General features: G+C 65.5%; 43 protein-coding genes and 4 pseudogenes. 29 read left to right on the top strand and 18 right to left on the bottom strand.

The genetic code is table 11. The features are described from left to right. Positions 1 to 194 precede the first annotated feature (194 nt). The 5 genes from G3N62_RS14095 to G3N62_RS14075 all read left to right on the top strand — a co-directional run bounded on the left by G3N62_RS14095 (position 195) and on the right by G3N62_RS14075 (position 6,345). On the top strand, positions 195 to 953 hold the full coding sequence (locus G3N62_RS14095) for a lipase secretion chaperone (RefSeq protein ID WP_346778204.1): 759 nt from the start codon (positions 195 to 197) through the stop codon (positions 951 to 953). A gap of 431 nt (positions 954 to 1,384) precedes the next feature. Continuing rightward, on the top strand, positions 1,385 to 2,161 hold the full coding sequence (locus G3N62_RS14090) for a Crp/Fnr family transcriptional regulator (protein ID WP_049033390.1): 777 nt from the start codon (positions 1,385 to 1,387) through the stop codon (positions 2,159 to 2,161). Between the two features lie 162 nt (positions 2,162 to 2,323). Further along, the gene (locus G3N62_RS14085) at positions 2,324 to 4,723 is read left to right on the top strand and encodes an EAL domain-containing protein (protein ID WP_069706210.1); all 2,400 of its coding nucleotides are present in this window, start codon (positions 2,324 to 2,326) and stop codon (positions 4,721 to 4,723) included. Between the two features lie 20 nt (positions 4,724 to 4,743). Next, the gene (locus G3N62_RS14080) at positions 4,744 to 5,481 is read left to right on the top strand and encodes an iron-containing redox enzyme family protein (protein WP_034190071.1); all 738 of its coding nucleotides are present in this window, start codon (positions 4,744 to 4,746) and stop codon (positions 5,479 to 5,481) included. Positions 5,482 to 5,598: 117 nt separating this feature from the next. Then, entirely contained in the window at positions 5,599 to 6,345 is a 747-nt protein-coding gene (locus G3N62_RS14075) for a response regulator transcription factor (protein ID WP_034190072.1), read from the top strand. A gap of 233 nt (positions 6,346 to 6,578) precedes the next feature. Here the strand turns inward: G3N62_RS14075 and atpC are convergent, their stop codons facing one another. Further along, the gene (gene atpC, locus G3N62_RS14070) at positions 6,579 to 7,019 is read right to left on the bottom strand and encodes an ATP synthase F1 subunit epsilon (protein WP_034190073.1); all 441 of its coding nucleotides are present in this window, start codon (positions 7,017 to 7,019) and stop codon (positions 6,579 to 6,581) included. A gap of 9 nt (positions 7,020 to 7,028) precedes the next feature. After that, on the bottom strand, positions 7,029 to 7,898 hold the full coding sequence (gene atpG / locus G3N62_RS14065; RefSeq protein WP_124669571.1) for an ATP synthase F1 subunit gamma: 870 nt from the start codon (positions 7,896 to 7,898) through the stop codon (positions 7,029 to 7,031). Positions 7,899 to 8,045: 147 nt separating this feature from the next. On the opposite strand from atpG, the gene G3N62_RS14060 reads away from it, so the two are divergent. From G3N62_RS14060 to dapA, 9 genes are all read left to right on the top strand, one after another. Next, positions 8,046 to 9,005, top strand: a complete 960-nt coding sequence (locus G3N62_RS14060) for a phosphate acetyltransferase (protein ID WP_124669570.1) — start codon at positions 8,046 to 8,048, stop codon at positions 9,003 to 9,005. 10 nt (positions 9,006 to 9,015) lie between these two features. Continuing rightward, a complete protein-coding gene (locus tag G3N62_RS14055) occupies positions 9,016 to 10,224 on the top strand; it encodes an acetate/propionate family kinase (RefSeq protein WP_124669482.1) in 1,209 nt (402 codons plus the stop codon). Positions 10,225 to 10,232: 8 nt separating this feature from the next. Beyond that, entirely contained in the window at positions 10,233 to 11,354 is a 1,122-nt protein-coding gene (locus G3N62_RS14050) for an alpha/beta fold hydrolase (RefSeq protein WP_034190076.1), read from the top strand. A 16-nt stretch (positions 11,355 to 11,370) separates the two neighbouring features. Further along, positions 11,371 to 12,132 carry an enoyl-ACP reductase FabI gene (fabI, locus tag G3N62_RS14045; RefSeq protein ID WP_034190077.1) on the top strand — a complete coding sequence of 254 codons (762 nt, stop codon included), beginning with the start codon at positions 11,371 to 11,373 and terminating at the stop codon, positions 12,130 to 12,132. A 504-nt stretch (positions 12,133 to 12,636) separates the two neighbouring features. After that, positions 12,637 to 14,064, top strand: a complete 1,428-nt coding sequence (locus G3N62_RS14040) for an FAD-binding oxidoreductase (RefSeq protein WP_034190078.1) — start codon at positions 12,637 to 12,639, stop codon at positions 14,062 to 14,064. Between the two features lie 95 nt (positions 14,065 to 14,159). Further along, positions 14,160 to 15,260 carry an ABC transporter substrate-binding protein gene (locus G3N62_RS14035; protein ID WP_034190103.1) on the top strand — a complete coding sequence of 367 codons (1,101 nt, stop codon included), beginning with the start codon at positions 14,160 to 14,162 and terminating at the stop codon, positions 15,258 to 15,260. A gap of 30 nt (positions 15,261 to 15,290) precedes the next feature. Next, the gene (locus G3N62_RS14030) at positions 15,291 to 16,400 is read left to right on the top strand and encodes an ABC transporter ATP-binding protein (RefSeq protein WP_034190079.1); all 1,110 of its coding nucleotides are present in this window, start codon (positions 15,291 to 15,293) and stop codon (positions 16,398 to 16,400) included. A 93-nt stretch (positions 16,401 to 16,493) separates the two neighbouring features. Further along, positions 16,494 to 18,206: an ABC transporter permease subunit gene (locus tag G3N62_RS14025; protein WP_124608337.1), complete on the top strand. Its 1,713-nt coding sequence runs from the start codon at positions 16,494 to 16,496 to the stop codon at positions 18,204 to 18,206. 26 nt (positions 18,207 to 18,232) lie between these two features. Next, entirely contained in the window at positions 18,233 to 19,144 is a 912-nt protein-coding gene (dapA, locus tag G3N62_RS14020) for a 4-hydroxy-tetrahydrodipicolinate synthase (RefSeq protein ID WP_124669481.1), read from the top strand. A 14-nt stretch (positions 19,145 to 19,158) separates the two neighbouring features. Here dapA and G3N62_RS14015 read toward each other — a convergent pair whose 3' ends face one another. Beyond that, complete coding sequence (locus G3N62_RS14015; RefSeq protein ID WP_034190081.1) at positions 19,159 to 19,989, bottom strand: IclR family transcriptional regulator C-terminal domain-containing protein; 831 nt, start codon at positions 19,987 to 19,989, stop codon at positions 19,159 to 19,161. A 103-nt stretch (positions 19,990 to 20,092) separates the two neighbouring features. On the opposite strand from G3N62_RS14015, the gene G3N62_RS14010 reads away from it, so the two are divergent. The 5 genes and pseudogenes from G3N62_RS14010 (at position 20,093) to G3N62_RS13990 (ending at position 23,766) form a co-directional block, all read left to right on the top strand. After that, entirely contained in the window at positions 20,093 to 21,253 is a 1,161-nt protein-coding gene (locus G3N62_RS14010) for an alpha-hydroxy acid oxidase (RefSeq protein WP_034190082.1), read from the top strand. 56 nt (positions 21,254 to 21,309) lie between these two features. After that, positions 21,310 to 21,417, top strand: a pseudogene (locus G3N62_RS14005) (4Fe-4S dicluster domain-containing protein); the annotation flags it as partial. A gap of 66 nt (positions 21,418 to 21,483) precedes the next feature. Then, positions 21,484 to 22,296, top strand: coding sequence for a pyrroline-5-carboxylate reductase (gene proC, locus G3N62_RS14000; RefSeq protein ID WP_124669480.1), 813 nt, complete (start codon positions 21,484 to 21,486; stop codon positions 22,294 to 22,296). Between the two features lie 97 nt (positions 22,297 to 22,393). Next, a pseudogene (locus tag G3N62_RS13995) lies at positions 22,394 to 22,848 on the top strand (IS6 family transposase); the annotation flags it as partial. Positions 22,849 to 23,034: 186 nt separating this feature from the next. Continuing rightward, a complete protein-coding gene (locus G3N62_RS13990) occupies positions 23,035 to 23,766 on the top strand; it encodes an IS110 family transposase (protein ID WP_241013090.1) in 732 nt (243 codons plus the stop codon). A gap of 79 nt (positions 23,767 to 23,845) precedes the next feature. Here the strand turns inward: G3N62_RS13990 and G3N62_RS13985 are convergent, their stop codons facing one another. The 4 genes from G3N62_RS13985 to G3N62_RS13970 all read right to left on the bottom strand — a co-directional run bounded on the left by G3N62_RS13985 (position 23,846) and on the right by G3N62_RS13970 (position 29,209). After that, the gene (locus G3N62_RS13985; RefSeq protein ID WP_124669479.1) at positions 23,846 to 25,411 is read right to left on the bottom strand and encodes a methyl-accepting chemotaxis protein; all 1,566 of its coding nucleotides are present in this window, start codon (positions 25,409 to 25,411) and stop codon (positions 23,846 to 23,848) included. 492 nt (positions 25,412 to 25,903) lie between these two features. Beyond that, on the bottom strand, positions 25,904 to 26,377 hold the full coding sequence (locus tag G3N62_RS13980; RefSeq protein ID WP_124669478.1) for a hypothetical protein: 474 nt from the start codon (positions 26,375 to 26,377) through the stop codon (positions 25,904 to 25,906). Between the two features lie 72 nt (positions 26,378 to 26,449). Next, positions 26,450 to 27,736: an MFS transporter gene (locus G3N62_RS13975; protein WP_034192150.1), complete on the bottom strand. Its 1,287-nt coding sequence runs from the start codon at positions 27,734 to 27,736 to the stop codon at positions 26,450 to 26,452. Positions 27,737 to 27,784: 48 nt separating this feature from the next. Continuing rightward, the gene (locus G3N62_RS13970) at positions 27,785 to 29,209 is read right to left on the bottom strand and encodes a M20 family metallopeptidase (RefSeq protein ID WP_124669477.1); all 1,425 of its coding nucleotides are present in this window, start codon (positions 29,207 to 29,209) and stop codon (positions 27,785 to 27,787) included. Between the two features lie 134 nt (positions 29,210 to 29,343). Here G3N62_RS13970 and G3N62_RS13965 point away from each other — a divergent pair, with 134 nt between their 5' ends. After that, positions 29,344 to 30,240: a LysR family transcriptional regulator gene (locus tag G3N62_RS13965; protein WP_034192148.1), complete on the top strand. Its 897-nt coding sequence runs from the start codon at positions 29,344 to 29,346 to the stop codon at positions 30,238 to 30,240. Positions 30,241 to 30,507: 267 nt separating this feature from the next. Here the strand turns inward: G3N62_RS13965 and G3N62_RS13960 are convergent, their stop codons facing one another. Then, positions 30,508 to 31,524, bottom strand: coding sequence for a 1-aminocyclopropane-1-carboxylate deaminase (locus G3N62_RS13960; RefSeq protein ID WP_034192147.1), 1,017 nt, complete (start codon positions 31,522 to 31,524; stop codon positions 30,508 to 30,510). Positions 31,525 to 31,743: 219 nt separating this feature from the next. Here G3N62_RS13960 and G3N62_RS13955 point away from each other — a divergent pair. Both G3N62_RS13955 and G3N62_RS13950 read left to right on the top strand, forming a co-directional pair. Then, positions 31,744 to 32,211 (top strand): annotated as a pseudogene (locus G3N62_RS13955) (Lrp/AsnC family transcriptional regulator); the annotation flags it as partial. Between the two features lie 343 nt (positions 32,212 to 32,554). Next, complete coding sequence (locus G3N62_RS13950) at positions 32,555 to 33,508, top strand: universal stress protein (RefSeq protein WP_034192145.1); 954 nt, start codon at positions 32,555 to 32,557, stop codon at positions 33,506 to 33,508. Positions 33,509 to 33,520: 12 nt separating this feature from the next. On the opposite strand, the gene G3N62_RS13945 is transcribed toward G3N62_RS13950, so the two are convergent. Further along, positions 33,521 to 35,812: a heavy metal translocating P-type ATPase gene (locus tag G3N62_RS13945; protein ID WP_124669475.1), complete on the bottom strand. Its 2,292-nt coding sequence runs from the start codon at positions 35,810 to 35,812 to the stop codon at positions 33,521 to 33,523. Positions 35,813 to 36,040: 228 nt separating this feature from the next. Between G3N62_RS13945 and G3N62_RS13940 the strand changes: the two genes are divergently transcribed. After that, positions 36,041 to 36,658, top strand: coding sequence for a hypothetical protein (locus tag G3N62_RS13940; RefSeq protein WP_124669474.1), 618 nt, complete (start codon positions 36,041 to 36,043; stop codon positions 36,656 to 36,658). Positions 36,659 to 36,705: 47 nt separating this feature from the next. On the opposite strand, the pseudogene G3N62_RS13935 reads toward G3N62_RS13940, so the two are convergent. Both G3N62_RS13935 and G3N62_RS13930 read right to left on the bottom strand, forming a co-directional pair. After that, positions 36,706 to 37,506: pseudogene (locus G3N62_RS13935) on the bottom strand (DUF1343 domain-containing protein); the annotation flags it as partial. 223 nt (positions 37,507 to 37,729) lie between these two features. Then, positions 37,730 to 38,206, bottom strand: coding sequence for a hypothetical protein (locus G3N62_RS13930; protein ID WP_049032862.1), 477 nt, complete (start codon positions 38,204 to 38,206; stop codon positions 37,730 to 37,732). A gap of 464 nt (positions 38,207 to 38,670) precedes the next feature. Between G3N62_RS13930 and G3N62_RS13925 the strand changes: the two genes are divergently transcribed. After that, positions 38,671 to 39,174, top strand: a complete 504-nt coding sequence (locus G3N62_RS13925; RefSeq protein WP_124669473.1) for a lecithin retinol acyltransferase family protein — start codon at positions 38,671 to 38,673, stop codon at positions 39,172 to 39,174. 26 nt (positions 39,175 to 39,200) lie between these two features. Here G3N62_RS13925 and G3N62_RS13920 read toward each other — a convergent pair whose 3' ends face one another. The 4 genes from G3N62_RS13920 to G3N62_RS13905 all read right to left on the bottom strand — a co-directional run bounded on the left by G3N62_RS13920 (position 39,201) and on the right by G3N62_RS13905 (position 42,544). Continuing rightward, positions 39,201 to 39,401 (bottom strand): hypothetical protein, encoded by a 201-nt coding sequence (locus G3N62_RS13920; RefSeq protein ID WP_124669472.1) that lies wholly within the window; start codon positions 39,399 to 39,401, stop codon positions 39,201 to 39,203. Positions 39,402 to 39,446: 45 nt separating this feature from the next. Next, a complete protein-coding gene (locus G3N62_RS13915) occupies positions 39,447 to 40,703 on the bottom strand; it encodes a putative glycoside hydrolase (RefSeq protein WP_124669471.1) in 1,257 nt (418 codons plus the stop codon). Next, positions 40,696 to 41,490: a polysaccharide deacetylase family protein gene (locus G3N62_RS13910; protein WP_124669470.1), complete on the bottom strand. Its 795-nt coding sequence runs from the start codon at positions 41,488 to 41,490 to the stop codon at positions 40,696 to 40,698. Before G3N62_RS13910 ends, G3N62_RS13915 begins: the two co-directional genes overlap by 8 nt. 118 nt (positions 41,491 to 41,608) lie before the next feature. Further along, a complete protein-coding gene (locus G3N62_RS13905) occupies positions 41,609 to 42,544 on the bottom strand; it encodes a 1-phosphofructokinase family hexose kinase (protein ID WP_034192137.1) in 936 nt (311 codons plus the stop codon). 183 nt (positions 42,545 to 42,727) lie between these two features. Here G3N62_RS13905 and G3N62_RS13900 point away from each other — a divergent pair, with 183 nt between their 5' ends. Further along, positions 42,728 to 44,521 carry an adenosylcobalamin-dependent ribonucleoside-diphosphate reductase gene (locus tag G3N62_RS13900; RefSeq protein WP_124669469.1) on the top strand — a complete coding sequence of 598 codons (1,794 nt, stop codon included), beginning with the start codon at positions 42,728 to 42,730 and terminating at the stop codon, positions 44,519 to 44,521. Positions 44,522 to 44,573: 52 nt separating this feature from the next. Here the strand turns inward: G3N62_RS13900 and ftsH are convergent, their stop codons facing one another. Genes ftsH through G3N62_RS13885 form a run of 3 tightly spaced genes read right to left on the bottom strand, consistent with a single transcriptional unit; the run spans position 44,574 to position 47,712 of the window. Further along, entirely contained in the window at positions 44,574 to 46,481 is a 1,908-nt protein-coding gene (gene ftsH / locus G3N62_RS13895; protein WP_124669468.1) for an ATP-dependent zinc metalloprotease FtsH, read from the bottom strand. A 33-nt stretch (positions 46,482 to 46,514) separates the two neighbouring features. Continuing rightward, positions 46,515 to 47,024 carry a BCAM0308 family protein gene (locus G3N62_RS13890; RefSeq protein WP_034192134.1) on the bottom strand — a complete coding sequence of 170 codons (510 nt, stop codon included), beginning with the start codon at positions 47,022 to 47,024 and terminating at the stop codon, positions 46,515 to 46,517. 40 nt (positions 47,025 to 47,064) lie between these two features. Continuing rightward, positions 47,065 to 47,712 (bottom strand): BON domain-containing protein, encoded by a 648-nt coding sequence (locus G3N62_RS13885; RefSeq protein ID WP_034192133.1) that lies wholly within the window; start codon positions 47,710 to 47,712, stop codon positions 47,065 to 47,067. A 282-nt stretch (positions 47,713 to 47,994) separates the two neighbouring features. On the opposite strand from G3N62_RS13885, the gene G3N62_RS13880 reads away from it, so the two are divergent. The 4 genes from G3N62_RS13880 to G3N62_RS13865 form a co-directional block, all read left to right on the top strand. Next, a complete protein-coding gene (locus G3N62_RS13880; protein WP_034192132.1) occupies positions 47,995 to 48,183 on the top strand; it encodes a DUF2964 family protein in 189 nt (62 codons plus the stop codon). A 233-nt stretch (positions 48,184 to 48,416) separates the two neighbouring features. Continuing rightward, the gene (locus G3N62_RS13875) at positions 48,417 to 49,862 is read left to right on the top strand and encodes an efflux transporter outer membrane subunit (RefSeq protein ID WP_226229820.1); all 1,446 of its coding nucleotides are present in this window, start codon (positions 48,417 to 48,419) and stop codon (positions 49,860 to 49,862) included. Beyond that, the gene (locus G3N62_RS13870; RefSeq protein ID WP_034192130.1) at positions 49,859 to 50,932 is read left to right on the top strand and encodes an HlyD family efflux transporter periplasmic adaptor subunit; all 1,074 of its coding nucleotides are present in this window, start codon (positions 49,859 to 49,861) and stop codon (positions 50,930 to 50,932) included. Before G3N62_RS13875 ends, G3N62_RS13870 begins: the two co-directional genes overlap by 4 nt. Further along, on the top strand, positions 50,929 to 52,602 hold a 1,674-nt coding region (locus G3N62_RS13865), incomplete at its 3' end, for an ATP-binding cassette domain-containing protein (protein ID WP_277399641.1). The genes G3N62_RS13870 and G3N62_RS13865, both read left to right, overlap by 4 nt.

Here is a 52,602-nt window from a genome sequence, read left to right as displayed (position 1 = left end):
GTGGGGGGGGGGGGGGGGGGGGGGGGGGGGGGGGGGGGGGTGGGGGGGGGTTGTGTTTTGTGTGGGGATGCGGGGGCGGCGGGGTCGTCCACTGACCTTAACCCTCTTCCCCTCCACGACGCCCTTCCGATCTGGGTTCGCGCGCGCCGCGCCTGCCGCTCGGGCCGGACGGGCGTCTCGCGAAACGGCGTGCGGTGCGGGAATTCTTCGATTACTTCCTGCTCGCGCAGCACGACCTGACGCCGGACGCGCTCGACGCGCTGGTTGCGCGGGAGGTCGCCGCGCAGCCGATCGGCGGGCAGGCACAGCGCGAAGCGCTCGACCTGTGGCCGCGCTATCGCGCGTGTCTCGCCGCGCTCGATGCGCAGCCGGGCGCCGTGCAGCCCGGCATGCGTATCGATCCGGACGCGCTCGCGGGCCAGCTCGAGCGACGGGCGGCACTCGCGAGCCGCTGGCTCGGCGACTGGAGCGCGCCGTTCTTCGCCGACGAGTTCCGGCAGCAGCATGACGACCTCGACCGGATCCGGATTGCGCGCGACCCGGCATTGAGCGACGCGCAGAAGCGCGAACGCATTGCGGCGCTCGACCAGTCGTTGCCGGCGGACATGCGCGACGCGCACGAGCGGCTCGCGCGGCAGCGCGAGGCGGTCGCGACGGTTGCACGGCTCGACGCGCAGCGCGCGACGCCCGATGCGCTGCGTGCGCAGCTCGGCGCCGACGTCGCCGCACGCGTCGTACGGCTGCGGCAGGACGACGATGCGTGGCAGGCGCGCTATCGCGACCATGCGGCCGAACGTGAGCGGCTCGCCGCGCAGCAGCTTGGGCCCGATGCGCGCGATGCCCAGCTCGCGCAATTGCTGCAGCGCGATTTTCCGGATCCGGCGGACGCACTGCGCGCCGCGTCGCTGGACGCGGACAGCGCGGACATCACCGCTCGCCAGCGCGCGCGATAGCCGCCCGGCGACGGCATCCCGGGCAGGCGCCGTCATGGATCTTCCACGTTCTCCGTTGGAGAAGTGTGGGATATGTCACTCAGTCCGCATTATTTCGATGGAGGAATGATTTTTATTTTCAGAATTAACTGCATTTCGTTGCATTGGCCACTATTCGGAATTTTCAATGATTCTCCGGGAAAGTGTCTTTTCAAGGGCGGTATTTAAATCTCCGATAATTGATTGACCATGCAAATATCTTCTGGCAATGCCTGAAACTGTCAAATTACTTCATGTAACAAAGCCGGAGTGGCGCGAACGACAGGGCTGCGTGATACCTTTTTGTTTAATTAGACCGTAAGGAAAACGGCAAAACCGGAAAACCGGTTCGTTTTAACGCTGCATGAAGATTCGGTGGCCGAGGGGCAGCAATACAACGTACGAGGTGCACCGTGATACATCAGGCCGACAATGTCATCGAGTTGCCGCATGCGCTTGGTGCCAATCAATTCCTGTCTGCGCTCGACGGAATTAGCCGCGCGGAATTGGCGCCTCATTTGATGCTTTCGAATCTCAAGACCGGCCAGCTGCTGTGCGACGCCGGCGAGAATCTGGAGGCCGTCTATTTCCCGGTGACGGCGGGTATTTCGCTTCAATACACGACAGGCGGCAAGACGACGCTCGGCGTGACGGAGATCGGCCGCGAAGGCATCGTGTGCGACGACGTGATCGGCAGCACGATGCAGCGCCGCGTCGTCGTCTATCACGGCGGATTCGCGTATCGGCTGCATGCGCGCCGCTTCGTCGACGCGTGCGATGCATCGGCGGCGATCAGGCGGCAGGTCTTCGTGCGGATGCAGCTGGTGCTGGCGCAGGCGTCGCAGGTCATGTTCTGCAGCCGCCATCACGTGATGCGACATCAGGTGGGCCGCTGGCTGCTGATCGCCTACGAGCGCTCGCGGAGCATCGAAATCCCGGTCACGCACGGCACTTTGGGGCAGATGCTGGGCGTGCGCCGCGAGACCATCACGGATACCGTGCGACAGCTCCACGAGCTCGGCCTGATCCATCAGCATCGCGGCGCCATCGTGCTGACGGATCTCGCCCGTCTCGAAGGGCAGGGCTGCGACTGCCATCGGGTCATCCGCGACGAAACGCGCCGCATTCTCGCGATCGATGCCGGTACCGGGGCCGGTGTCGGGCTGTCGCGACGCGTCCGGACGACCTAGTGGCCGCAGCCTCCTGCCGCGCGGCCGGCACCGGCGTGCCGCCGCGACGGCGTGTGCGCCGGCGCGGCGCGCGCAGGGAAGGGGCGAGATCCGGGCGCAAGCCGCGTCGCGACGCGGCTGGCCGGCGGTATCGAGAAGAATCAGAAAAGCAGTCAATCAGGTATGGAAAACATTTCGAAGCTCCAGAGTCAGCGCAGCTCGTTTCACGTGTGGCCATGGAGTCCGGCGCTCGGCATCCTGCCGATCGTCGTCGTGATCGTCGCGCTGGCCGGGTTCGTCGCGGTCAGCCTGATCGTGATCATGTCGCTGCGCGTGTACGTCGGCGGCGAAAGCAGCTGGTCGAAGGCGCAGAAGGACGAGATCATCCTGCTGACCCGCTACGGACAGACCGGTGACGAAAAGCTGTTCGACGATTACCTGGCGGTTGACCGCACCCTCACGTTTCTCGGCGTCGCCCGCCGCGCGATGATCAGCGTGCCGCCGGACCACCGCGCGGCGCGCCAGGCGCTGATCGACGCGGGCATCAATCCCGTCGATGCGGTCGCGGTGGTGTGGTTCTATCCGATCCTGAGCAGCTTCGCGCGCCTGAACGCCGCGTTGCAATACTGGGAGGACGCGGACCGGCAACTGGTCAACCTGCGCGCGATCGCGAACGCGCTGCGCGCGTCCGTGCGGGCGGACGACGTTCGACGCACGAGCCGCCTGAACCGCGCGGTCTGGGACTTCAACTCGCACATCGAGCCGCTGCCGAAACGCTTTTCCGACGAACTGAGCGCCGAATTCCGTTCGGCCGTCATCCAGCTGTTCCTGTCGTACGTCGCGGCCTCGCTGCTGATCGTCCTGCTGTCGGTGCGATGGGCGAGCCGCGCGCAGCGCCAGCAGGCGTCGATGCAGACCGAGCTGGACCGTAGCCAGGCGTTCGCGGAAGCGGCGCTGCGCTCGGTGGCCGATGCGATCGTCACGATCGGCCTCACGCGCAGCATCGAGACCGTCAATCCGGCGGCCGAGCAGCTGCTCGGCGCGCCGTCGCGGCTGTGTGTCGGCAAGCCGATCAACGACGTGCTCGACTTGATCGATACGTCGACCGGCATGTCGATCAAGCTGCTCGCGTCGCTCAGCAACAGCGGCGATCACACGTTCACCCGCGATCTCGACCTGATCCGCGTGTGCGGCGCGGCGGTGTCGGTGCGCGCATCGCTGTCGAGAATGGACAACGCCGCGGGCCGCTGCGTCGGTTACGTGCTGATCCTGCGCGACATGACGCGTGAATACCAGTTGATCGAGAAACTGACCTGGCAGGCGTCGCACGATGCGCTGACCGGTCTGATCAATCGCACCGCGTTCGAACAGCGCCTGGGCGACGCGTTGACCCACCGCGGCGGCGGCATGTTGATGGTTCTCGACCTGGACGGATTCAAGGAAGTCAACGACGTGTGCGGGCACGCGGCCGGCGATGCGCTGCTGCGCGACGCGACCGCGGTGTTCGCGCGCTGTCTCGCGGACGACGACGTGTTCGGCCGGCTGGGCGGCGACGAATTCGGCATCCTGTTGCCGGCCGGCCGCAACGGCTCGCCGGACGACGGCAAGGCCGAGCGCATCCGCGCGTGTCTCGAGGATTTCACGTTCCTGTGGGAGGGCGAGCCGTTCAAGATCAGCGTGAGCATCGGCGTGCTGGATCTCGCCTGTCGGCCCGAGAGCGTCGAGAAGGCGATGCAGATGGCCGACATCGCGTGCTACATCGCGAAGGACCGCGGCCGCAACCGCGTGCACGTCGCGGATTCGCGCGACATGAACTCGGGACGTCAGGCGTATCACATGCAGTGGAGCCGTCGCGTGAAGACGGCGCTCGAAACGAATTCGTTCCAGTTGTATGCGCAACGCATCGTGCCGATCCAGCCGGCGCACGGCGCGCAGGAGCGCGCGGAGATCCTGCTGCGCATCCCGGACGCCGACGGCAAGCTGATCTCGCCGGTCTTCCTGCCGGCCGCCGAGCGCTACGGCCACATGACGATGATCGACCGCTGGGTCGTGCGTAACGTGATCCGGCGGCTCGCGCGGCTCGAACGGCGCCAGTACGTCGAATACAACGTGAACCTGTCGGCGATGTCGATCACCGACGAGCGCTTCGTGGAGTTCGCGATCGCCGAGCTGTCGGCGTCGGGGCTGGACCCGACGCTGCTGTGCTTCGAGATCACGGAGACGAGCGCGGTCCGCAACCTGGAGGTCGCGTCGCGTTTCATGCACGAGCTGCGCGACCTCGGCTGCCGCTTCGCGCTCGACGACTTCGGCGCCGGCATGTCGTCGTTCTCGTATCTGCGCCAGTTGCCGATCGACTACCTGAAGATCGACGGCGGCCTCGTGGCGACCATGACGTCCGACAGCGTCAAGCGCGGCATCGCGTCCGCCATCAACGACATCGCTCACGTGATGCAGTACCGCACCGTCGCCGAGCACGTCGAGGACGAGGCGACGGCCGAGATGCTTCGCGCGCTGGGCGTCGACTATTGCCAGGGCTACTACTTCAGCCGCCCCGCACCCTGGCAGGAAGGGGGATTCCATTGAACCAAGCGAGGAACGAACGCATGAGTGCTCCATTTGAACTGACCGGCGACCTGATGGACCTGACGAGCTATCCGGCCTGGCTGCGCGACGTGGTCGGCGCGACCGACGAGTTGAAGGCCCGTGTCCGAGCGCATCCGGTGTTCGCGGCGATGAGCGGCGGGACGCTGCGCGCGTCGCAACTGCGCGCGTTCTTCGTCACCGGCTGGGCGGTGGTCAGCCAGTTTCCGGAATACATGGCGATGAACCTGGTGAAGACCGCGGCCTATCGGTCGCGCGGCGACGAGAAGGCGCGACGCTATCTGATCCGCAATATCCGCGTCGAGCAGAACCACGTCGATCACTGGGCCAACTGGGCTGCGGAATCGGGCGTGACGATCGACATGCTGCTGCACGGCGATGCGCCGCTGGACGGATTCGCGCTGAGCCACTGGTGCTGGAAAAGCAGCAGCGCCGACGCGCTCGCGCCGAGCATCGCCGCGACCAACTACGCGATCGAAGGCGTGACCGGCGAGTGGAGCGCGCTGCTGTGCGCATCGCCGTATGAACGGCAGTTCGACCCGGCCGTGCGGCATCGCGCGATGCGCTGGCTCAAACTGCATGCCGACTACGACGACCGGCATCCGTGGGAAGCGCTCGACATCGTCGCGACGCTGCTCGGCCAGTCGCCCGCGGCCCGCGACGTGCGGGACGTCGAGGCGTCGATCCGCAAGAGCCTGAGCTATTTACTGACGAGTCTCGATTGCTGCATGCATGTGTAGTTGGCTGCGCCGCACGTTCGCGGGTTCGTGCAGGCCGCGCCCGGCCGCTCCGGCCGGAAGGCGGGCCGGCGTGACGTCGCGATACGCCGTGCGGGCCGTCGTGCTGGACGATTTTCCATGGCCACCCACGTTCTTGTCGTAGAGCCCGATCCGCGCATGGGCGACCGGATCCGCGCGCTCCTGCGCGGCTGCCAGATCGCCACGTCGGCGCTCGACGACGCGTCGCGGCTGCTGGCGCACGTGACGGCCACGCCGCCCACCCTGATCGTGATGCGGGTCGAACGGCCGGCCACGACGTTCTACATGGCGCTCGGTGCGCTGCGGCGCGCCGGTCACGACATGCCGGTGATCGTGATCAGCCGCGACGCGCAGGTGCTCGACAAGGTCGTTGCGCTCGAAATCGGCGCGGACGACTATCTGGTGGAGCCGTTCGACCCGATGGAACTGATCGCACGCGTGCGCAGCGCGATGCGCCGCTACGCGCCGAACCGTCCCGTGTCGGTGCGCGCGCCGGTGAATCCCGAATCGTACGCATTCGGCGACATCGAGGTGAATTTCGTCACGCGGCGCGCCACCCGCGCGGGACAGGACCTCGGGCTGCGTGCCAGCGAATTCGCGCTGCTCGCGCTGTTCATCTCGCAGCCGATGCGCGTCCTGTCGCGCGCGGAGATTCTCGCGCTGCTGGGGCTGAGCGTGGCCGGGCGCTCCGAGCGCGGGCTCGACGTGCTGATCTTCCGGCTGCGCAATCTGGTCGAGCAGGCGGTCGGCGATTATCGCTACATTCGCACCGTGCGCGGGAAGGGCTACATTTTCGTGCCGCTCGGCAGGCTGGCAGACGAAGCGGATGCGTTGCCGCACGCGTGAGCCGGGCGGCGGCCGTTCCGGGCCGGGATTCGGCGGAAATCGACACCCCTGCGAACGGCGTTTTCGCGCTGCGTCTTCATGCAGACCCGCTCGGGCTGTTCGGGCTGCTCCAACGTCGAGGAAGGGCGCGGAGACTTTCGCGGACCAAGGTCCAAAACAAAAATAATGGTGGGCGATGGAAAAATCCCATCCAATTGCGATGCCGTGCTTCTCACTACTGCCGTCAGGTCAACTCACTCCCGCGATGCGGGTTGCCGCAGTGCCAGCGCGAAGAAGCGCCGGATCTCATCCATCAATTCCGTGCGGGCCGACGCGAAATCGAACGCGCGCCGGTTTTCGTGCGCGTAGCGCTGGCGCCAGTCGTCGGCCGCATGCCGCGCTTCGCGTGCGCGCAGATCGTCGAGTTCGGGCGTGCGCAATGCGTGATCGGCGATCAGCGTCACGCCGTCGCGGCTGACCTCCAGCACACCGCCCGCGACGAGGAGACGGCGATGCTCGCCGGTCGGCGCATCGACGAGCATCACGACGCCCGGCCGGATCCGCGTGAGCAGCGGCGCGTGATGCGGATAGATCCCCAGTTCTCCGCTTTCCCCCGGAACGACGACGAAATGCGCGTCGCCGGCATACAGCACCGCTTCCACGCTCACGATGTCGAGCCTCATCGACGTCTTCATGCGACTCCTTCAGACGGCCGCCGCGCCGGCAACGATTTCGCACAGCTCGGTGGTGATCTGCGCCTGTCGCGTCTTCTGGTACAGGTGCCTCAGTTCGCGCAACACGCGATCGGCATTGTCAGTCGCGGTCTGCATGCTGAACATCCGCGCGCATTGCTCGCACGCGTAGTTCTCGACGACGGCCTGATAGAGCATCGCCTCGACGTAGCGCAGCAGCAACGTGTCGACGACGGGTTTGGGCGCGGGCTCGTACAGATAATCGGACGCGGCCGCGCCGTCGGTCGGCGCGCTGGTGTCGAGCCCCGCGATCGGCAGCATCGCATCGATGCGCGGTTCGTACGCGAGCGGGCTCGTCAGCCGGTTGTACGCGACGTGCACTTCGTCGAGCTCGCCGTTGACGAACGCGGTCAGCGGCACGAGCAGCGCTCCGAGCAACTGCTCGAAGTGCGGCTCGGCGGCCAGGCCGCTCGCGCGCGCCGTGATGGTTGCGCCGTGGCGCAGCAGCGGCGCGATGCCGCGCGCGCCGATCACGCTCAGTTCGCATGCGACGCCGGCCTGGTCCCAGCGTTCGAGCGCATCCACGCATTCGACCAGCAGCCGCGCATTGAGCGGGCCGCACAGCCCGCGATCGGTGCTGACGACGATCAGGCCGACGCGGCGCACGGTATCGCGTCGCGCCATCAGCGCCGATACGTAGTCGGGACGGTCGCGCAGCACGCGCTCCGCCATCGCGCCGATGCGCGCCGCGTACGGGCGGAACTCACGCGCGCGTCGCTGCGCGCTCGCCATCTTGGTGCGCGCCATCATTTCCATCGCCTTGGTGATCTTGCGCGTGGACGAGGTACTGGCGATCTTCGAGCGGATTTCGCGTATGTGCATGTCAGGGAGGGGCGTCGGGGCCATCCGGATGTCATCGTGCGGCTTCATGCTATCGGGACTTCACCTGAAACGATTGACTGAAATCAAACGACGTCGCCCGGTCCCGCACCAGAATCCGTTCACGTGATCCTGGCAAAGGGGCAGTCGATGACCGAGTTGCGCACGCATCAGAAATACGAAGCACTGATTGCGCGTTGCCGCGCGTTACGCCCGGTGACGGTCGCGGTCGCGCATCCTTGCGACGAGGTATCGCTGCATGCGGCGGCCGCGGCCGCTCGGGCCGGTATCGTCGTGCCGGTCCTGGTCGGCCCGGTGGCGCGCATCACGATGCTCGCCGCGACGCTCGGTGTCGACCTGTCCGGCTATCGGCTCGTGGATGCGCCGCACAGTCATGCGTCGGCGGCACGCGCCGTCGAACTGGTGCGCGAGGGCGACGCTCAGGCGCTGATGAAGGGCAGCCTGCACACCGACGAGTTGCTGGCGGAGGTGGTGCGCGCCGATACGGGGTTGCGCACCGGGCGGCGCCTGAGCCACGTGTTCATCATGGACGTGCCGACTTACCACAAGCCGCTGTTCATCACCGACGCGGCCGTCAATATCCGTCCGACGCTCGAACAGAAGGCCGACATCGCGCAGAACGCGATCGATCTCGCGCACGCGCTCGGCATCGCCCGGCCGAAGGTGGCGATCCTGTCGGCGGTCGAGACGGTCAGCTCGAAGCTGCCGTCGACGCTCGACGCGGCCGCGCTGTGCAAGATGGCCGAGCGCGGCCAGATCACCGGCGCGCTGCTCGACGGGCCCCTCGCGTTCGACAACGCGATCAGCCCGGAGGCCGCGCGCCTCAAGCATCTCGGTTCCGAGGTCGCGGGCGATGCGGACATCCTCGTCGCGCCCGACCTCGAGGCCGGCAACATGCTCGCGAAGGAGTTGACGTTCCTGGCGAATGCCGATGCGGCCGGCATCGTGCTCGGCGCGCGCGTGCCGGTGATCCTGACGAGTCGCGCCGACAGCGAACGCACGCACCTGGCGAGCTGCGCGGTCGCGGCGCTCGTCGCGGCAGCGGCGGCGCCCGTGGCCACGCCGGCGGTTGCGGCCGGCACGCACTGACGGCGCCGCGATGCGACATCCCGTCCTGGTGCTCAACGCCGGCTCGTCGAGCCTCAAGTTCTCGGTCTACGACACGCACGAGGATCGCTCGCTCGATGCGGGCCTGCACGGGCAGGTCGAGAACCTGCATGGCACACCGCATCTGTTCGTGGCCGATGCGCACGGCGAGGTGCTCGCCGACAGCGCCGTCGCGCGACCGGGGCATCAAGGCGCGATCGAGGCGCTGCACACGTGGTTCGCCGCTCACGTCGGGCGAGAGGCCGCGTTCGACGGCGTCGGGCACCGGGTCGTGCATGGCGGTCCGTATTTCACCGCGCCGGTGCGGATCGATGCGCGCGTGCTCGATGCGATCGCGTCGCTTTCGCCGCTCGCGCCGCTGCACCAGCCGCATCACGTCGACGCGATCCGCGCGGTTGCCGCCGTGGCGCCGAACCTGCCGCAGGTCGCGTGTTTCGACACCGCGTTCCATGCGACGGTACCGGCGCTTGAACGGGAGTTCGCGCTGCCGCGCGCGCTGACCGAGCAGGGCATCGTGCGCTACGGGTTTCACGGGCTGTCTTACGAGTACATCGCGACGGCGCTCGCGGCCCTCGATCCGTCGTGGGGGCGGCAACGGACGGTCGTCGCGCACCTCGGCAACGGCGCGAGCCTGTGTGCGCTCGCGAACGGCCGCAGCGTCGCGACGACGATGGGGTTCACGGCCGTCGACGGACTGCCGATGGGCACGCGCACGGGCGCGCTGGACCCGGGCGTGATCCTGTACCTGCAGCGTCACGCCGGCCTGTCGCTCGACGAGGTCGAGCATCTGATCTATGCCGAATCGGGCTTGCTCGGCGTGTCCGGCGTGTCGAGCGACATGCGCACGCTGCTCGCGAGCGACGCGCCGTCGGCCGCGCATGCGGTCGAGCTGTTCGCCTATCGCGCGGCCCGCGAACTCGCCGCGCTGGCCGGCGTGCTCGGCGGCCTCGACGCGCTCGTGTTCACGGCAGGCATCGGCGAGCGCGCGCCGCGCGTGCGTGAACGGATCTGCAGCCGCGCGGCGTGGCTCGGCATCGTGCTCGACGACGCGGCGAACGCCGCCGGCCTGCCGGTGATTTCGAGCGACGCGTCGCGCGTGACGGTGCACGTGATCCCGACCGACGAGAACCTGATGATCGCGCGGCACACGCGCCGCGTGCTGGACGACGCAATCCCTTCCACGCCGTATCCGACCTCCTGAGACCTCCGATGACAGCACGCGACACGTCTTCCCCTGCCGTCAGCGCCCCCGCGCTGCCGATTTTCTGGCCGATGGCCGCCGCCACGGCGATGTTTGCGGCCGGCTCCGAGATCACGGCGCGCAATCTCCGCTTCCTCTCGGAAGAGGAGAAGCTCCATTTCGAAGCGCATCCGGCGCTGGCATCGGCGAACCGGCCGTTGCTGGAGCTGCGGACGATGACGTTCCGCGATTATTCGTCCGCGCCGGCACATGGGCTGCCGACGATCGTCGATGCGCCGTACGCGGGGCACAGCGCGATGATCGCCGACTACCAGCCGGGGCAGAGCCTGATGCAGACGCTGCGCGAGCACGGCGTGACGCGTCTGTACCTGACCGACTGGCGCTCGGCCACCGAGGACATGAAGGACCTCGAGATCGACCAGTATCTGGCCGAGCTGAACGTGTGCGTCGACGAACTCGGCGGCCGCGTGAATCTCGTCGGCCTGTGTCAGGGCGGCTGGATGTCCGCGATGTACGCGGCGCGTTTCCCGCACAAGGTCGCGAGCCTCGTGCTGGCAGGCTCGCCGATCGACACCGACGCGGGCGACGGCCCGATCAAGCGGATGGCGCACACGTATCCGACGTCGTTCTACGAGGAACTCGTCGCGATGGGCGGCGGGCTGATGCGCGGACGCTTCATGCTGCGCGGCTGGAAGAACATGCATCCCGACCAGCACTATCTCGCCGAGCACGTCGACCTGTACGAGCATCTCGACGATCCCGAATACCTGCGCAAGCGCGAGGTGTTCGCGAACTGGTACGAAAGCCCGATCGACCTGCCGGGACGCTGGTACCTGCAGGCGATCGGGCAGATCTTCAAGGAGAACCGGCTCGCGAAGGGCTCGTTCGTCGCCCTAGGGCGCACGCTCGACCTGAAGGACATCGCATGCCCGGCCTATCTGCTCGCCGGCGAGGCCGACGACATCACGACGCCGGAGCAGGTGTTCGGCGCGCGCGATCTGCTCGGAACGCCTGCGTCGAGGATCGAGAGCCGGCTCGTGCCGGGCGGCCATATCGGCCTGTTCATGGGGACGCGCACGCTGAAGACGGTGTGGCCCGACATCGCGCGATGGATCGCGGCGCAACGCTAGGCCGGCGGGGGGCGACATGACATTGCGACACAAGCGGGGGCTCGTCGTCGGCATCGCGAACGAACGGAGCATCGCGTGGGGATGCGCGCGCGCGTTTTGCCGGGCGGGCGCCACGCTCGCGGTGACCTGGCAGTCGGACAAGACCTTGCCGCACGTCGAGCCGCTGTTCGCGCAACTCGACGCGCCGATCCGGATGCCGCTCGACGTCGGGCGGCCGGACCAGATGGCGGCGGTGTTCGACGCGCTCGCGGCGCAATGGGGCGCGATCGACTTCGTGCTGCATTCGGTCGCGTTTGCACCGAAGGCCGATCTGCAGGGCCGCGTGGTCGACAGTTCGCCGGAAGGGTTCGCGCTCGCGATGGATACCTCGTGCCACTCGTTCATCCGGATGGCGAGGCTGGCCGAGCCGTTGATGACGCGCGGCGGGAGCCTGATGGCGATGAGCTATCTCGGCGCGGAGCAGGTCGTCGCGAACTACGGGGTGATGGGGCCGGTCAAGGCCGCGCTCGAGGCGAGCGTGCGGTACCTGGCGGCCGAACTCGGCGGCGCGGGCATTCGCGTCAACGCGATTTCGCCGGGCGTGCTGCCGACGCGCGCGGCGTCGGGCCTGCCGGACTTCGGCCGGCTGCTTGACGACACCGCGCGCCGGGCACCGCTGCATCACGCGCTCGACATCGACGACGTCGGTGCGTTCTGCGCGTTTCTTGCCAGCGACGGCGCACGGGCGATCACGGGCGGCACGCACTATGTCGATTCCGGTATGCACATGCTCGGTTAGGCTTCCGCATGCATATGAGGCGATCGTCGATCGAGATCCTGCCTCGAAGAGCAGATCCGCTCCGCCGTGCTCACGATGCTGGCCGAGGCGGGCGACACCGCGCCGGCTAGCAGTACCGTAACCGACTGAATCGCCCAGAAAATGCCGGTTAGCGCGGAAGAAAGATAAAAGATCGAGGGCTCGCGAACAGGCCGATTGCGTGCACCCCCAATAGCGGCAAGGGCCGGCTGCAGGCAACTCGGCACCCGGAAGTCGCCACATTTCGCATGAAAAGGACGCATATCCCACCCGCGTCATCAAGGGCCAAACCAACGAACAAACGCTCGGGTTGCGACAAATTGCACCGGATACGCCCTTGATTCAAGGGGAAGCGCTACGGGTTTGCACTCGAATCAATTGCAATGCGATTATTTGTATTCCATTGCAATTTTGATGATCCTATCCTTCGCAACATGAATTGACCGGCGGCAACGGCAACCGGTGCAACCTGGCGAGGAATGGAACATGGAAGTCGAGGTCGGACTGATCGCAGCACTACAAGCGAAATTGGGCGCAGATGCGGTGCTGACCGCCGAAACTGACATGGCGGGCTTCGTCGAGGACTTTAGAGGGCGTTACAAGGGCCGCGCGCTGTGTGTCGCGCATCCGTCGTCGACGGAGCAGGTCGCTTTCATCGTCAGACAGTGCGCCGCGCACGGCGTGTCGGTCCTGCCGCAAGGCGGCAACACGAGTCTGTGCGGTGGCGCAGTGCCGCGCAGCGCGGGTCCGGCACCTGTGATCGTCAGCCTCGCGCGCATGCGGCGCATCCGTGCGCTTGATGCCGCCAATCGCTCGATGGAAGTCGAAGCCGGTTGCATTCTGAAGACCGTGCAGGACGAAGCGGCGGCGGTCAATTGCCTGTATCCCGTGAGCCTGGGCGCGGAAGGTTCCTGCCAGATAGGCGGCACGCTGTCGACGAATGCCGGCGGCACGAGCGTGCTGCGTTACGGCAATACGCGCGACAACGTGCTCGGCTTGGAAGTCGTGCTCGCCGACGGCAGCATCTGGAACGGGCTGCGTAGCCTGCGTAAGGACAATACCGGTATCGATCTCAAACAGGTGTTCATTGGTGCGGAAGGCACGCTCGGCATCGTCACCGCCGCGACGCTCAAGCTGCATCCGCTGCCCACTCACCACGCGCTCGCGTGGTTTGCGCCGGTCAGCCCCGAAGCGGCTCTGCGCGTATTCGGCATGTTCCAGACAAACTGCGGATCGCGTCTGTCTGCTTATGAATTGATGAACGCACGGCAATTGCAGCTCGTGGTCGAGCGCGTGTCGGACCGTCGCAACCCGCTGGCGGAAACGCATGCGTGGCACGTACTGGTCGAATTGTCGGATACGCGCGATGGCGCGGAGATGGAGGCCATCCTGCAGCGCACGCTCGAGGAAGCCGCAGAAGCGGATCTGATCGAGGACGCGATCATCGCCATGAGCGACGCGCAGCGCGCGAATCTCTGGGAAGTGCGCCACAGCGTGACCGAGGCAAACAAGGGCGCGGGCGTGGGCTTGACGACAGATTGTTCGGTGCCGATCTCCGCCGTGCCGACCTTCATCGACGATGCCACGCGCGCCGTGCATGAGATCGCGCCAGATCTGGACGTGGTGATCGTCGGGCACATGGGTGACGGCAATATTCACTTCATCCCGATGTTTTCCTTCTCGGCATGGCAAGCGCTGGCCGATGCGCCGTCGATGGGCAGTGCGCTGCGTCGCGCCGTCAACGACGTGGCGCATCGGCTCGGCGGTTCGTTCAGTGCGGAGCATGGCATCGGCGAAACCGGTCTCGTCGAAATGGCGCACTACAAGTCGTCGGTCGAACTGGCCGCGATGCGCGCCATCAAGCAGGCGCTGGACCCGAACAATCTCATGAATCCGGGGCGTCTCATTCCCTGAGCTTGGCGGATGTGATCGGAGCGCAGGCCAGCTCGTCAATCGGTCGATTACTGCGTTCAATGATTAATACGTAGTACAAATCTTTGGAGTTCACGATGAAGTCGAAGAAATCCGAGCACTGCACGATCGAAAATCCGGCACGCCGAAGCGTGATGAAACTGGCGGCCGCCGGTGCGGCGTCGGTGGCGTTTCCATTTGTCTGGACTCCGGCGCGTGCAGCGAACAAGCGCATCGTCGTTCGAGACGACGGCGGGATCTATACGAAGGCGTACCGGGCCGTCTACTACGAGCCGTTCGCCAAGGCGACCGGCATCGAGGTGGTCGGCGTGCAGGCGAACGCGGAACCGACCGCGCAGATCAAGAGCATGGTGGACGCTGGCAGCTACACCTGGGACATGGCGAAGATCAGCCAGCCGGCCGTGCTGATGCTCACGGCGGGCGGCAAGGAATATCTCGAGCGCCACGGACTCGAAGCCGATCCGGCCGTATCGAAAGTCCCCAGCCAATATATGTCGCCGTTCGCGGTGGGCACGAACGTGTATGCGACCGTACTGGCGTATCGCACCGATGCGTTCAAGGGCCGCAAGGCGCCGTCGTCGTGGGCCGATCTCTGGAACGTGAACGAGTTTCCGGGTCGCCGCGCCATGCGCAAATATCCGTTCGACACCATCGAGGAAGCACTGATGGCGTCGGGCGTTCAACCCGGCCAGGTGTATCCCTGCAATCTCGACCGCGCGTTCGCGAGCCTCGACAAGATCTCGAAGCACGTCGATGTCTGGTGGACGACGGGCGCACAGGTTGAGCAGATGCTCGGCTCCGGCGAAGTCGCGATGGTCGCGACCTGGGCGTCGCGCGCGCAATCGGCGATGGCCAACGGCGCACCGGTTTCCATCGTCTGGAACCAGAACATCTGGGGATGTGACAGCTGGGCGATCCTGAAAGGCACGCCGAACGCGAATGCCTGCCGCGAATTCATCAAGTTCGCGACCGATCCGAAGCGCCAGGCGCAACTTGTCGATTACTTCCCGGCGGGCCTCACACTGCCTGCGGCGTTCAATTATGTGAAGCCCGAAGTCGCGAAAAATTGTCCGACCTTTCCGGACAACATGAAGACTGGTGTCCATATCGATGCGAAGTACTGGCTGCAAAACCAGAGTACTGCGCTGGAACGATTCAACCGTTGGATTCTTTCCTGATCTTTCAGCACTTTCCGGATTTCGACGCCAATGTCAGCTACCAATCTCACTGTCAACGGACTCAGCAAGCGCTACGGCGATTTCGTCGCGCTTGCCCCGACGGATCTCGACGTCGCCCAGGGCGAATTCCTGACCCTGCTCGGGCCGAGCGGATCGGGCAAGACCACTTTGCTCAGCCTGATCGCGGGGCTGTCGCATCCCGATAGCGGCAGCATTCACATCAACGGGACCGACGTAACCTACGGCGCGCCGTACGAACGTGACATCGGCATGGTGTTTCAGAACTATGCGCTGTTCCCGCACATGACGGTGGGCGAAAACATCGCGTTCCCGTTGCAGATGCGCAAGGTCGACGCCGCCGCGACGCGTAAGCGCGTCGCCGAAGCACTGGAGATGGTGCATCTTCCGCACTTGGCCGGGCGTTATCCGCGCGAGCTGTCCGGTGGCCAGCAGCAGCGGATCGCGCTGGCGCGTTGCATGGTGTATCGCCCGTCGATCATCCTGATGGACGAGCCCCTGGGCGCGCTCGACAAGAAGCTGCGCGATCACATGCAGCTCGAAATCAAGCGCATTCACCGCGACCTCGGCACCACGATCGTCTACGTGACACACGATCAGGAAGAGGCGATGACGATGTCGGACCGCATCTGCCTAATGAACGCCGGCGCGATCGCACAACTTGGCACGCCTGCTGATCTGTATTTTCGGCCCAAAAGCGTGTTTGTGGCCGATTTCCTCGGCGAATCGAATCTGCTCGACGCCACGGTGTCGTCGCGCGACGACGAACGCGTGGGTATCGCCATCGGCGGGCGCCACTGCGGTCACGCGATGGCGTACGACGGCAGCCTGCGCCCCGGCAGCAAGGCGCGGATCATGATCCGTCCGCAGAACCTGCATGTGGAAGCCGGCAACATCGGTGCGGACCAGCCGAACCAGGCGGAGTCGATGCAGGCGCGGCTCACCGACATCATGGTGACCGGCGGCATGACGAAGCTGTATTTGCAGGCCATCGAGCCCGTGAACGGCGGCACGGAAGTGATCGCCGCGTTCCCGACCAACCGGCTCGGCGAGCAATACGAGATCGGCCAGGCGCTGCGCCTGCGCTGGTCGGCGTCCGATGCCGTCGCGATTGCGGAGTAAGTCATGAATCCTTTCGCGCTCACTGTTCCCGCCGAGGCGAACCGCACTGGCCTGCAACGGCTGCGCTGGCGCCGCGCGCTGCGCATCGCCGCGATGGTCGCGCCGATCGTCGTGCTTCTGTCGGTGTTCCTGATTTACCCCGTCGGGCAATTGCTGCTGCTGAGCATTCGCGACGACAGCGGCTTCTCGCTCACCGAATACCGACGGCTGTTCGCGTCGCCCGTCTACATCGAAGTGCTGTGGGTGACGATGAAAATCTCGCTGCTCACGACGTTCTTTTCAGTGCTGACCGCGTATCCCGTCGCGCTGTTCATTTCGACGCTCACGCGCGAGCGCAAGAGCAAGGTGTTGTACTGGGTGCTGCTGTCGTTCTGGACCAGCTTTCTCGTACGTACGTTCGCATGGGTGGTGCTGCTCGGGCGCAACGGCGTCATCAACTGGACGCTGATGCATCTCGGCATCATCGATCAGCCGCTCGATCTCCTCTACAACCTGTCCGCCGTGATCGTCGGCATGGTGCATGCGCTGATGCCGCTCGCGATCCTCACGATGCTTTCAGTGATGGAGAATATCGACCGTCGCCTGCCGACCGCTGCGGCGACGCTTGGCGCGCGCCCGGGCACCGTGTTCTGGAAGGTGTATTTCCCGCTCTCGCTGCCGGGCGTCGCGTCGTCGGCGCTGATGGTGTTCGTCACCGCGATCGGCTTCTTCATCACACCGGCGCTGCTCGGCGGCCGTCGCCAGACCATGATCACGCAGCTCATCATCGACCAGGTGATGCAGGCGCTGAACTGGCGCTTCGCTGGCGCGATCTCGGTGCTGTTGCTCGTGGTGGTGCTGGTGGTGTTCGTGGTCTACGACCGCATGGTGGGCCTTTCGACGATGGCCGGCGGCAGCTCCACGACGGGCACGCCGCAGAGCGGCCGCCGCTGGAGCCGAAAGGCCGGCGACGTCGTGCTGACCGCGCTCGGAAATCTGACCGACGCCGTGTTGCATATTGTGCCGACGCCGCGCCGCAGCGCGAGCGGCGACAAGCAGCGTTCGCTCCGCACGGTGGTCTGGCTGATCCTGATCTTCTTGAGCGCGCCCGCGTTCCTCATGATTCCGCTGTCGTTCGACTCGCTCTCGGGTCTCGCGTGGCCGCCCCACGGCTTCTCGTTGCAGTGGTATCAGCAGGTCGCGGATTCGCCGCTCTGGATGCAGGCCGTCACGCGGTCGCTCTTGGTCGGCGTGGGCACCGGCGTGCTTTCGATGGTGATCGGTACACCCGCCGCGTTCCTGCTCGTGCGCGGCGGCCTCAAGTGGAATGCGGCGATGCTGGCCTTCGTGCTCGCGCCGATTGTGGTGCCGCGCATGATTCTGGCGGTCGGGGTGTTCTACTTCTTCGCCCGCATCGGCCTGGTCGGCTCGTCGTTCGGGCTGATACTCGCGCATACGGTCGTGGCTGTGCCCTACGTCGTCATCACGATGATGGCGGTGCTGCGCAACTACGACGTGCGTCTCGATCTCGCCGCGCAGAGCATGGGCGCACGCCGCTTCACGACACTGCGCCGTGTGACGTTCCCGATTCTCGGCGCGGGTTTGATGTCGTCGTTCCTGTTTGCGTTTGCCACGTCGTTCGATGAACTCACGATTGCGCTGTTCACCTCGGGCGGTTTGAGCACGACGCTCCCCAAGCAGTTCTGGGACGAGACGACCATGCAGATCTCGCCCGTGATCGCTGCCGTCTCGACGTGCTTGTTTGTCTTCATTTCGGTGCTGATCGCGGTTGCAGACCGCCTGCGCCGCCGCAGTCTGGCTTCCTGACTGGTTTTCCTTGAGAGATTGATTGAATGATCACTTCACAAAATCTGCGCGGCATCCTGCCCGCGATCCCGACGCCGGTCCATGCGGATGACACGATCGACGTCGACGCCGCGCGCAACCTGCTGCGTTACCTGCTCAAACAGGGCATCGACGGTCTGGTTCCGCTCGGCGGCACTGGCGAATACGGCGCGCTCCCGCGTGCTGAACGCATCCGCATGGCCGAGTTGTCGGTCAAGGAAGTCAACGGCGACGTGCCGGTGATCGCAGGCGTGCTCGACCCGGGCTATCACGACGCATTGCAGGCCGGCAAGGAGTTCGCCGCCGCGGGCGCGGACGGGCTGCTGGTGCTAACGCCGTACTACACGAACCCGACCCAGCAGGGCATTCGCGACTACTTCTTGCGCTATGCGGACGAGTCGCCGGTGCCGATCCTGATCTACGAAATTCCGTACCGCACGCGCATTGCAATCGCGCCGGAGGTGCTGCACGAGCTGTCTCGTCACGAACGCATCATCGGCATGAAGGCATGCAACACGGACATGTGGCACTTCCTGCGCACGGTGGCGGGCGTCGACGAATCGTTCTCCGTGCTGAGCGGCGAGGACACGCTGTTCCCGATGCACCTCGCGGCAGGCGCGCGCGGCGGCGTCGTCGTGACCGCGACGCTGTTGCCGACCGCGTGGCGCAAGATTCAGGAACATGTCGAGAACGACCGCATCGGGCAAGCGCTCGAATTGCATCGGTCGCTGATTCCTCTCATGAATCTCGCGTTCGCGGAGACGAATCCGGGGCCCATGAAGGCAGTGATGGATCTGATCGGCGTCGACGCGCCGCATATGCTCGCACCGCTCGTGAAGCCAGATGCCGCGCTGGCCACGAAGCTGCGTTCCGAGCTCGCGAAGCAGCTCGCCCTGTTCGAGCCGGGGGTTGCCGCCTGAGCGGCGCTGCTACGTCAGCGACGGAAAGTGGAAAGCCGTGACTTCGAAATGGAAGTCGCGGCGACCTGAATGTGTTTGGCGAGTTCGGCTTCGGCGCGCTCGATCGACCAGCGCGAGGTGGGCACGGCGATGTTGATGGCGGCGACTGCGGTGCCACCATGATCGGTGATCGGCGCGGCCACGGCGATGTCGCCCAGCACGGTTTCGTTCTCGACGATGGCATAGCCGCGTCGCGTCGCGAGCCGGATGCGTTCGAGCAGCTTGTCGGGATTGATTTCGGTGTAGGGCGTGATCGGTTCAAGGCGCGTCTGGGCGAGGATGCGTTTGACCTGCGCCTCGGGCAAGCGCGACAGGATAGCGATACCGGATGCGGTGAACATGGCTGGCAGGCGCGCACCCACGACGATATCGACATTGACGAGGTGACGGCCCGGGAAGCGCGCGACGAACACGATTTCAGTGCCGTCGAGCTCCTGGAGATTGGTGGTCTCGCCGATTTGTCGGCTGATTTCGAGGAGATAGGGCGACGCCTTGTCGACGAGTTCATTGGCGCGAATGTAGTTGTATGAAAACTGCAGCACCTTCGAGGTGAGACCGTAATTTCGGGTGTCCGGCACGCGATAGAGATAGCCGAGTTCCTCCAGCGTATGCACGACGCGCTGGGTGGCGCTGCGATCGAGATCGGCTACGCGCGCGATGTCGCCTAGCGTCATGTGACGGCTCGGTCCGTCGAAGGCGTGCAGCACGCGAAACGTCTTTTCTGTCGAGCCGATGAACAGCGACGAACGCTCGGCTTTGCGTGCGCTTTCCGTTTTGCGCGGGGATTCGGAGGTAGTTTTCGGCATGGACAGTCCGTAGGAGACGGATGGCGGCCAGGTGGCGACGCATCGATTTTCAATCAGTGTAATTGTAATGCAATTATTTTCTCTCGGAACTTCAGGGGCCGACATGCTGGCTTGTATTGACGATTACCGCCGTGCCGCTCGGGCACGCCTTGCCGGGATTGCATGGGATTACCTCGAAGGCGCGGCCGAAGATGGCGATTCGATGCGCGCGGCGCGCAACAGCTACGGGCGATGGCAGTTCAGGCCACGTGTCCTGGCGAATGTGTCCGCGTGCTCGCCGGCCACTTCGATATGGGACCGCGAAGTCGCTGCACCGATGATCGTCGGACCAACCGGGCTCAATGGTCTGTTCTGGCCGAGGGGCGACGAGATACTGGCGGCGGCCGCAGCCGAAGCGGGTTTGCCGTTCGTCGTGTCCACGGCGGCAACGTCGTTGCTGGAGGACGTGCGTGCCGCTGCACCGGATGCGGATCTGTGGCTTCAGTTGTACGTGCAGCGCGACCGCGCGATCGCCGAGGACATGATGCGGCGCGCGAGCGATGCGGCGTTCAGCACGCTGGTGTTGACGGTCGATACGCCCGTTCATGGCAATCGCGACCACGATGTGCGCAATGGCTTTCGCATGCCGCTGAGGCCGTCGGCGAAGTTGTTGCTGGACTGCGTCCGGCATCCGCGGTGGTCGTGCCAGATGCTGTGGCACGGCGTGCCGCAACTGCGCAACATCGCGAAGAGCGTGGGCGAAGCCGAGAACCTGGACCGGCAGGCCGCGTTGCTGAGCCGAGAGATGGATCTGGCGTTGCAATGGTCCGATGTCACGTGGATACGGCGTCATTGGCGCGGGCGCGTGGTCGTTAAAGGCATTCTGGATGTCGATGACGCACTTCTCGCTCGCGACGCCGGCGCGGATGGCGTCGTGCTGTCGAATCATGGCGGCAGGCAGCTTGCGAGCGCGCCTGCGCCGCTCGACGTGCTGCCGGAGATTCATCGGCAGGTAGGCCGCGATCTGCGCGTTTTCGTCGATGGTGGCGCGCGGCGCGGTTCGGACGTCGTCAAGGCAGTCTCGCTTGGCGCGACAGCGGTGCTGCTCGGACGCGCACCGCTCTACGGGCTGGCCGCGCGAGGCAAGGGCGGTGTCTCGCATGTGCTCGCGCTGATGAAAGCGGAAATGAATACGACGATGACTCTGCTTGGACGAACCCGAGTCGAGAGCTTGAATCGCGAGTGTGTACGGCCTATTGGGACTTCATTGGTGGAAGTCGATTAAGCGAGTCTGACGAATACTTTTGTACTTGTCTCGCTTCTTCGCTTAGATCTACTTATGCGCAGAACTGCGTGCACTGCAAGACCTGCGACATCAAGGACCCGACGCAGAACATCGTGTGGGTCACGCCGGAAGGCGGCGGCGGGCCGAATTACCCGAATATGTAATGACGCAGCCCACCGATCGCGCTGCGTCGAAATCAATGAACACCTCATCCAGATAGCGAGCCACTCATGAAGATTGCATTTATCGGCGCAGGAAATATGGCGAGCGCGCTTATCGGCGGATTGATCAGCCGTGGTGCCGCTCCGGGCGATATCGCCGCGATCGACCCGGGCGCGGAAGCGCGCGCGAAATGCAGCACGACGTTCGGCATCGACGCGCACGAACGCATCGATTCGGGGCTGTCGGAAAGCGACGTGATCGTGCTGGCCGTCAAGCCTCAACAGATGCAGGCAACCTGTGCATCGATCTCGCCACTGCTGCGGGGACAGCTCGTCATTAGCGTTGCTGCGGGCGTTCGGGTGCGGGAACTGTCGAACTGGCTGGGCGGGCACACACGCGTGGTGCGCGCCATGCCGAACACGCCCGCGTTGATCGGTTTGGGCGCTACGGGTCTTTTTGCATCCCCGGAAGTCGGTGGCGATGATCGCGAAGATGCATCGACGATTCTCGGCGCGGTGGGCGTTGTCAGCTGGTTCGACGCCGAGGACGATCTGGATTCGGTGACGGCGATCTCGGGTAGCGGGCCCGCTTACGTTTTCTATTTCATCGAAGCGATGCAGGCGGCCGCTGAAGAGTTCGGATTCTCGGCGGCGCAGGCACGCGCGCTGACGCTTGCGACATTCAAAGGCGCGGTGCAACTTGCGTTCGAATCGACCGATCCAGTGAGCGTGCTGCGCGAACGTGTGACCTCAAAGGGGGGGACAACGGCTGCTGCGCTCGCCGCATTCGCGCGGGCCGATGTCGCCACGAGCATCAAGCGCGGTGTGCTCGCGGCGAAAGTTCGCTCGAAACAGCTCGGCGACGAATGGGTTTCTGTATAACGATGCGATTCGACGGCAGATTCGAAAGATCCAAAGCGAAAAATTGCGCATTTCCACCCGACAAGCGGCTTTGTCACGTGTTCGAGCGCGGCGTGATCTAAGCTATGAAACGATCCGCCGTTGGTGCGACAAGTTCGGCGTCGGTTTCGCCCACCGGATCAAGGCCAGCCGGCGCCGCCTTGGAACCACCTGGCACCTCGACGAAATCTTCGTGACGCTGCGTGGCGAGCCGCATTCGCTGTGGCGCGCGGTCGACAAGCAGGGCACCGAAATCGACATCTTGCTGCAAAATCTACGCGACAAGGCCGCAGCCAAACGCTTCTTTCAGCGAGTGCTGCGCTCGTGCTCCGCACCGAACAAGATCGTCACCGATCAGTTGCGCAGCTATCCGGCGGCCAAGGCAGATGTTCCGGAACTCGTAAACGCGGAGCATATTTTCGTCAAAGCGGCTGCCCTCGTGAACAACCGAGCGAGAACAGTCATCAGCCTACACGCGAACGCGAGCGCCGCATGCAGAGCTTCCGACTGCCGGAGCGCACGCAGGCATTCCTGGGTATTAATTTTACATAATGCTGATGATCAACTTTTTTGTGTGTAGTGGCTAGATTGAAATGTCCGCTTTTGGCTACATAGATGGAATGGTCGCCTCCCGCCTCAACGGGCCGTCCGGCGCCGCAATCTCGCGTCCAGAGCATGCGACATTGCTGGTTCGACAGCCCAGCCGCCAAGGAGAACCAAATGGAACCCACGACCATTGCCATCGATCTGGCCAAGCGCGTTTTCCAGATTCATTATGTCGAGCCTGAAACCGGCGCGATTCACGGCAAGGTACTCAAACGTGCCCAGCTCGCGCCGTTCTTCGCCAACCGGCCGGCGAGTCGCGTCGTTATGGAGGCTTGTGGCAGCGCTCATCATTGGGCCCGGGTCCTGGCACGGCTTGGCCACGACGTGCGGCTCATCGCAGCTCAGTTCGCGCGGCCGTTCGTGAAGTCTAACAAGAATGATGCGGTTGACGCCGCGGCGATCTGGGAAGCTGCCCAGCGTCCCGGCATGCGGTTCGTGGCCGTTAAGACCGAAGACCAGCAGGCCATGCTGGCGATGCACCGGATACGCCAGCAACTGGTCCGGATTCGCGTCATGCAGGTCAACCAACTTCGCGGATTGCTCTACGAGTTCGGCGTCGTGTTGCCTCAAGGCCGTCGTGCATCGATCGAAGCCGCCAAAGCCGCGCTGGCGTCATTGGCCGACGAGTTGCCGGCCATGCTGCTAGACAGCCTGCAGGATCAGCTTTCGCGACTCCGTGCGCTCGATGAGCAGATTGCTCGGATCGAGCAACGCATTCTCAGTTGGCGGCGCAACGACGATGCATGCCTGCGCATCTCGGAGATTCCGGGCGTGGGCGTACTCACGGCAACTGCCGCGGCAACATCCGGCATCAAGGGACCGGACCATTCGTCCGCGTTCGCTTGACCGCGATTCAGCGCGACGGTGCGCCCGCATGCCGTGCTCGCGAGCGCACCGTCTCTTCCATTCGACAATACGCTCGGCTCTACAGCCCCTCACCTCGTCCAAGCTGAAACACCGAGACGACCTCCACGAGTTCCCGGGACTGCTGACGCAGACTGATGGCCGCTGCCGCCGTTTGCTCGACCAACGCGGCGTTTTGCTGCGTCGTACGCTCCATCTGGCCGACGGCTTCGCCGATCTGGGCCACGCCGAGCGATTGCTCGGTGCTGGCGGCGCTGATTTCGCTCATCGTCTCGGTGACGCGACGGATCGAGTTCACGACTTCGGTCATCGCCACCCACGCGCGCTCGACTTCCGCCGAGCCTTGAGCGACGCGCCCCGCGCTCGAGCCGATCAGCTTCTTGATCTCCTTGGCCGCATCGGCCGAACGTCCGGCCAGGCTGCGCACCTCACTGGCAACGACCGCGAAACCTCTGCCCTGCTCGCCGGCACGCGCAGCCTCGACCGCGGCATTCAAGGCCAGGATGTTCGTCTGAAAGGCAATGCTGTCGATGACACCCGTGATATCCGAGATTCGATGGGAACTGTCGTGGATGCCCTTCATGGTCGCCACAACCTGGTTGATCACTTCGCCGCATTGCGCGGTAACCGTGGACGCGTTCACGGCCAATTGATTCGCTTCGTGAGCGTTATCGGCATTCCGGGCCACCGTGGAACTCAGTTCTTCCATGGACGCGGCGGTTTGCTCGAGCGCACTGGCCTGGCTCTCCGTGCGGGAGCTGAGATCGTCGTTGCCCTGTGCGATTTCGGCACTCGCCGCCGCCAGGTTATCCGAGCCGCGGCGCACATTGGAAACCACGCGAAGAAGTGCAGCTTGCATGTCACGCAAGCTGCCGAGCAATTGGCCGAGTTCGTCCGTGCCATGAACATCGACACGAACGCTAAGGTCGCCTCTGGCCACTCGATGCGCGACGTCCGTCGCGCGCATGAGCGGCCGGGTAATACTGCTGGTGATCAGCCATCCACATACCACGCTCAGCAGCATGCCGACCACGCCGAACGCGATCATCAACGTGCGCCCGAATTGATAATTTGCGTCGATCTCGGCCGCGAGTCCGTCGATTTCCACGCGCTGGTACTTCACCAACGCGTCGACTTTTTCGACCAATTGCCGCGCGGTCGGTATGAACTGCTGTTCGAGCAACTGGTCGGCCTGCTCCGCTTTTCCTTCTTTCTTCAACGCATAGATCCGATCCCGGATAGCGAGGAAAAGCTTGCGTTGTTCGCCGATGGCAGCGAACAAGCGCTTTTCCGTGCCCGACGTCATCAGCGCCTCGATGGCCGTTTGCTTCGCCGCAGACACTTTCGATGCAGCAATGGCTTCGTCGTTGAAATAGCTGGCCAGCCCCGGATCGGCACTCTTGGCAATCGCGGTAGTACGCGTAACCGCGACGCTGATTTGCCGGGACCAGTCATTGACCAGCCGTTCGGTCTGCAACGGCTTGGCGACCAGGTCGCGGGTTGCCTGGGCAACGGAAGACAAACGCAGCAGTCCGATGACGATCCCGATCAACGACATTGCCAATACCAAGGCAAAACCGAGCCCCAGCCGCTTGCCGATGTTCAACTTCGAAATAACGGTCAACATACCTTTCACTCGTTCATGTTGATGAAAAATTGATGAATCCAAGACACGTGATTAATTCGGTTTACTGAGTATTTTTATTATCGTCACGCATCGAATAAACTTGAGGAAAGATGCCGTTCTGGACAAGGTCCGCGCTTTCCCGTAGCGCCACTCCAGGCGGACATATGTTCTGCCCGCGAAGCGCGGGCGCGTGCCCGGCACTTCGCGCGCATCGTCATGCCGAGTACAAGGTGTCGACTGAACCGATCTCGCCTCGGAACGAGAATCGTCGAATATCTTTCAAGCCAACTCGGCTATTCGAGGCGTTGCATCGAGTCCGCTGCCTGTCATGCGTAAAACAAGCCGACATCGCGTGTAGCGGGATACCTGGTCGCGCATGTCGTTCCTGCATACACGCAGGAATCCCGTAGCGACCGGGTCCGTTCTCCGTCATTGAAATGACTCGAATAAATCCGGAAAGCCACACTCCGAAGCAAGACCATTTTTATCGCATCAGTAAATTAATACGTGCTCGGCGATCGCCTGCTTCAACTCCTTCAAAACAAGCGTGAGAAGACGAGATACTTGCATTTCGACCCCGTCGCCCTCGACGGTAACGAGAGCACTCACCCTGTTTCCTTCGATGCTGCCGAGCCAGTCGAGGTCTTGCGGACGTGTCGACCACAATAGCAACGGCACGCCTCGCGGCAATTGACTCAACCGGTCATCCCCGCTCGTCTTCGACGCATTGGACATGCTGCCCGACATCAGCGACTCGCTCCATGCACGGTGTGCATCAGCGGGATCGTCAATCTGGAGAAGCGCCACCTCCGGCACCGCCGTCAAGGAGGCTACGGTCGCTGAAACCGCGGCCACGCCAGGGCTTGGATCAACGACGACACACACGCGGGCCCGCTCCGAAGGCGGTAATAGCCAATTCCACATCGAGGCCTCCAACGATACCGCGTCCAGTTTCCTTGCACTCATTCCGACCTCGCCTCGCATTTCATCGAAACAGTCTCGGACCGCATCCGGTGAAGCAATCGCTCGATGCGCTGCCTATCGAAGATTCAACATCGATCGGCATCCCCGCAATGCACTCAAACTCAGCACGCCGAGCAGCATCAGGTAAAACGCCGGCGATGCCAAATTGCCTGTCTGATGTATCAACGATGCGACGATCAGCGGCGCGAAGCCGCCAAACAGCGTGACGCCGATGTTGTAGCTGATAGCCATACCGGTCGCCCGGGTTCCTGTCGGAAATACTTCCGACATCAACGCGGGTAGTGCGCCAAAATAGACCGCCTTCAGCGTCCCGATCCAGGCCATCATCGCAATGAGCCTTCCCAGATCGGGATGCGCCCCAAGCAATTTGAAGACCGGATAAATGGTCAAGATAAATGCTGTCCCGGCCCAGGTCATCAGTCTAACGCGGCCGATCTTGTCCGAAAGATAGCCAACGAACGGCGTGACGAACGTCAGGATGCCGCCGGTCAACATCGTTGCGATGAAGCCGAAACTGGCAGGCAGATGAAGCTCGCGTACCGCGTAGGTCGGAATATAAAGAATGACGTAACTGGCGCCAGTGGAAAGGACGAGCGTACCGATCGCCAACAACATTCTGGTTTTCTGATTGACGAACACCTCCCTTACCGGGAACGATTCGGGCCTTTCATGCCTTGCGCCATCGCTCTCATGCACGTGCTTTCGCAAGTACAGGCCGACGGGACCGATCAGCACGCCAAAGAGAAACGGCACGCGCCAACCCCATGAGTCGATCGCGTCTCCATCCAGGGTCAAGGTGAGGAGAACACCAAAACCGGCCGCGAGCATGTAGCTCAATCCCTGACTCGCGAACTGGAAGCTGGCGAACAATCCCTTGCGTTCGGGACACTGCTCCACCAGAAAGGCCGTTGTACTGCCAAATTCGCCGCCCGCGGAAAAACCCTGAAGCAATCGAGCGCAGATCACCAGGATCGGTGCGGTCACCCCGATCGACTCGTAACTCGGCGTCAGTGCGATCGTCGTCGTGCCGACCATCATCGTAACAATCGAAACCATCATCGACGCCTTGCGACCGCGACGATCCGCATACGAACCCAGCACGAGCGCGCCGATCGGCCTGGCCAAATACGAGATCGCGAATGTCCCGAAGGTCAGAAGCAGGGATACCCCACTGCTCGACGCCGGAAAGAAAGCCTTTGAGATCGAGATGGCGAAGAATCCGTAAATCAGTATGTCGAACCACTCCAACGCATTGCCGACGGTTGCGGCAGACACCAGTCGAAAAACGTTTGGCGCTCGTTCCCTTGCCGGCGCGGCATCCACCATTTCCATCGTACGCATCTCATTCTCCGTTAACTTACGATAACAAGTGCATTAAAAATGGGCGTCTTATGCCCGGTCGATACGTGCTCCTTCCCTGCGTCGATCTCGGACGGCGGATGCCGACTCCCCGAGATCCCAGAATATGCCGGCCATGATCTGCAGCGCCTCACGAGCGACGCTTCCAAGCAGGTGTTCGTTCGGGGCATGCTGGGAGCAGGCTCCGTACGAGTGCGGAATCCAGATCGTTGGAAGGCCCAGAACCTCGGAAAAGACGTCGTTTGGCAGAGACCCGCCAAGATTGGGAAGCAAATCGGGATGCTTTCCCGTCGTCTGCTCGATTGAATCGAGCGCCCATGCGACCCACGGATCTTCCGGCGGCAGACGCGTGGCGCCCATCCGCTCGCCGATCGCAACCTCGACCCTGTCGAAGCCGCACGCGTCGAGGCGACGCCGTAGAACTTCTTCGATACGCTCGCAATCCGTACCGACGACGTATCGGAGTTGGCAATGCGCATGCGCAACGGGAGGAATCGCCCCGATCGGGCTGGTCGGGTTACCGGTGGTGAAGGCCAGTACCTCAAGGGCGTTCCATGCATAGACACGCTCTTGAGCCGTCAAGCCAGGTTCTCCCCAATGACCGTCGACCTGAGGATCGTTGGGACCGCCGCCGACGGCAATATTCTTCAGCGCTGTTCGTACCGCAACCGGAATAGGCTTCGGCAACAGCGCGTCGACGAGGATCCGCCCACGCCCGTCGACGAGCGATGAAATGGCGTTGGCGAGTACGGTTCCGGCATTGCTGAGCGCCCCTCCCCAATTTCCGGAATGATGGGCGCCCGAACGGAGCCGGACGGAAAGCGTGAAGTTGACGAATCCGCGAGACCCAAGAAAAACACACGGGACATTCGATCTGGCCCGGGGGCCATCCGAAGCGATCAGAAGGTCGGCCGCGAGAAGGTTCTTGTGCTGCTCGCACACCGTGCGTAGCCCAGGCGATCCTGTCTCTTCCCCCATCTCGAGCAGCAGCGTCGCATTGAAACCCAGACGTCGATTCCTGGCCTCGATGACTTGCTCCAACGCGGCCAGGTTGATGGTGTGTTGCCCTTTGTTGTCCGCCGTGCCCCGCCCAAACCACCGGTCTCCTTCAACCGTAATGTTCCATGGCGACATCTGGTCCATCCACTGTCCGTCACAACCACGAACGACATCACCGTGCCCGTACATCAGCATCGTCGGAAGCGAGGGATCCTCGATACGCGTCGCAATCAAAAACGGCGCATGCCCTTCAACGGGGTTTTCGACAATACGCGACTCAAAACCAATACGGCCAATCGATGGGGCAATCTCGTCGACGAGGTATGCTCGAAGCTCGTTCAATCTTCCGGAATCCTGACTTTCCGTCATCATGTGGACGCGACGCGCGAGATCTTTCAGGAATCCACCCGAATCGAAATAGTTTGTGGCAGAGTCGATTGCTTGGCTGCGCGTCATCGTGATCCTCGCGTGTATCGTGGAAGAGCGGTGTTTTCAACCCTGATGAGTCAAGCGTACGGAACCAAAATGCGCACTACAATTGACTTTTTCGCCTGCCCCGCTTTCCGATAACGCAAACTTGGCGGCCCGTCATGCACAACGCTGCACTCCGATACTTCCTTGCCGTTGCAAACACCGGTTCGCTGAGCGAGGCGTCCGACAAGTTGCACGTTTCGATCTCGGCGATCAGCCGCCAGATCACGAAGCTCGAGGAGGAGATCGGCTGCCCGCTTTTCGAGCGTCAGGCGCGTGGCATGGTCCCCAACAAGGCCGGGGAGCTGCTGGCCGCGCATGTCCGGAGAACCCTGCTCGAAGGTCAGCAGGTGATCGAGGAGATCAAGGCGCTGAACTCATTCGATCGAAGCACCATCCGCGTCTCGGCGTCGGAAGCGTTTGCCCGGGATGTTCTCCCTCGCGCCATCACGCAATTCCTGGAAAGGTCACCCGGTACCTGTTTCGAGGTGGCAGTGACTGCGCCTGGCGATGTGACGGCACACGTACGGAGTGGCGAAGCGGATATCGGTCTGACCTTCGGTGTCGTACGAGAGCCGGAGATCAACGTCGAGTACACGCAAAGCGCGCCCATTTGCGCCGTCGTGCCTCGCACTCACGCGCTGGCCGGGCGCGCGACCGTGTCGATGGCCGAGTTGCGGAATTTCCCGATTGCCCTGCTGGACCGCGGCACGACGATCCGCCAACTTTTCGATACGACCGCCAGCCTCGAGAATCTGCTCTTTGAGCCCGTTCTGACCTGCAACAACTCGAGCACGCTGTATGCGTTCACTCAAATGTCCGGTGTGGTGTCGCTGACTAGCCGCATGACGGTGCAGGCACGTCTGGCGGCGGACGGCCTGGTAGCAATTCCGATCGATCATCCGGGGATGTCGTTACGCGCGATCCAGATCCAGACGCTGGCCGGACGTGTGTTGTCCACCGTATTGGCGGACTTCGTTGGCGAATTGATCAAGCAGTTGCATACGGCCGAGTAGATACGCGGCGGCTTCGTACCGGCTCGTCGCCACCCAGTGCCGGCATGTCACGAACCGCGGCCGATCAAGAGAACACGAACCTGGGCAGGCCCCTTTGGCGTCTGCCCAGGAACGCGCCTTTCCTTTGGTTACCTTTCCTCGGAAGACAAGGAACAGTGACCGCCGCCCCGCGTAGGGGCGACGCGAATAGACCGTCAGTCGGTAGACCGAATTGTCTGTATGTCCATCGCTTCCGACTCCATCTTGCAGCCGGAACGCAGCCAAGCCTTAACCGTTCTTGAACAAGAAGCTGTAGGCGTTCAGTGCGGGGACGCCGCCGAGGTGCGCATACAAAACCCGGGATCCTTCCGGAAACTCGCCCCGGCGCACCTTATCGATCATCCCGTGCATCGACTTGCCTTCATAAACCGGGTCGGTCAACATCCCCTCGGTCTTCGCGCTCAGTCGAATCGCTTCGAGCGTACCTTCCGACGGGAGGCCGTATTCGGGGCCCCCGTAGCGCGTGTCCAGCACCACATCCGCGTCCTTGATCGGCCGATCGAGTTCCACGAGGTCGGCGGTTTGGCGTGCGATGCGAAGAATCTGCTCGCGCGTCTGCTCGGGTTTGGCCGACGCATCGATCCCGATCACGCGATCCGCGCGTCCGTCCGCCGCGAACCCGACGACCATGCCGGCCTGCGTACTGCCGGTCACCGAACAAACGACGATGTAATCGAACTTGAATCCGAGTTCAGCTTCCTGGGCGCGAACTTCCTCCGCGAAACCGACAAACCCCAGGCCGCCGAGCCGATGCTCGGAACAACCGGCGGGGATCGGATACGGCTTCCCTCCCGCCTTGCGAACGCTCTCCATTGCGTCTTCCCAGCTGGGACGAATGCCGATGTCAAAACCGTCGCTGACTAGCCGAACGTCAGCGCCCATCATGCGAGACATCTGAATATTGCCGACGCGGTCATACACGGCGTCCGAGTAGTTGACCCAATTTTCCTGAACCAGCACGCATTTCAGCCCAAGATGAGCCGCGACTGCCGCGACCTGACGCGTCTGGTTCGACTGGATGCCGCCGATCGATACCAGCGTGTCGGCTCCGCTCGCCAGAACGTCCGGAACGATGTACTCGAGCTTCCGCGTCTTGTTGCCGCCGAACGCCAGACCGCTGTTGCAGTCTTCGCGTTTCGCATAGAGATGAACCTTGCCACCCAGCTCGGTGCTGAGACGGCGCAACTCATGAATGGGGGTGGGGCCGAAGGTCAGCTTGTGGCGAGGAAAGCGATCGAGGTTCACGGAAGTTCTCCGAAAGATGGGTCGGTGGGTTCCGACGCCTGATGTCGTCAGGGCGACCGGGCACGATGAAATTCTAGTTAATTGACCACGAAACGTGCTTGCAAACATGCGTTCGTTGTCGTGCCTTGAAATGCAATTTCCGCCATCCGTACGAATGGTTATTTTTTTGAATCGATGAAATAGACAAGAAAATTTCTCGACAAATCTCACCCCGATGACGCGAGCCGCGTCGCGCTTGACCGTACGGACAAAGCGATCCTGCGAGCCCTTCAGAAGGACGCATCGATCTCGAACGTTGCGCTGGCGGCGAAGGTGAATTTGAGCGCGCCGGCCTGTCTGCGCCACGTGGAACGGCTCAAGAGTCTGGATTTGATCCGAGGAATCGTCGCGTTGCTCAACGCTCCTGCCCTCGACACAGGCATGGTCGTCCTCATCGGCGTCGTGCTGGATCGGTCGACTCCCGAATCCCTTTCCGCGTTTGAAAAAGCGGCCCAGAACGTATCCGGATGCGTGGAATGCCACGTGGTGACCGGCGAGTTCGACTACTTCATGATGCTGTGCACCCGCGGTAGCGAAAGCTTCAACCGACTCCATGCCGAGCAGCTTCTTTATCTTCCGGGCGTGTGTCAGATTCGGACTTTCACGGTGCTCAAACAGGTTTTTCCTTCGACCCGGATCGCTATATAGCGGACGAGACAGGCAGCCGTGTCCCGCACACCGGGGTGCAACAACCACGGCGGTCGTGCCACGACCGGTTCACCCAGGCCGCACGCCCGTGGCGGAAGCGAAAACACCGTCGCCCCGTGCCGCAGCGAACACCGCATCAGACCGGGCCGCCTGTTGATACAGCGAGCCATTCCGTTTTCGGAACATGACTTGCCGAGGAACAAAAATACATGTGGTCGAAAACGATGTGGTTCATGTTTCCTTCTGCCCGCAAAACCTTGGCTTGACGAAGGTCAAACCCGTGAAGACCGCCCGTGCGAAAAATTGCATATGCACGATCGCCGGTTGCCCGCGGGAGACATTCATGAGCACCAGCACTTCCCCCTTTCACGCGGCACCCGCTCTCCAGCGGGTGCTGATCGCCGTCGACGGTTCGACGGCATCCGCTCACGCGCTCGCGTATGCCAAAGCGTTCCTCCCGTCGAATGCAGCGGTGCACATCATTAGCGTTGCGGAAAATCCGAGAACGCTCGTCCCGCTCGGATCGAAAACCATGGCGTTCCTCGAATCCGCGCGCGCCGAGTTGCTCGGGGATGCATCTGATACGGTGTCGCGCGCCAAAGCCGCAATGGATCGCGGCGACCTCGTCGTCGACACGGAAGTCATCGACCTCGCCACGCGTGGCGGGGATGTCGTGGATGCGTTGGCCGACAGCGCACAAGCCTGGCAGGCCGACCTCCTGATCGTCGGCACACGTCAGCATCACGGCCTGCTCGGCTGGATCGAAGGCACGGTTTCCGGCCCGCTCGGCAAGCTCGTCGGCTGCCCGCTGCTGATCGTTCCGGACGGTTTCGCGTCGGTTGCCGAGCACCTGCCGCGGCGGATGGTGTTCGCCGTCGACGGAAGCGCGATTGCGTTCCACGCATTGCGAACGGGGTTGAAATTCTCGCGACCCGACACCGAATGCCGGGCCATCTACGTGCTCGATCGCCCGACATCGCTGGGTGATTTCGTCCCCGTCGAGACGCTGGAAGGCGCGTTGATCAGCGAAGGCAATCACGTACTGAAAAAGGCCATGACCCTGCTCGACGGCCCACCCGCCGGGCGCGCGCAGTCGCAACTGATTCGAACGGATCGCACCGGTGCGGACGTGCCTCACCTGATCGTGCAAGACGCGCTCGAATGGCATGCGGACCTGATCGTCCTGGGCACCCATGGGCGGCGCGGCGTCACGGGCTGGCTCGTCGGCAGCGTGGCCGGACGCGTTGCACGCATCGCGAAAACGCCGGTTCTTCTGGTGAGTGCGCCGCATGCGTGATGCGTTTCGCCGTCACGCATCCGCTCCGACGGCGTGGAACAGCTCCTCCTCCTGGGCGCAATGCAGGCGCACGATCGCTTCCAGTCCGTACAACAGGCGCTGTATCGCCTGCACCTGCATGGCGTTCGTGCCGTCGCGCGGCAGGTCCGCGACCATCTGCCGGAGCGATCGGACCATCTTGAAGATTTCCCGGTGCGCGCCGCTCATCGCAGCCAGCGGGTCCTCGCCGCCGAGAAGCGGGGCAAGGCGCGCGTAGACGTCCCGATCGTCGGCGCGTTCGTGCGGCAGCAGCCGTTCGTCGAGCGAGTCGATCATCTGGACCAGCTCGCTGGCGATGGCGGCCCCGGATAGTCGCGGCAAGCGATCCGCGAGATCCCTGATCTGGTCCAGCAACGGTGACAATGCCATGTGCTCGCGCCTGAGCCGCTCGACGTCGGCATCGTCGAGCCGGGCGTTCGTCGGCCTCGGGCGAACCAGCGACACGCGCAACGCATTGACGATGACGACGACATCGATGACTTCCTGAATCACCGCGCCGGCAATCGGCTGCAGGAATCCGGCCGCCGCAACCGTCATCGCGACGACCGACAGCGACATGCCGGCCACCACGCTCTCGAGTGCGATTCGGCGCGACCGTCGTGCGATACGGATCGCATCCACGAGTCGGTCCAGCCGATCGACCAGCAGGACCACGTCGGCCGCTTCGGATGACGCGGCCGCCCCCCGCGCCCCCATCGCGATACCGACGTCGGCGGCCGCCAGCGCCGGTGCGTCGTTCACGCCGTCGCCGACCATGATCGTCACGCCCTCCTTGCGCGCGGCCTGGATCGCGACGAGCTTGTCCGTCGGCGTCTGCTCGGCACGCACGTCGGTGACACCCAGCAACTCGCCGACGGCCTGGGCGATGTCCCGCCGGTCGCCGGTGAGCATGACGAGGCGCTCGACGCCTTCTCGTTTCAACAGCCGCAACGCCCGCGGCGTTTCCAGCCGCACCTGGTCGGCCATCTGGATCGCGCCGATCATGATGCCGTCGACGCCGACGAACACGGCAGCCCCGCCCTCGTTGCCGACCCGCTTGAGGAGCGCGTCGCTCCACGGCGCGATCGTCGAACAGGCGGACACGTACCCGAACTTGCCGATCGCGACGGTCCGGTTGCCGACCCGGCCCGTCACGCCCTCGCCCGCCGTTTCCACGACGACCGACGGCGGCGACAGATCGATCCGGCGTTCCCGTGCGGCAACCGTCAGCGCATCCGAAATCACGTGCCCCGAAGCCTGGCCCAACGACGCCGCGAAACGCAGCACCTCGGCCGCGCCGACGCCCGTCTCGCATTCGATCGCCACGATGCGGGCCCGCCCTCCCGTCAGCGTCCCGGTCTTGTCGAAGAACAGGATCGTCGCTTGCGCAAGGCGTTCCAGCGCGCCCCCGCCCTTGACCAGGATGCCGCGCTTCGAACAACGCGACATGCCCGACACGATGGCGACCGGGACGGCGAGGATCAACGGACAAGGCGTGGCCACGACGAGCACGGCGAGCGCACGGGCGACGTCCCCGGTCAGCACCCAGGCGATGCCGGCGACGAGCAGCGACGCGAGCACGAAGAAGGCGGCATATCGATCCGCGAGGCGCACGGACGGACTGCGCTCGCGCTGCGCGCGGGCGACCATGCGGACGATACCGGCAAACGTGCTGTCGCCCGCCGTCGTGCGGGCAACCATGTCGAACGGCGCACCGGCGTTGACCGCGCCGCTGCATGCGTTTTCCCCCGAGCGCCGCCGCTGGATGGACGACTCGCCCGTCAGCATGGATTCGTCGAGTTCCGCGTCATCCGTCAACGTGCCGTCGACTGGCACGCATTCGCCGCTTCGTACGAGCAACCTGTCACCGGGAACGAGGGTCTCGACGGCAACGGAACGCCATTCGCCGTTCTCGAACCTGGTTGCCTGCCGAGGCGCGCGGGCGAGCAGCGCGGTCATCTCGCGTTGCGCGCGGTCTTGCGCATACCGCTCCAGCGTCCGGCCGCTTGCCAGCATCAAGGCAATGACCGCGGCAGTCAGGGTCTCGTCGAGCGCGATCGCCAGACCGATCGCGAGCCACGCGAGCACATCGATGCCGGCTTGCCGCCTCGCCACGGCCCTGGCGACGGATACCGTCAACGCGAACAAGACCGGCAGCGCACCCAGCAGCCAGACGACGCGCGCGAACGAAGGCAGGCCGAACGCGATGCACGCGCCTCCTGCAGCGAGCGTGACGGCCGCCAGAATCAGCAACGCAAGATCGATCGACCAGGGAATGCGCGACATGACGATTGTTCCGATCGCCGTGCATGGAGGCGTTCACTGCATCCTGTTCCGGTTGCAGACGGCGTGACATCAGTCTAGGGAGCGCCGCGGTTCGACCGTTGACATGGGTCAGCACGATGCGCGTCCCGCGACATGCCGGCACGGCGCGTTGCTTGACGTGAGTCAAGCCGCCGGCCCCTTTCGTCAGCAAAATTGAACCGTGACACCGGATGGCCTGGAATCGAAATCGTGCTGACGCTGGCTATACTTTTTCTGCTGATTCTTCTGCTGAATCTCATGCCTGCGTTCGCCCCGCCTACCTGGATGGCGATGTCGTGGGTCGGGTTCAACCTGCCGGACGGCAATCCGTTGATCTTTGCCATCGTGGCGGCCGGCGCGGCAACGACCGGCCGCGTGATTCTGGCGACCTTCGCACGATCGCTCGTCCGCTCCCGCTGGATGCGGGAATCGGATCGCGAGAATATCGACGTCGCCGCACGCTGGCTGAGAAGGCACCGAACGCTCACCACCGGCGCGTTCTTCTTCTATGCGTTGAGCCCGCTTCCGTCGAACTATCTGTTCATTGCGTACGGACTGTCCGGGTTGCCGCTCAGGATCATCGCGGCGGCCTTCTTCGTCGGCCGCGCGACGACCTATGCGATCTGGGCGCATCTCGGCCGCTTCGCGTCGACCCGGCTCGACGCGGAATCCGAACTTGAAGGCACTTATCTCGGCGGATACTTCGTCGTCACGCAACTGGTGTTGCTGGGTCTCGTGTTCGTGTTGATGAAGCTCGACTGGCGCGCGCTTTTCAACGAACGCCGGTTGACGTTTCGGCGCGGCCATCGCCCGCGCAGCTCCGGTTGACATCGCAGGCAGACTTGCCTGCCCATGCCGCGGCAGGCGTTCCTGCCTCAATACAGCAGGAACGACGCCCGCTCGCGCGCGAAAGCGGCGTTTTGCGCCTCGACCACGCGTTCCATCTCGTCGAGCGACCGCCCCGTCTCCAGCATGTCCGCCACCTCGCGCGAGCCGATCGATGCGCGGATCGCGTCGATCCGGAACTGCGCCGGGTAACGCCGGTGCAGCGCCAGCGCGAGTGCCAGCCCGATCACGCCCGGCCGTGCCGGGCCCTGCGGCCGTTCGATGCGCACGCCTTCGCATATCCTGCCGCGATGCGGCCCCTCCGTCGGCACGAAGCGTACTGGCGAGAACGTCGCGTCCAGCCGCATCGCGCGAAGATCGTCGGTGAGGACGCGCCCATCGATCCACGGCGCGCCGACCACGCCGAACGGTGTCGCGGTGCCACGCCCGACGCTGACCGCCGCCCCTTCGACGAGCCCTGTCTCCGGGTAGAGCGACAGCGCGGCGTCATCGCGCAGGTTCGGCGATGGCGGCACCCGGCCGAGCCCGGTGTCGTCGAAGCGCATCGCACGGGCGTAGTTCGCCATCGGCACCACGGTCAGTGCCGCGCCGATATGCAGGCGGTCGTTGAACAGCCGCGCCAGTTCGCCGAGCGTCATGCCGGGCTGAAGCGGCAACGGGAAGTACCCGGTGAACGTGGCCGGCCCGGCATCGGCCACGGGGCCGCCGAACGTATCGCCGCCCAGCGGGTCCGAGCGGTCGAGCACAAGCACCGGGCGATGCGCGGCGGCGCCCGTCACGACGACCGCACCGGCAAGACGGCCGTCGGCGATCGCCTCGTCGATCGTCGCGGCCGTGCCGGATTCCGCCCGTACATCGGCCGGGGCAAGCGCGAACAGCAGCGCGCCGGTCAGCGCGGCGGCGCAGCGGGACCGTAGCGATCGAGCTGGTTTCACCGCATCCATTTCTTCGTGCCGACGAAATCGGCGCTACCGCGTTCGGCACCGAAATCCGCGACGCCGATGGCGCGCACGCCGCGCATTGCCGCTTCGCCGGTCGCGATCGAACGTACGGCTAGCGCGCCGGTTGCTGCTGCGATCCGGCACACCCGCTACACAGACGCATCGCCCCTTGCCGTTCGGGGTCGTGCCAGTAGAAGCGCACGTCGACGGCGCCGCGCGCCGGTACGACGACGTGCCGCACCTCCTGAACGCCCCGGTCGTGCGCGGACACCGTATATCGCCCCGGCGGCACGCGGGCGAACAGGAACGGCCCGCTCGTATGCGCGTCGAGCATCGTCGACTTGCCGGACGACAGCGTGACGTCGACATCGGAAAGATAATGGCCCCGCTTCGAGGCGAACGTGATCCGCAGGTTGTATCGCGGTGCGACGTCGCGAAACGCGGCGACCTCGTCCTGACCGATGCCGCCGGTGACATAAGCGACGCCGTTGCGCACGATCGGCTCGGGCGACGTTTCAGCCAGCGCGTTCGCCACGAGATTCAGCAGGCAGGCTGCCAGCAGCAGCCACTTCACGGTTCCGGTCCACATCTTCACTCTCCTGATCGAGCACGCAGGGCTGCCATGCCGCCCGTCCGGTCGCGGAACGGGGCGCGTGCGGTGACGTCGCTCGGGCGAGCCGACGACGCTGTCAGCGTCGCGCGGAACGTCGATTTCCCGTTGACTCAAGTCAAGGGCATGCCTGTCGAGACCGGGTGCGCGGGACGGGCCGCGCGAGACGGCCGTCGCGCCCGACCCGCCCGAAGGCGCGCCGGCCCGAAAACACGGGGGAGCAGCATGCGGACGGCGCAATCGTCCGTGACGGCTGTCAGCCGATATTGCAGGGCTCGTCGGAAATTTCCGACACGGCGGCCCGACGTCGGACAGCAAGCTCAGGCCACGCTGATTGTTCCGCGAAGCGTTGCTGCCAATACTGGAAACGTGACAGGACGCAATGCTTTCGCGGCCGGCGCCTGGTTCTTCCACCCCGCCGCCGCAGGACCGAGGAGCTGGCGATGATGGATCCGACCGCAGCACACGCCGACGACGCCATGCCGGATGGCGAACCACCGGTCGGTGCGCACCTCGCGACCCGCCGCCCCGGTTACGTGCATCACGGGATCTACATCGGCGACGGCAACGTGATTCATTACGCGGGATGGTCGCGCCGTGCGAGCGGCGGCCCGGTCGAGGTCATCACGCTGGACGGCTTCCGGGCCGGTTTCGGGCTCGCGGTCATCCGCCACGCGCGCACGCTGTACGACGGAGCGGAGGTAGCGCGCCGCGCGGCATCGCGCCTCGGCGAATGCCGCTACCGGCTGCTCACGAACAACTGCGAGCACTTCTGCCTGTGGTGCCTGTTCGGTGTGGGGCGAAGCGAGCAGGTCGCGTCGTGCCTGCGCAACCCGGTGCACGGCATCGCGGTCGCCGTCATGCTCGCCGCGTGCATGCTGGCCGCGCGGTGGCATCCGGCGATGACCGCGCGCGAATGTCCGGTGCGGTGTACGGCCCAGTTTTGACGGCATGGCGGTCGTGCAGCCGCGCGTCACGTCGACCCGCGCGAGCGCCCGCGCAAGTTGGCGCGCGTATCCTCCCAACGCTTCGCCTGCGCGATCGCGATGCGGATCGCGCTGCCCTCGGTCCGCCCCTGTCGCAGCAGCGCATTGGCCATCTCGATCGCCTTGCGGCGAACCGACGGCGGCAGATACCGCATCGAAGGCGGATAACGTTCGTCATTCCACGGCATGATCGATTCGTCTCTCGCACGTTCGCGCCGCCATGCCCGTGCCGCTCAGCGCGGCAACGCGGCAGGATCGTAGCGATTGCGCGGGTTCCACAGCATCCAGCCGTCCGTGCCCGCCGCGTCGGCCGCGTCGACCTGTGCGCGGATCTCGTCGGCATCGAACGGCCGGCGATCGAACGCATAGTCGCGAAACGCCTGGAGCCACGGCCGAAACCGGACACCGCCCAGGCCGGTCCGGCGCTTCGCCTCGGCCAGCGACCGCGCAACGATCTCGCCGGGATGCTCGGTCGGCTTCCGGCAGCCGGGCAGGCCCCACGTAAAGCCGGACGGATACAGCATCGGCGACACATAGTCGACGACCGGCCCGAGCGCGTCGAGCCGCTGCCCGATCGCGGTGTCGTCGGCGTTCCAGCAGACGTACCCGAAGATGTCGGCCGACACGTAGAGGTTGTACGGCCGCAGCCGTTCGCGCGCGCCGGTCAGGAATCCGGTGATCGCCGCGACCCGGTTGGCCTCGGTATTGGGCTCGGCGAACCGGAGACCGTTGGCGTCGGGGAAACGCAGGTAGTCGAACTGGATTTCGTCGAAACCCATGCGGGCAGCCTCCTCGGCGATATCGTAATTGTGTTGCCAGGCCGCCCGCGACGTCGGGTCGATCCAGCGCTGATGCTCGCGGTCCTGCCAGATCCCGCCCGCCGCGTCGCGCACGGCCCATTCGGGATGCGCGCGCGCCAGCGGGTCGTCCTTGAACACGACGATGCGGCCGATCACGTAAAGACCGCGCGCGTGGAACGTCCGCAACAGGTCCGGCAGATCGGGCGGACGAACGATGGCACCTTCGGTATTGCTCGCGGCACCGGAGATGTCGCGCGCCTGGCTGCGATAGGGCGTCACGCCGCTGTCGCCCTTCACGTCGACGACGAGCGCGTTGATCGCCGTCTTGTCCTGCAGGGACAGCGCCGCGTCGCGCAGCGTGTGGTCCGCCACGCCGTAGGCGGACAGATACACGGCTTTCGGACGCACCGGCGTCATCCGGATCATCTGCGCGCCCTCGGCGGGCGCGAGCGTCACTTCGGTTCGCGCGTAGCCGGGCGCCCGCACGCTCACGCGTGTCCCCGCCGCGTCGATCTCCAGTGACAACACGCCGCCGCGATCGGCGGTCCGGTTCGCGCCCGCCGCATGGCCGATCGCGCCCGCGAGCGGCTGCCCGTTCGCGGCATCGACGACGGTGATCGTGACGGGTGCCGCCCGGGCGGCGAAGCCGGCGAGCGATACGAGCAGGCAGACGATCAAGCGTTCAATCACGGTTTCCCCCGGCGGTTCTCAACAATCCGTTCATGCACCGTGTGTCGCAGTCGTCCGTCATCAGATAGCGCGGCAACGCCATTGCCGGGTCGGTGACGCGCACGGGGCGCGCGTCGAGCGTGAACGCCGCGACGTAGCCTTCACGGGCGGCCAACTGGTCGGTCTGCGCATCATGGACGCCGAACGGCCAAGCCAGCAGCCTCACCGGCTTACCGGTTTCCGACTCGAGTCGATCTCGTGAACGGCTCAACTGGAACGACACGAAGCGCCGGTAGTCGTCCGGCGTGAGCCGGGCGCGCTCGGTGTGGAAATTCGGATGCCAGTACGTATGGGACTCGATGTCGAACCCGCCGGCCTGCCCGAGCGTGCGCAGCTGGTCCCATGTCATCGCGTAGCTGGCGTTGGAGATGGCGGACGGATAGATGAACAGCGTGACCGGCATCGGACGGGCGGCCAGCAACGGACGCAGCACGTCGTAGACGGAGCGATGACCGTCGTCGACCGTGATCGCGACCGCACGCGCCGGCACGGCATCGGCCTGGCCGCCGTGCCAGCGCACGACGTCGGCAAGCGGCACGATGCGGTAGCCGTTCGCGTCGATTGCCTGCAGCTGATGGCGAAAGGTTTCGGTACGCACCGTCATCGAATCCAGGCGCGTGGCGGCGAACCGGTGATAGACGAGGATCAGCACGCGCGGCGGTGGCGAGTCGACGGTTGCGACGTCGGCGGACGACACCGCCGACACGCACGACAGCAGGAGCAGGCAGGCGATCGAGCGAACGGCCATGGCGGACCTCGTGGAATGGCTGCCCCATTTTTCGCGATCGCGGCGCGAATACCGCTGAGCCAGATCAATGATCGATCGCGCATCGACGCGATCGTGCTTGCGTCCAGCCGGCGAACCGTCAGCTTGCCTGCGCAACCAGTTCGGCATGAATCCGCTCGATGTCGTCGCGGGTGCACAGCGCCGTCCCCGGATGCTCGACCGACGCGGACGATGCCGCCAGCGCGTAGCGGCACGCGTCGTCGAACGGCACGCCGCGCGCCAGCGCCCAGACCATGCCGCCGACGAAACTGTCGCCGGCGCCGACCGTGCTGCATACCGCCGTCGGCCTGGCGGGCAGGCGCAGCGTGCGGTCGCGCGTGACGACCCAGGCGCCGCGCGCACCGAGCGTCAACGCGACGATGTCGGCCTGGCCTCGCGCCACGAGTTCGCTCGCCTTGCGGCAGGCCGACGTGTCGTCGAGCGGTTCGCCGGCCAGCGCGCTCAGTTCGCCGAGACTGGGTTTCACGAGATGAACGCCGGCCTCGAGGGCCGCTTGCAGCGCGCGGCCCGCCGCATCGACGACCACCCTGCTTCCCCGTGCCCGGGCCGTTCGCGCGAGCGTCGCATACAGGTCGTCGGGCGCGCCGGGCGGCAGGCTGCCGCTCAGCACGAGGTAACGCGGCGCGGGCTGCATGGCGTCGATGCGGGCCGCGCAGTCCCGCCACTCAGCCTCCGTGACCGGCGGCCCGGGCATCAGGAAGCGGTATTCGCGTCCGGTCGCGGTCTCGGTCACGCACACGTTCTCGCGCGTCTCGCCCGCGATCCGGATGCGCACCGCCGGCAGGCGCTCCGCTTCGAGCAGCAGCGTCAAGACGTCGCCGGTCGGCCCACCGGCCAGGTACAACGCGACGCAGTCGCCGCCGAGCCGGTGAACGGTCCGGGCGACGTTGATCCCGCCGCCGCCGGGGTCGCGCCGCGGCCGTGCGCAGCGCAGCTTGTGGGTATCGACGATGTGCTCGACCGACGTCGAGACATCGACGGCCGGATTCAGCGTGACGGTTACGATATCGGTCATGGCAGGTTGCTCGTAGTCGATGGCAGGCGCTCAGGATGTCGGCGTGGCTCCACGTTACGTCCGACGCCGGCGACGGCGTTGACCGCCATCAAGCGGTGCCGCGAAAGCACCCGGTTGCGCTCGATCAACGGCACGGCCGGGCAGGCGCCTACATTGAATCATTCGTTGTCGCCGAGCCCCGCCATGGATGAGCAGCCGCTTTGCACCACCGTGTTCGCCGAACGTTATGCGCAGCCCGGCGAAACGTCTCGCGCGGCTGTCTTCCGTCGGGTCGCGCATGCGCTGTCGCTCGCCGAGCCGACCGGATTGCGTGCGCAGATGGAGCAGGCGTTCTTCCGGAATCTGCAGCACGGCGCGATCGGCGCCGGCCGCATCCTGGCGAACGCCGGCGCACGGACGGGCGGGACGATGATCAACTGCTTCGTCCATCCGCTTGCCGTGTCGCCCGACCAGCCGGTGCAGACCGTCGACGCCGCGCTCGAGCAGGCGCTCGACGACGCGCGGCTCACGCTGTTGATGGGGGGCGGAATCGGCTACGACTTCTCGCCGGTGCCGCCCGCCGCTGCGTACGAACGGCGCCTGTCAGCCGAACGAGGGGCATGCGCGGCCATCGACCGCTTCGATGCCATGTGCGGCGCCCTGCCGTTCACCGGCCCGCGCCGCGGCGCGCAAATGGGCGTGCTGCGCTGCGATCATCCGGATCTCCTCGCGTTCGTCGCCGCCAAGCGCGCACGCATGCGCTGGCCGACGTTCAACCTGTCGGTCGGCATCACGGACGCGTTCATGGAAGCGGTCGCGCACGATCTGCCCTGGGCGCTCGTTCATCACGCGCCGCCCCGCGCCGCATCCGGTGCATCGATCCGGCGGCTGGATGGGCGCTATCTTCATGCAACGGTGCCGGCCCGCGCGCTCTGGCACGAGATCGTCCATGCCGCACGCGACAGCGCCGAACCCGGGTTGCTGTTTCTGGACACGATCCGCGAGGCGAATCCGATGCGCGCGCACGAGCGGATCGACGCGACGAATCCGTGCGGCGAGCAGCCGCTGCCGTCCTACGGCAGTTGCGTGCTCGGACCGATCGACCTGTCGCGGTTCGTCTCTCACCCGTTCGGTGTCGACGGCAAACCGCGCTTCGATGCCGCTGCGCTCGCCGACGCGGTGCGCATCCAGGTGCGCCTGCTCGACAACGTGCTCGACCTGACCGCGTGGCCGCTCGCGGCGCATGAACGGGAGGCGCGCCGGATGCGGCGCGTCGGCGTGGGCGTCACCGGGCTGGGCGACGCGCTGACGATGCTGCGGTTGCGCTACGACAGCATCGACGCGCGTACGGTGGCAGCCGGCATCGCGCGGACGATGCGCGAGCATGCGTTTGCCGCGTCCGCTGCGCTTGCCGCCGAGCGCGGCGCATTTCCCGCCTACGATCCGGCCGCCTATCTGAGCGGCCCCGCCTACCGCATGCGCCTGCCGCTGAAGGTCCATCACGCGATCGCGCGGCACGGGCTGCGCAACAGCCATCTGCTGTCGTTTGCGCCGGCCGGCAGCGTGAGCCTCGCCTTCTGCGACAACTGTTCTAACGGGATCGAGCCGGCCGTCGGCTGGACGCAGCGCCGCATGGTGCGCACGGCGGACGGGCGAATCCGTCCGTTTCGCGTGGAGAATCACGCTTACCGGCTGTTTCGCGAGCGGCACGGCGAGCACGTCGCGCTACCGGACTACTTCGTCACGGCGGCGGATATCGCACCGGCCGATCACGTCGCGATGCTCGCCGCATTGCAGCCGTGCGTCGACGCAGGTATCTCGAAGACCGTCACGATGCCCGGCCAGTGTTCGCTCGCCCAGGTCGATGCGCTGTTCTTCCAGGCCTGGCGCGACCGGCTCAAGGGCATCACCGTCTTCCGCCCCGATCCTCAGCTTGCGTCGGTCGTCGCGGATGACACGGCACGACCGTGCGACAACGCCGTCTGCATCAGCTGTTGACCGGCACCATGGCCGACGGCAGGCGTCCGGCGTCGTTCCGGCGCTCGATCGCTCAGGCGGAGACGCCGTTGACGGCTTCCGTATCGGCTTGCGCCGGACGGTGCTCCCCGTCGCCATCGTCCGGCGGCCCCATGAGGGCCACCAGCCTGTCGTGATCGATCGATTCGTGCTGCAACAGGCTCTGCGCGATCCGTTCGAGCGCATCGCGACGCGCGCCGAGCGTCGCCGCAACCCGCGCATGCGCGTCCTCGAGCAGCGCGCGCACTTCCCCGTCGATCAGTTGCGCCGTGTGCTCGCTGCAGCGACCGTCGCCCGGCGTCCACACGCCGGGCGCCCCGCCCGGCGATGCCGCGTCGTCGAGCGTCATCAGGCCGATCGCGTCGCTCATCCCGTACTGCATGACCATGTGCCGCGCCAGCGCGGTCGCGCGTTCGAGATCGTTCTGCGCGCCGGTCGAGACGTCGCTGAACGCGATTTCCTCGGCCACCCGGCCGCCCAGCAACACGTCGAGCCGGTCGAGCAGTTCGCTCCGGCGCAGCACGTAGCGATCCTCGGTCGGCACTTGCTGCGTATAGCCGAGCGCCGCGATGCCGCGCGGGATGATCGACACCTTCTTCACCGGATCGCAGTGCGCACGGCTTTGCGCGACGAGCGCGTGCCCTGCCTCGTGGTAGGCGATGGTCCGCTTCTCCTGTTCGTTCATCACGCGGCTCTTGCGTTCCATGCCCGTCATCGCGCGATCGATCGCCTCGTCGAAGTCGGCCATGCCGATCGCTGGCTTGCCGAGTTCGGCCGCATGCAGCGCGGCTTCGTTGACGACGTTCGCGAGATCGGCGCCGACGAAGCCCGGCGTGCGCGACGCCAGCTCGGCCAGATCGACTTCCGGCGCGAGTTTCACGCGCTTCGTATGCACGGCCAGGATCTGCTTGCGTCCGGTCAGGTCCGGCCGGTCGATCGCGATGTGGCGGTCGAACCGTCCGGGGCGCAGCAGCGCAGGATCCAGGATCTCCGGCCGGTTGGTCGCGGCCATGATGATGACGCCCGAATTCGCCTGAAAGCCGTCCATCTCGACGAGCAGCTGGTTGAGCGTCTGTTCGCGCTCGTCGTTGCCCGACATCAGTCCGACGCCGCGCGCCTTGCCGAGCGCGTCCAGTTCGTCGATGAACACGATGCACGGTGCCTTCTGCTGCGCCTGCCCGAACAGGTCGCGCACGCGGGCCGCGCCCACGCCGACGAACATCTCGACGAATGCCGACCCGCTGATCGTGAAGAACGGCACGCCCGCCTCGCCGGCAACGGCACGTGCCAGCAGCGTCTTGCCGGTGCCCGGCGCGCCGACGATCAGCACGCCCTTCGGAATCTTGCCGCCGAGCCGCTGATAACGTTCGGGGCTGCGCAGGAACGCGACGATCTGCTGCAACTCGGCCTTCGCCTCGTCGATACCCGCGATGTCGTCGAACGTGATGCCGGTTTCCTGCTGCACGTACACGCGGGCCTGGCTTTTGCCCATGCCGCTCAGGTCCCTCATCCCGCCCGGCCGCCGCATCATGAAGTTCCACACCAGCAAGAACATGATCATCGGAAACATCCACGTCGCGAGCGTCGCGATCCAGCCCGAATCCGGCATCCCGCGATAGCGGATGCCGGCGGCGGTCAGCGCGGCGACCAGATGATCGTCGCCGACGCGGTTCGTCGTGAAGCGCCACGGCGGCCCGGCTTGCTTGACGGCAACCGCGTCGGAAGCCGGCAGCAGCGCGCCGGCTTCAGGCATGCGCAGCGCACCCGAGATCGACGACTGACCGATTTCGAGCTCGTCGACGAGCCGCGCGTCGACCAGCCGATGAAAATCGCTGTACGAAATCGATGTCGTCGCCGGCTGGGCCATCAGCAACTGATAGGCGATCAGGATGGCGAACGCGATCGGGATCAGCAACGCGGAGTAGTCGAATGGCTTCTTCATGACGTCGCGCCTGTGCGCCGGACTCGCGACCGCTCAAGCCGCGTCACGCGTCCAGCTCGCGCGCAGCAGGTCCTCGCTGTCGCGATAGTTGAATGCCAGCGCGCCGTGATGCGCATGCAGCAGCGCCTCGCCCATGCGCCTCACCACGTGCACGCCGGTGGTTCGAATCACGAGCGTGTCGCCGGATTGCTCGATCTCCATGATGCGTTCGAGCGCGTGCTCGCTCATTTCCAGACCGGCTTGCCGCTCGAGCAGTTCGAGGATCGCCGAGCGATGCTTGCGCATGTATTCGCCGCGCAGCACCAGTTCGCCCGCCGGCGCGTTTTCCCGCATGCGCTTGCAGGCCGGGCATTCGAGCTGACGCCGGTCGAGCGGCGTCGCGTACCAGGTCCAGCGGCCGGCATCGCAGACGGCCCCGCATCCGTCGCAGATCCGGTCGCCCGGCGGCCGTTTCGGCTCGCGGTAACTGTCCTTCGTGTGCGGTTGCATGCGCTTGTCGCGGCGCAGATAGTGGCGGCCGGGGCCGGAATGCGAGCGATTCATGGCTGCTTCTCCGTGGTAATGGACCGTACGGGCGCGACGCTCACGCGACGGTCAACCGGTCGACGACCTCGCGCACGCCCCTGACCGACGCCGCCGCGCCGCACGCGGCGCGTCGTTCCGCCAGCGACGCGACCGTGCCCGTCAGCGTGACGATGCCGTCGTCCGCATCGATCGAGATCCCGGCGGATTCGCGCTGCGCGCGACGGGCCAGTGCTTCGGCGATCCGGGTGCCCACGTCGGGCACCGTATGGTCGGCGCGCACCCGAATGCGGTTCGCGACACCGACGACGCCTTTCATCCGGCTCACCATCTTTTCCGCTGCGCGGCTCTGGTATGCATGATCGACCTCGCCGTCGAGCGTCACGCAGCCGTGATCGACCTCGACGCGAATCGCGTGATCGCGCAATGCCTCCTGCCAGCCGAGCGCGAACGTGATCGCGATCGCCAGTTCGTGGTCGGCACAGGCATCCTCCGGCGGCTCGACGTTCAGCTCGAGCACCAGCGCGCGCGCATCCGCGACATGCAGCGCGGTTTTCTGCGCCTCGAGTTTCTGGGCCCAGCTGTCGACCGTGCCGCGCAGCGTCACGATCCGGTCGCGTACGTCGACGTCGATCCGGCGCGCATCGATCGCCGGATTCCAGAACAGCGCCTGCTCGACATCCTGCTTGAGTGCTGCATCGGACTTCATGTCGGTCTCCCGTCCGGGCGCGTGCCGATCGCGAAGCGTGCGACCGGAAGCGTGCCGTACCCGATTCAGCATCGCGCATGGCGGCGCCGGCGGCTTGACGAGGATCAATCAACCGCGGGCTTGCCGGCACGGCGCGCGCATGCGTCACCGCTGAATTCGTCTGTTGATGCAGATCAACGGTGCGCCGCGGCGCGACTCGATCATGACCGGAGACGCCGCGAACGCCGCGACAACGCCGGCAGGTCGCGTCGAGAGGGTAGAACCGCTTCCCGGGAGACCGTCATGAACCGAAAGCAGTACCGCATCGCACTCGCGACGCTGAGCGTGTTCATCGCGCTGGCATCGCTGGCCGGCATCGTGCACGGCATGCTGTTCGACGAACGGGTGTTCAGGTATTCGATCGTCACGTTGATCCTGAGCATCCTGTCGTTCGTCGTGCTGCTGAATCTCGCGCCCGGCGACCGCCTGTAAATGGCGCATCGGCCGGACGATCTGGCGCTTGCCTGTCAAGCGAGGGTTCACTCGAAACGCATTACAGCGGCAGTGATGCAGATCAAGGGGGCGCGCGGCAATCGTCGGATATAAGTGAACCCGAAGCGGCGTCGCCATGAAGGCGGCGTCATCCAGTGTTCGCGTATCCGATGGGAGATCCCATGCGCGCCGTCGCGCTTCCGCCGCTGTTTCAGCCTGCCTTCGCGCGGCGCATGCGTCTCGTTGCGCTGGCCGCCGGTGCGGCCCTGCTGTCCGGATGCCTGTCGTTCGCGCCACCCGACGAACGTCCGGCCGCCCCGATCCCCGCCGCGTTCCCCGATCCGTCGGCTCGCGGCCCCGCCATTGCACAAGCGCCGCCTGCCTGGCAAGACTACTTCGTCGATGCACGCCTGCGCGCGTTGATCGAGCAGGCGCTCGCCAACAACCGCGATCTGCGTGCCGCCGTGGCCCGCGTCGAACAGGCGCGCGCCGTCTACGGCATCCGCGGCGCGGATCAGTGGCCGACGATCGGCGCCGGCGCGGCCTATGCGCGGTTTCGCACGCCCGGCGGCTTCCTGACGCCCGCGCCGATCGTCGGCCAGGTCTATGAAGTCCAGCTGGCCGAGACGCAATGGGAGATCGATTTCTGGGGCCGCGTGCGCAACCTGAAGGCGTCGGCGCTGCAGCGCTATCTCGCGAGCGACGCGGCCCGGCAGGCGATGGCGTTGAGCGTGATCACCGGGGTCGCGAACGCCTACCTGACCCTGTGCGAGATCGATGAACGGATCGCGCTGACGCGCGCGACGATCGATACACGACGCGAGTCGCTGCGGATTTTCCGGCTGCGTCATGCGGCCGGTGCGATCTCGCGCCTGGACCTCACGCAATCGGAGATCCTGCTGCAGCAGGCCGAGTCGCTCGGCACGCAGCTGGCGCAGGCGCGTGCATCGGCTGCCGATGCGCTGGCATTGCTGGTCGGCGCGACGCCGGAGCGGGCGGACACGCCGCTCACGCTCGACGACGGCGCCGTGATGCCGTCGCTCGCCCCGGGCCTGCCCGCCTCGCTGCTGACCCGGCGTCCGGACGTGATGGCCGCGGAGCACGAACTGCAGGCGACGCGCGCGAATATTGGCGCGGCCCGCGCGGCGTTCTTCCCGCGCATCGCGTTGACGAGCGCGATCGGTTCGGGAAGCAGCGCGCTGCACGACCTGCTGTCGTCCGGAGCGGGCGTGTGGTCGGTGATTCCGAACGTCACGCTGCCGCTCGTCGACGGCGGCCGCAACCGGTCGAATCTCGCCCTCGCGCGCGCGCAGCGCGACGAGGCCCTCGCGCAGTACGAGCAGACCGTGCAGCGCGCATTTCGCGACGTGTCCGATGCCCTCGCCGCGCGCTACTGGCTCGCCGATCAGGTCGCGATCGAGCATGCCACGCTCGTCTCCCAGATGGAGCGGGCGCGCCTCGCGAAGCTGCGCTACGACAGCGGCGCCACCCGCTTTCTCGAAGTCCTCGATGCACAACGGGACCTGATGAACGCGGAGCAGCAATGGGTCATGACACGTCGCGCGTTGCTGTCAAGCCGCGTCGCGCTGTACGGCGCGCTCGGCGGCGGAACGACCGATACCGGCAAGACCGCCGCCGCACCGGACCACCTTTCCACCGATTCGGGTTCCCGACAATGAAAACCATCAAGCACCCTCTTCTGATCGGTGCCGGTGCGGCCGTGCTCGCGATCGGCCTCACGTATTACGGGTGGACCCGCTGGCGCGACGGACAGTCGGATGCGGGCCTCGTCAGCGGCAACGGCCGCATCGAGGCGACCGAGATCGACGTCGCGACCAAGCTGCCGGGACGGGTCACCGCGATGCTCGTCGACGAAGGCGACTTCGTGACGGCCGGTCAACCGCTGGCACGCATGGACGTCGTCGTCCTGCAGGCCCAGCTCGACGAGGCGCAGGCGCGGGAGCAGCAGGCCGTGAACACCGCGGCGAGCATCGACGCGCAGGTGGCCCAGCGCCGCAGCGACAAGGCCGCCGCCGCCGCGCTCGTCGTGCAGCGGGAAAGCGAGTTGGACGCCGCGATGCGACGCCTCGCGCGTTCCGAAACGCTGTCGCGGGACGGTGCGTCGTCGCTGCAGGAACTCGACGACGATCGCGCCCGCGCGGGCAGCCTGAAAGCGACCGTGAATGCCGCGCGCGCCCAGGTGGACGCCGCCCAGGCCGGGATCGACGCGACCCGCGCGCAGCTCGTCGCGGCGCGCTCGGCCGTGACGGCCGCGCAGGCGACGGTCGCACGCGTGCGGGCCGACATCTCGGACAGCGAGCTGACGTCGCCGCGCGACGGGCGCGTCCAGTATCGCATCGCCGAATCCGGTGAAGTCCTGCCGGCGGGCGGCAAGGTGCTCAATGTCGTCGACCTGTCCGACGTCTACATGACGTTCTTCCTGCCCGAAACGGTCGTCGGCAGGGTGCCGCTCGGCGCCGACGTGCGGATCGTGCTCGATGCGGCACCGGAATACGTGATTCCGGCCCGCGTGTCGTACGTGTCGAGCACCGCGCAATTCACGCCGAAGACGGTCGAGACGGCCACCGAACGGCAGAAGCTGATGTTTCGGGTCAAGGCACGCATCGACCGCGACCTGCTGCAGCGCCACCTGAAACTCGTCAAGACCGGCCTGCCGGGCGTCGCGTGGCTGAAGACCGATCCGGGCGCAGGCTGGCCGGCCCGCCTCGCGATCAAGGTGCCGCAATGAAGTCGACGTTGCCCGTCGACACCGGGGCCGGCGCGGCGGAAGATCCGCCGGCGTCCGCGCCATCGGGCATGGTCGCCCGGCTGTCGGGTGTCTCGTTGCGCTACGGCGCCACGTGCGCGCTGGACGACGTGACGCTCGACATCCCGGCCGGCCGCATGATCGGGCTGATCGGGCCGGACGGTGTCGGCAAGTCGAGCCTGCTCGCGCTCGTGTCCGGCGCGCGGGCGATCCAGCAGGGCCGGGTCTGGACGCTCGACGGCGACCTGTCGTCGCGCCGCCATCGCGCGCGGGTATGCCGGCGCATCGCCTACATGCCGCAAGGCCTGGGCCGGAACCTGTACGCGACGCTGTCGGTCGAGGAAAACCTGCAGTTCTTCGCGAGACTGTTCGGCCACGATGCGGCCGAGCGGCGCCGCCGCATCGACGCACTCACGCACAGCACGGGCCTTCATGCGTTTCTCGACCGCCCTGCCGGCAAACTGTCCGGCGGCATGAAGCAGAAACTCGGCCTCTGCTGCGCGTTGATCCACGATCCCGACCTGCTGATCCTCGACGAGCCGACGACCGGCGTCGACCCGCTGTCGCGCGCCCAGTTCTGGGAACTGATCGAACAAATCCGCGCCGCGCGTCCTGCGATGAGCGTGCTCGTTGCAACCGCCTACATGGACGAGGCACGGCGGTTCGACCGGCTGATCGCGATGGACGCCGGCCGCGTGCTGGCGACGGGCAGCCCTGCGGAACTGCTCGCCCGCACCGGCTGCGACACGCTGGAAGACGCGTTCGTCGCGCTGCTGCCGGAAGCGCGGCGGCACGGGCACCAGCCGGTCCGGCCGACGCCGTTCGAGCCCGGCGCGGCCGCCGACTACGCGATCGAGGCCGACGCGCTGACGATGCGCTTCGGCGATTTCGTCGCGGTGGACCACGTGAGCCTGAAGATCCGGCGCGGCGAAATCTTCGGGTTTCTCGGCTCCAACGGCTGCGGCAAATCGACGACCATGAAGATGCTCACGGGCTTGCTCGCCGCGTCCGAAGGCACGGCGACGCTGTTCGGCCGGCCGGTCGCCGCGAACGACATCGACACGCGCAGGCGGGTCGGCTACATGTCGCAGGGGTTTTCGCTGTACGGCGAGCTGACCGTCCGGCAGAACCTCGTGCTGCATGCGCGCCTGTTCGGCGTGCCCGAACCGGACCTGCCCGCGCGGATCACCGAAATGGTCGGGCGCTTCGGGCTCGCCGAGGTGCTCGACGCGCTGCCCGAACGCCTGCCGCTCGGCATACGCCAGCGGCTCTCGCTTGCCGTGGCGATGGTCCACAAGCCCGACCTGCTGATCCTCGACGAACCAACGTCGGGCGTGGATCCGGTGGCGCGGGACGACTTCTGGCGCTTGATGATCGCGCTCGCGCGCAACGATCGGGTCACGATCTTCATTTCGACGCACTTCATGAACGAGGCCGCCCGTTGCGACCGCATCTCGCTGATGCACGCGGGCCGCGTGCTGGCGAGCGCCGCGCCCGACGAACTGGTCCGCCAGCGCGGCGCCGGCACGCTCGAGGAGGCGTTCATCGGCTACCTGAGCGACGCGCAGCGTACCGACGCCGCGGACGGCGCACCGTCCGACGCCGGCTGGCTCGCCCCGCCGCCCGCGGCGGCCGGTGCCGGCGGAGGCGGA

The sequence above is a fragment of the Burkholderia sp. Tr-20355 genome, assembly GCF_017104685.1.
Classification (GTDB): domain Bacteria; phylum Pseudomonadota; class Gammaproteobacteria; order Burkholderiales; family Burkholderiaceae; genus Burkholderia; species Burkholderia seminalis.
This window is presented reverse-complemented; position numbering and strand designations above follow the sequence as displayed.

Excerpts from the sequence above, each read along its gene's own strand:
- G3N62_RS13950 (WP_034192145.1), top strand. The coding sequence starts at position 32,555 with ATGAGCACCAGCACTTCCCCCTTTCACGCGGCACCCGCTCTCCAGCGG.
- G3N62_RS14085 (WP_069706210.1), top strand. The coding sequence starts at position 2,324 with ATGGAAAACATTTCGAAGCTCCAGAGTCAGCGCAGCTCGTTTCACGTG.
- G3N62_RS13970 (WP_124669477.1), bottom strand. The coding sequence starts at position 29,209 with ATGACGCGCAGCCAAGCAATCGACTCTGCCACAAACTATTTCGATTCG.
- G3N62_RS13985 (WP_124669479.1), bottom strand. The coding sequence starts at position 25,411 with ATGTTGACCGTTATTTCGAAGTTGAACATCGGCAAGCGGCTGGGGCTC.
- G3N62_RS13890 (WP_034192134.1), bottom strand. The coding sequence starts at position 47,024 with ATGAATCGCTCGCATTCCGGCCCCGGCCGCCACTATCTGCGCCGCGAC.
- G3N62_RS14040 (WP_034190078.1), top strand. The coding sequence starts at position 12,637 with ATGGAAGTCGAGGTCGGACTGATCGCAGCACTACAAGCGAAATTGGGC.
- G3N62_RS14080 (WP_034190071.1), top strand. The coding sequence starts at position 4,744 with ATGAGTGCTCCATTTGAACTGACCGGCGACCTGATGGACCTGACGAGC.
- G3N62_RS13875 (WP_226229820.1), top strand. The coding sequence starts at position 48,417 with ATGCGTCTCGTTGCGCTGGCCGCCGGTGCGGCCCTGCTGTCCGGATGC.
- G3N62_RS14075 (WP_034190072.1), top strand. The coding sequence starts at position 5,599 with ATGGCCACCCACGTTCTTGTCGTAGAGCCCGATCCGCGCATGGGCGAC.
- atpC (WP_034190073.1), bottom strand. The coding sequence starts at position 7,019 with ATGAAGACGTCGATGAGGCTCGACATCGTGAGCGTGGAAGCGGTGCTG.
- G3N62_RS13880 (WP_034192132.1), top strand. The coding sequence starts at position 47,995 with ATGAACCGAAAGCAGTACCGCATCGCACTCGCGACGCTGAGCGTGTTC.
- G3N62_RS14050 (WP_034190076.1), top strand. The coding sequence starts at position 10,233 with ATGACAGCACGCGACACGTCTTCCCCTGCCGTCAGCGCCCCCGCGCTG.
- G3N62_RS14060 (WP_124669570.1), top strand. The coding sequence starts at position 8,046 with ATGACCGAGTTGCGCACGCATCAGAAATACGAAGCACTGATTGCGCGT.
- G3N62_RS14030 (WP_034190079.1), top strand. The coding sequence starts at position 15,291 with ATGTCAGCTACCAATCTCACTGTCAACGGACTCAGCAAGCGCTACGGC.
- atpG (WP_124669571.1), bottom strand. The coding sequence starts at position 7,898 with ATGCACATACGCGAAATCCGCTCGAAGATCGCCAGTACCTCGTCCACG.
- G3N62_RS13975 (WP_034192150.1), bottom strand. The coding sequence starts at position 27,736 with ATGCGTACGATGGAAATGGTGGATGCCGCGCCGGCAAGGGAACGAGCG.
- G3N62_RS13930 (WP_049032862.1), bottom strand. The coding sequence starts at position 38,206 with ATGTGGACCGGAACCGTGAAGTGGCTGCTGCTGGCAGCCTGCCTGCTG.
- G3N62_RS13980 (WP_124669478.1), bottom strand. The coding sequence starts at position 26,377 with ATGAGTGCAAGGAAACTGGACGCGGTATCGTTGGAGGCCTCGATGTGG.
- G3N62_RS13885 (WP_034192133.1), bottom strand. The coding sequence starts at position 47,712 with ATGAAGTCCGATGCAGCACTCAAGCAGGATGTCGAGCAGGCGCTGTTC.
- proC (WP_124669480.1), top strand. The coding sequence starts at position 21,484 with ATGAAGATTGCATTTATCGGCGCAGGAAATATGGCGAGCGCGCTTATC.
- G3N62_RS13870 (WP_034192130.1), top strand. The coding sequence starts at position 49,859 with ATGAAAACCATCAAGCACCCTCTTCTGATCGGTGCCGGTGCGGCCGTG.
- G3N62_RS13900 (WP_124669469.1), top strand. The coding sequence starts at position 42,728 with ATGGATGAGCAGCCGCTTTGCACCACCGTGTTCGCCGAACGTTATGCG.
- G3N62_RS14025 (WP_124608337.1), top strand. The coding sequence starts at position 16,494 with ATGGTCGCGCCGATCGTCGTGCTTCTGTCGGTGTTCCTGATTTACCCC.
- dapA (WP_124669481.1), top strand. The coding sequence starts at position 18,233 with ATGATCACTTCACAAAATCTGCGCGGCATCCTGCCCGCGATCCCGACG.
- fabI (WP_034190077.1), top strand. The coding sequence starts at position 11,371 with ATGACATTGCGACACAAGCGGGGGCTCGTCGTCGGCATCGCGAACGAA.
- ftsH (WP_124669468.1), bottom strand. The coding sequence starts at position 46,481 with ATGAAGAAGCCATTCGACTACTCCGCGTTGCTGATCCCGATCGCGTTC.
- G3N62_RS13965 (WP_034192148.1), top strand. The coding sequence starts at position 29,344 with ATGCACAACGCTGCACTCCGATACTTCCTTGCCGTTGCAAACACCGGT.
- G3N62_RS13920 (WP_124669472.1), bottom strand. The coding sequence starts at position 39,401 with ATGCCGTGGAATGACGAACGTTATCCGCCTTCGATGCGGTATCTGCCG.
- G3N62_RS13925 (WP_124669473.1), top strand. The coding sequence starts at position 38,671 with ATGATGGATCCGACCGCAGCACACGCCGACGACGCCATGCCGGATGGC.
- G3N62_RS13945 (WP_124669475.1), bottom strand. The coding sequence starts at position 35,812 with ATGTCGCGCATTCCCTGGTCGATCGATCTTGCGTTGCTGATTCTGGCG.
- G3N62_RS13990 (WP_241013090.1), top strand. The coding sequence starts at position 23,035 with ATGGAACCCACGACCATTGCCATCGATCTGGCCAAGCGCGTTTTCCAG.
- G3N62_RS14055 (WP_124669482.1), top strand. The coding sequence starts at position 9,016 with ATGCGACATCCCGTCCTGGTGCTCAACGCCGGCTCGTCGAGCCTCAAG.
- G3N62_RS14015 (WP_034190081.1), bottom strand. The coding sequence starts at position 19,989 with ATGCCGAAAACTACCTCCGAATCCCCGCGCAAAACGGAAAGCGCACGC.
- G3N62_RS14010 (WP_034190082.1), top strand. The coding sequence starts at position 20,093 with ATGCTGGCTTGTATTGACGATTACCGCCGTGCCGCTCGGGCACGCCTT.
- G3N62_RS14035 (WP_034190103.1), top strand. The coding sequence starts at position 14,160 with ATGAAGTCGAAGAAATCCGAGCACTGCACGATCGAAAATCCGGCACGC.
- G3N62_RS13905 (WP_034192137.1), bottom strand. The coding sequence starts at position 42,544 with ATGACCGATATCGTAACCGTCACGCTGAATCCGGCCGTCGATGTCTCG.
- G3N62_RS13910 (WP_124669470.1), bottom strand. The coding sequence starts at position 41,490 with ATGGCCGTTCGCTCGATCGCCTGCCTGCTCCTGCTGTCGTGCGTGTCG.